The sequence below is a fragment of the Streptomyces sp. JW3 genome (assembly GCF_052216785.1).
Classification (GTDB): Bacteria; Actinomycetota; Actinomycetes; order Streptomycetales; family Streptomycetaceae; genus Streptomyces.
On the sequence record NZ_JBQOUX010000003.1, the window covers coordinates 56,818 to 111,945 of the forward strand.

At 72.7% G+C, this 55,128-nt stretch carries 57 protein-coding genes (2 of these 57 cut by a window edge); 19 read left to right on the forward strand and 38 right to left on the reverse strand.

The annotated features are described in order from the left end of the window. Together ACTT8P_RS02465 and ACTT8P_RS02470 are read left to right on the forward strand one after the other, a co-directional pair. A protein-coding gene (locus ACTT8P_RS02465; RefSeq protein ID WP_442829821.1) for a VOC family protein crosses the window boundary here: on the forward strand, positions 1–29 show its end. Its footprint begins 385 nt before the window's first position; the window shows 29 of its 414 coding nt (coding positions 386–414); its start codon lies beyond the left edge, outside the window; it ends in the stop codon at positions 27–29. Next, the gene (locus ACTT8P_RS02470) at positions 26–1,111 is read left to right on the forward strand and encodes an adenosine deaminase (RefSeq protein ID WP_442829822.1); all 1,086 of its coding nucleotides are present in this window, start codon (positions 26–28) and stop codon (positions 1,109–1,111) included. Before ACTT8P_RS02465 ends, ACTT8P_RS02470 begins: the two co-directional genes overlap by 4 nt. On the opposite strand, the gene ACTT8P_RS02475 is transcribed toward ACTT8P_RS02470, so the two are convergent. Together ACTT8P_RS02475 and ACTT8P_RS02480 are read right to left on the reverse strand one after the other, a co-directional pair. Then, positions 1,081–1,590 (reverse strand): mycothiol transferase, encoded by a 510-nt coding sequence (locus tag ACTT8P_RS02475; protein ID WP_442829823.1) that lies wholly within the window; start codon positions 1,588–1,590, stop codon positions 1,081–1,083. The two genes, ACTT8P_RS02470 and ACTT8P_RS02475, sit on opposite strands and share 31 nt — an antisense overlap. A 25-nt stretch (positions 1,591–1,615) precedes the next feature. Next, on the reverse strand, positions 1,616–2,500 hold the full coding sequence (locus ACTT8P_RS02480; RefSeq protein WP_442829824.1) for a LysR substrate-binding domain-containing protein: 885 nt from the start codon (positions 2,498–2,500) through the stop codon (positions 1,616–1,618). Positions 2,501–2,619: 119 nt separating this feature from the next. Between ACTT8P_RS02480 and mgrA the strand changes: the two genes are divergently transcribed. Further along, on the forward strand, positions 2,620–3,612 hold the full coding sequence (mgrA, locus tag ACTT8P_RS02485) for an L-glyceraldehyde 3-phosphate reductase (protein WP_442829825.1): 993 nt from the start codon (positions 2,620–2,622) through the stop codon (positions 3,610–3,612). Between the two features lie 164 nt (positions 3,613–3,776). Next, positions 3,777–4,187, forward strand: a complete 411-nt coding sequence (locus tag ACTT8P_RS02490; protein ID WP_361166551.1) for a hypothetical protein — start codon at positions 3,777–3,779, stop codon at positions 4,185–4,187. Positions 4,188–4,193: 6 nt separating this feature from the next. Here ACTT8P_RS02490 and ACTT8P_RS02495 read toward each other — a convergent pair whose 3' ends face one another. Beyond that, positions 4,194–5,087: an RNA polymerase sigma-70 factor gene (locus ACTT8P_RS02495; protein WP_442829826.1), complete on the reverse strand. Its 894-nt coding sequence runs from the start codon at positions 5,085–5,087 to the stop codon at positions 4,194–4,196. Between the two features lie 137 nt (positions 5,088–5,224). On the opposite strand from ACTT8P_RS02495, the gene ACTT8P_RS02500 reads away from it, so the two are divergent. Further along, the gene (locus ACTT8P_RS02500) at positions 5,225–5,710 is read left to right on the forward strand and encodes a carboxymuconolactone decarboxylase family protein (protein ID WP_442829827.1); all 486 of its coding nucleotides are present in this window, start codon (positions 5,225–5,227) and stop codon (positions 5,708–5,710) included. 6 nt (positions 5,711–5,716) lie between these two features. Here ACTT8P_RS02500 and ACTT8P_RS02505 read toward each other — a convergent pair whose 3' ends face one another. The 4 genes from ACTT8P_RS02505 to ACTT8P_RS02520 all read right to left on the reverse strand — a co-directional run bounded on the left by ACTT8P_RS02505 (position 5,717) and on the right by ACTT8P_RS02520 (position 8,216). Beyond that, the gene (locus ACTT8P_RS02505) at positions 5,717–6,952 is read right to left on the reverse strand and encodes a streptophobe family protein (RefSeq protein ID WP_442829828.1); all 1,236 of its coding nucleotides are present in this window, start codon (positions 6,950–6,952) and stop codon (positions 5,717–5,719) included. Positions 6,953–7,072: 120 nt separating this feature from the next. Next, positions 7,073–7,489 carry a PRC-barrel domain-containing protein gene (locus ACTT8P_RS02510; RefSeq protein ID WP_442829829.1) on the reverse strand — a complete coding sequence of 139 codons (417 nt, stop codon included), beginning with the start codon at positions 7,487–7,489 and terminating at the stop codon, positions 7,073–7,075. Next, positions 7,486–8,073: a PRC-barrel domain-containing protein gene (locus ACTT8P_RS02515; RefSeq protein ID WP_442829830.1), complete on the reverse strand. Its 588-nt coding sequence runs from the start codon at positions 8,071–8,073 to the stop codon at positions 7,486–7,488. Before ACTT8P_RS02515 ends, ACTT8P_RS02510 begins: the two co-directional genes overlap by 4 nt. Further along, positions 8,070–8,216 (reverse strand): hypothetical protein, encoded by a 147-nt coding sequence (locus tag ACTT8P_RS02520; protein ID WP_442829831.1) that lies wholly within the window; start codon positions 8,214–8,216, stop codon positions 8,070–8,072. The genes ACTT8P_RS02515 and ACTT8P_RS02520 overlap by 4 nt, the downstream gene beginning before the upstream one ends. Positions 8,217–8,396: 180 nt before the next feature. On the opposite strand from ACTT8P_RS02520, the gene ACTT8P_RS02525 reads away from it, so the two are divergent. Continuing rightward, a complete protein-coding gene (locus ACTT8P_RS02525) occupies positions 8,397–8,849 on the forward strand; it encodes an ATP-binding protein (protein WP_442829832.1) in 453 nt (150 codons plus the stop codon). A 72-nt stretch (positions 8,850–8,921) separates the two neighbouring features. Here the strand turns inward: ACTT8P_RS02525 and ACTT8P_RS02530 are convergent, their stop codons facing one another. Then, positions 8,922–9,752 (reverse strand): SigB/SigF/SigG family RNA polymerase sigma factor, encoded by an 831-nt coding sequence (locus tag ACTT8P_RS02530; RefSeq protein WP_442829898.1) that lies wholly within the window; start codon positions 9,750–9,752, stop codon positions 8,922–8,924. A gap of 231 nt (positions 9,753–9,983) precedes the next feature. On the opposite strand from ACTT8P_RS02530, the gene ACTT8P_RS02535 reads away from it, so the two are divergent. Next, on the forward strand, positions 9,984–10,373 hold the full coding sequence (locus tag ACTT8P_RS02535) for a helix-turn-helix domain-containing protein (RefSeq protein WP_442829833.1): 390 nt from the start codon (positions 9,984–9,986) through the stop codon (positions 10,371–10,373). Positions 10,374–10,435: 62 nt separating this feature from the next. Here ACTT8P_RS02535 and ACTT8P_RS02540 read toward each other — a convergent pair whose 3' ends face one another. The 3 genes from ACTT8P_RS02540 to ACTT8P_RS02550 form a co-directional block, all read right to left on the reverse strand. Then, on the reverse strand, positions 10,436–11,038 hold the full coding sequence (locus ACTT8P_RS02540) for a ClpP family protease (protein WP_442829899.1): 603 nt from the start codon (positions 11,036–11,038) through the stop codon (positions 10,436–10,438). 2 nt (positions 11,039–11,040) lie between these two features. Continuing rightward, positions 11,041–11,685, reverse strand: coding sequence for an ATP-dependent Clp protease proteolytic subunit (locus ACTT8P_RS02545; RefSeq protein ID WP_442829834.1), 645 nt, complete (start codon positions 11,683–11,685; stop codon positions 11,041–11,043). A gap of 110 nt (positions 11,686–11,795) precedes the next feature. Continuing rightward, positions 11,796–13,019, reverse strand: a complete 1,224-nt coding sequence (locus tag ACTT8P_RS02550) for an epoxide hydrolase family protein (protein ID WP_442829835.1) — start codon at positions 13,017–13,019, stop codon at positions 11,796–11,798. 119 nt (positions 13,020–13,138) lie between these two features. On the opposite strand from ACTT8P_RS02550, the gene ACTT8P_RS02555 reads away from it, so the two are divergent. Beyond that, positions 13,139–13,627, forward strand: coding sequence for a VOC family protein (locus tag ACTT8P_RS02555; RefSeq protein WP_442829836.1), 489 nt, complete (start codon positions 13,139–13,141; stop codon positions 13,625–13,627). Between the two features lie 91 nt (positions 13,628–13,718). Then, the gene (locus tag ACTT8P_RS02560) at positions 13,719–14,414 is read left to right on the forward strand and encodes a ribonuclease H family protein (RefSeq protein WP_442829837.1); all 696 of its coding nucleotides are present in this window, start codon (positions 13,719–13,721) and stop codon (positions 14,412–14,414) included. Between the two features lie 12 nt (positions 14,415–14,426). On the opposite strand, the gene ACTT8P_RS02565 is transcribed toward ACTT8P_RS02560, so the two are convergent. Next, positions 14,427–14,876, reverse strand: a complete 450-nt coding sequence (locus ACTT8P_RS02565; RefSeq protein ID WP_361166593.1) for an SRPBCC family protein — start codon at positions 14,874–14,876, stop codon at positions 14,427–14,429. A 139-nt stretch (positions 14,877–15,015) separates the two neighbouring features. On the opposite strand from ACTT8P_RS02565, the gene ACTT8P_RS02570 reads away from it, so the two are divergent. Both ACTT8P_RS02570 and ACTT8P_RS02575 read left to right on the forward strand, forming a co-directional pair. Further along, positions 15,016–16,236, forward strand: coding sequence for an FAD-dependent monooxygenase (locus tag ACTT8P_RS02570; RefSeq protein ID WP_442829838.1), 1,221 nt, complete (start codon positions 15,016–15,018; stop codon positions 16,234–16,236). A gap of 12 nt (positions 16,237–16,248) precedes the next feature. After that, positions 16,249–17,232, forward strand: a complete 984-nt coding sequence (locus tag ACTT8P_RS02575) for an aldo/keto reductase (protein WP_442829839.1) — start codon at positions 16,249–16,251, stop codon at positions 17,230–17,232. A gap of 24 nt (positions 17,233–17,256) precedes the next feature. Here ACTT8P_RS02575 and ACTT8P_RS02580 read toward each other — a convergent pair whose 3' ends face one another. Then, on the reverse strand, positions 17,257–17,601 hold the full coding sequence (locus ACTT8P_RS02580; RefSeq protein WP_442829840.1) for a hypothetical protein: 345 nt from the start codon (positions 17,599–17,601) through the stop codon (positions 17,257–17,259). Between the two features lie 181 nt (positions 17,602–17,782). Between ACTT8P_RS02580 and ACTT8P_RS02585 the strand changes: the two genes are divergently transcribed. Beyond that, on the forward strand, positions 17,783–18,259 hold the full coding sequence (locus ACTT8P_RS02585; RefSeq protein ID WP_442829900.1) for a DUF6328 family protein: 477 nt from the start codon (positions 17,783–17,785) through the stop codon (positions 18,257–18,259). Positions 18,260–18,267: 8 nt separating this feature from the next. Here the strand turns inward: ACTT8P_RS02585 and ACTT8P_RS02590 are convergent, their stop codons facing one another. From ACTT8P_RS02590 to ACTT8P_RS02630, 9 genes are all read right to left on the reverse strand, one after another. Further along, a complete protein-coding gene (locus ACTT8P_RS02590; RefSeq protein ID WP_442829901.1) occupies positions 18,268–18,693 on the reverse strand; it encodes an SsgA family sporulation/cell division regulator in 426 nt (141 codons plus the stop codon). Positions 18,694–18,776: 83 nt separating this feature from the next. After that, positions 18,777–19,754 carry an LLM class F420-dependent oxidoreductase gene (locus tag ACTT8P_RS02595; protein WP_442829841.1) on the reverse strand — a complete coding sequence of 326 codons (978 nt, stop codon included), beginning with the start codon at positions 19,752–19,754 and terminating at the stop codon, positions 18,777–18,779. 65 nt (positions 19,755–19,819) lie between these two features. Next, on the reverse strand, positions 19,820–20,779 hold the full coding sequence (locus tag ACTT8P_RS02600) for a threonine/serine dehydratase (protein ID WP_442829902.1): 960 nt from the start codon (positions 20,777–20,779) through the stop codon (positions 19,820–19,822). 17 nt (positions 20,780–20,796) lie between these two features. Then, on the reverse strand, positions 20,797–21,474 hold the full coding sequence (locus tag ACTT8P_RS02605; RefSeq protein ID WP_442829842.1) for an AIM24 family protein: 678 nt from the start codon (positions 21,472–21,474) through the stop codon (positions 20,797–20,799). 76 nt (positions 21,475–21,550) lie between these two features. After that, on the reverse strand, positions 21,551–22,837 hold the full coding sequence (locus ACTT8P_RS02610; RefSeq protein ID WP_442829843.1) for a CAP domain-containing protein: 1,287 nt from the start codon (positions 22,835–22,837) through the stop codon (positions 21,551–21,553). A gap of 86 nt (positions 22,838–22,923) precedes the next feature. Then, positions 22,924–23,286, reverse strand: coding sequence for a UBP-type zinc finger domain-containing protein (locus ACTT8P_RS02615; RefSeq protein ID WP_442829844.1), 363 nt, complete (start codon positions 23,284–23,286; stop codon positions 22,924–22,926). Further along, on the reverse strand, positions 23,283–24,743 hold the full coding sequence (locus ACTT8P_RS02620; RefSeq protein WP_442829845.1) for an ATP-binding protein: 1,461 nt from the start codon (positions 24,741–24,743) through the stop codon (positions 23,283–23,285). Before ACTT8P_RS02620 ends, ACTT8P_RS02615 begins: the two co-directional genes overlap by 4 nt. Continuing rightward, entirely contained in the window at positions 24,740–26,413 is a 1,674-nt protein-coding gene (locus ACTT8P_RS02625) for an FAD-dependent oxidoreductase (protein ID WP_442829846.1), read from the reverse strand. The genes ACTT8P_RS02620 and ACTT8P_RS02625 overlap by 4 nt, the downstream gene beginning before the upstream one ends. A gap of 571 nt (positions 26,414–26,984) precedes the next feature. After that, complete coding sequence (locus ACTT8P_RS02630; protein ID WP_442829847.1) at positions 26,985–28,229, reverse strand: MFS transporter; 1,245 nt, start codon at positions 28,227–28,229, stop codon at positions 26,985–26,987. Between the two features lie 339 nt (positions 28,230–28,568). On the opposite strand from ACTT8P_RS02630, the gene ACTT8P_RS02635 reads away from it, so the two are divergent. After that, on the forward strand, positions 28,569–30,500 hold the full coding sequence (locus tag ACTT8P_RS02635) for a glycosyltransferase (protein WP_442829848.1): 1,932 nt from the start codon (positions 28,569–28,571) through the stop codon (positions 30,498–30,500). An 11-nt stretch (positions 30,501–30,511) separates the two neighbouring features. Here ACTT8P_RS02635 and ACTT8P_RS02640 read toward each other — a convergent pair whose 3' ends face one another. The 8 genes from ACTT8P_RS02640 to ACTT8P_RS02675 form a co-directional block, all read right to left on the reverse strand. Beyond that, positions 30,512–31,483 (reverse strand): isopenicillin N synthase family dioxygenase, encoded by a 972-nt coding sequence (locus tag ACTT8P_RS02640; protein WP_442829849.1) that lies wholly within the window; start codon positions 31,481–31,483, stop codon positions 30,512–30,514. After that, entirely contained in the window at positions 31,473–32,729 is a 1,257-nt protein-coding gene (locus tag ACTT8P_RS02645; protein ID WP_442829850.1) for a glycosyltransferase, read from the reverse strand. Before ACTT8P_RS02645 ends, ACTT8P_RS02640 begins: the two co-directional genes overlap by 11 nt. 77 nt (positions 32,730–32,806) lie before the next feature. Then, complete coding sequence (locus ACTT8P_RS02650) at positions 32,807–33,943, reverse strand: VOC family protein (RefSeq protein WP_442829851.1); 1,137 nt, start codon at positions 33,941–33,943, stop codon at positions 32,807–32,809. Further along, on the reverse strand, positions 33,940–34,962 hold the full coding sequence (locus ACTT8P_RS02655) for an SDR family oxidoreductase (protein WP_442829852.1): 1,023 nt from the start codon (positions 34,960–34,962) through the stop codon (positions 33,940–33,942). Before ACTT8P_RS02655 ends, ACTT8P_RS02650 begins: the two co-directional genes overlap by 4 nt. After that, positions 34,959–36,032 carry an ROK family protein gene (locus ACTT8P_RS02660; RefSeq protein WP_442829853.1) on the reverse strand — a complete coding sequence of 358 codons (1,074 nt, stop codon included), beginning with the start codon at positions 36,030–36,032 and terminating at the stop codon, positions 34,959–34,961. The genes ACTT8P_RS02655 and ACTT8P_RS02660 overlap by 4 nt, the downstream gene beginning before the upstream one ends. After that, on the reverse strand, positions 36,029–37,147 hold the full coding sequence (locus tag ACTT8P_RS02665; RefSeq protein WP_442829854.1) for a sugar phosphate nucleotidyltransferase: 1,119 nt from the start codon (positions 37,145–37,147) through the stop codon (positions 36,029–36,031). Before ACTT8P_RS02665 ends, ACTT8P_RS02660 begins: the two co-directional genes overlap by 4 nt. Before the next feature lies 1 nt (position 37,148). After that, positions 37,149–38,375, reverse strand: coding sequence for a sedoheptulose 7-phosphate cyclase (locus tag ACTT8P_RS02670; protein WP_442829855.1), 1,227 nt, complete (start codon positions 38,373–38,375; stop codon positions 37,149–37,151). 149 nt (positions 38,376–38,524) lie between these two features. Then, complete coding sequence (locus ACTT8P_RS02675; RefSeq protein ID WP_442829856.1) at positions 38,525–38,800, reverse strand: hypothetical protein; 276 nt, start codon at positions 38,798–38,800, stop codon at positions 38,525–38,527. Positions 38,801–39,508: 708 nt separating this feature from the next. Between ACTT8P_RS02675 and ACTT8P_RS02680 the strand changes: the two genes are divergently transcribed. Both ACTT8P_RS02680 and ACTT8P_RS02685 read left to right on the forward strand, forming a co-directional pair. Further along, entirely contained in the window at positions 39,509–40,555 is a 1,047-nt protein-coding gene (locus tag ACTT8P_RS02680) for an NAD(P)-dependent alcohol dehydrogenase (RefSeq protein ID WP_442829903.1), read from the forward strand. An 18-nt stretch (positions 40,556–40,573) separates the two neighbouring features. After that, entirely contained in the window at positions 40,574–41,968 is a 1,395-nt protein-coding gene (locus ACTT8P_RS02685) for a GH1 family beta-glucosidase (protein WP_442829857.1), read from the forward strand. Between the two features lie 17 nt (positions 41,969–41,985). On the opposite strand, the gene ACTT8P_RS02690 is transcribed toward ACTT8P_RS02685, so the two are convergent. Continuing rightward, entirely contained in the window at positions 41,986–43,173 is a 1,188-nt protein-coding gene (locus ACTT8P_RS02690; RefSeq protein ID WP_442829858.1) for a phytanoyl-CoA dioxygenase family protein, read from the reverse strand. Between the two features lie 378 nt (positions 43,174–43,551). Here ACTT8P_RS02690 and ACTT8P_RS02695 point away from each other — a divergent pair, with 378 nt between their 5' ends. Next, on the forward strand, positions 43,552–45,432 hold the full coding sequence (locus ACTT8P_RS02695) for a BTAD domain-containing putative transcriptional regulator (RefSeq protein ID WP_442829859.1): 1,881 nt from the start codon (positions 43,552–43,554) through the stop codon (positions 45,430–45,432). Then, the gene (locus ACTT8P_RS02700; protein ID WP_442829860.1) at positions 45,429–46,724 is read left to right on the forward strand and encodes an MFS transporter; all 1,296 of its coding nucleotides are present in this window, start codon (positions 45,429–45,431) and stop codon (positions 46,722–46,724) included. Before ACTT8P_RS02695 ends, ACTT8P_RS02700 begins: the two co-directional genes overlap by 4 nt. 103 nt (positions 46,725–46,827) lie before the next feature. On the opposite strand, the gene ACTT8P_RS02705 is transcribed toward ACTT8P_RS02700, so the two are convergent. From ACTT8P_RS02705 to ACTT8P_RS02735, 7 genes are read right to left on the reverse strand one after another with little or no spacing between them, the layout of a single operon-like run. Continuing rightward, on the reverse strand, positions 46,828–48,423 hold the full coding sequence (locus ACTT8P_RS02705; RefSeq protein WP_442829861.1) for an AMP-binding protein: 1,596 nt from the start codon (positions 48,421–48,423) through the stop codon (positions 46,828–46,830). Continuing rightward, positions 48,420–49,040 carry a flavin reductase family protein gene (locus tag ACTT8P_RS02710; protein WP_442829862.1) on the reverse strand — a complete coding sequence of 207 codons (621 nt, stop codon included), beginning with the start codon at positions 49,038–49,040 and terminating at the stop codon, positions 48,420–48,422. The genes ACTT8P_RS02705 and ACTT8P_RS02710 overlap by 4 nt, the downstream gene beginning before the upstream one ends. Beyond that, positions 49,037–50,035 carry a hypothetical protein gene (locus ACTT8P_RS02715; protein WP_442829863.1) on the reverse strand — a complete coding sequence of 333 codons (999 nt, stop codon included), beginning with the start codon at positions 50,033–50,035 and terminating at the stop codon, positions 49,037–49,039. The genes ACTT8P_RS02710 and ACTT8P_RS02715 overlap by 4 nt, the downstream gene beginning before the upstream one ends. Positions 50,036–50,081: 46 nt before the next feature. Continuing rightward, positions 50,082–50,798 carry a 4'-phosphopantetheinyl transferase family protein gene (locus ACTT8P_RS02720; RefSeq protein WP_442829864.1) on the reverse strand — a complete coding sequence of 239 codons (717 nt, stop codon included), beginning with the start codon at positions 50,796–50,798 and terminating at the stop codon, positions 50,082–50,084. Beyond that, positions 50,795–51,916 (reverse strand): acyl-CoA dehydrogenase family protein, encoded by a 1,122-nt coding sequence (locus ACTT8P_RS02725; RefSeq protein WP_442829865.1) that lies wholly within the window; start codon positions 51,914–51,916, stop codon positions 50,795–50,797. Before ACTT8P_RS02725 ends, ACTT8P_RS02720 begins: the two co-directional genes overlap by 4 nt. Further along, positions 51,913–52,170 carry a phosphopantetheine-binding protein gene (locus tag ACTT8P_RS02730; protein ID WP_442829866.1) on the reverse strand — a complete coding sequence of 86 codons (258 nt, stop codon included), beginning with the start codon at positions 52,168–52,170 and terminating at the stop codon, positions 51,913–51,915. The genes ACTT8P_RS02725 and ACTT8P_RS02730 overlap by 4 nt, the downstream gene beginning before the upstream one ends. An 11-nt stretch (positions 52,171–52,181) precedes the next feature. Continuing rightward, entirely contained in the window at positions 52,182–53,096 is a 915-nt protein-coding gene (locus ACTT8P_RS02735; protein ID WP_442829867.1) for a hypothetical protein, read from the reverse strand. A gap of 403 nt (positions 53,097–53,499) precedes the next feature. Here ACTT8P_RS02735 and ACTT8P_RS02740 point away from each other — a divergent pair, with 403 nt between their 5' ends. After that, entirely contained in the window at positions 53,500–54,867 is a 1,368-nt protein-coding gene (locus ACTT8P_RS02740) for a KamA family radical SAM protein (protein WP_442829868.1), read from the forward strand. Then, positions 54,864–55,128, forward strand: the beginning of a protein-coding gene (locus ACTT8P_RS02745) for a pyridoxal phosphate-dependent aminotransferase (RefSeq protein WP_442829869.1). Its footprint extends 995 nt past the window's final position; the window shows 265 of its 1,260 coding nt (coding positions 1–265); it begins with the start codon at positions 54,864–54,866; its stop codon lies off the right edge, out of view. Before ACTT8P_RS02740 ends, ACTT8P_RS02745 begins: the two co-directional genes overlap by 4 nt.

Sequence of the window (55,128 nt, forward strand, 5' to 3'; positions counted from 1 at the left end):
CCACCCCCACCAAGGACACCGACGCATGACCACGCTCGACACCGACACGCTTCGCCGGCTGCCCAAGGCCGTGCTGCACGACCACCTCGACGGCGGGCTGCGGCCCGCCACCGTCGTGGAGCTGGCCCGGGAGGCCGGGCACCCGCTGCCCGACACCGATCCCGACGGGCTGGCCGCCTGGTTCTACGCGGCCGCCAACTCCGGTGACCTGGTGCGCTACATAGCCACCTTCGAACACACCCTGGCCGTGCTCCAGACCCGCGAGGGCCTGCTGCGCGCCGCCGAGGAGTACGTCCTCGACCTGGCCGCGGACGGTGTGGTCTACGGCGAGGTGCGCTACGCGCCCGAGCTGATGCTGAACGGCGGGCTGGCCCTGCCCGAGGTGGTCGAGACCGTGCAGGAGGGGCTGGCCGCGGGCATGGCGAAGGCCGCGGCGGCCGGTACGCCCGTCCGGGTGGGCACCCTGCTGTGCGGCATGCGGATGTTCGACCGGGTCCGGGAGGCCGCCGACCTCGCGGTCGCCTTCCGGGACGCCGGGGTGGTCGGCTTCGACATCGCCGGCGCCGAGGACGGCTTCCCGCCCGCCGACCACCTCGCCGCCTTCGCCCACCTGCGGCGCGAGAACGTGCCGTTCACCATCCACGCCGGGGAGGCGTACGGGCTGCCCAGCATCCACCAGGCGGTCCAGGTGTGCGGCGCCCAGCGCATCGGGCACGGGGTGCGCCTCACCGACGACATCCCCGACCTCGCGGGCGGCAAGCTCGGCCGGCTGGCCGGCTGGGTGCGGGACCGCCGGATCGCCCTGGAGATGTGCCCCACCTCCAACCTCCAGACCGGCGCGGCGGCCTCCATCGCCGAGCACCCCATCACCGCCCTGAAGAATCTCGGCTTCCGGGTCACCCTCAACACCGACAACCGGCTGGTGTCGGGCACGACGATGACCCGCGAGATGTCCCTGCTGGTGGAGCAGGCCGGGTGGGGCCTTAAGGACCTGCGCACGGTCACGGTGAACGCCGTCAAGAGCGCGTTCATCCCGTTCGACGAGCGCAGAGCCCTCATCGAGGACGTCGTCCTGCCGGGCTACGCGCTCAGCAGCAGCCCGCGCGCGTAGCCGGCCTGCCCGACGTGCTGGAGGTCGTCGGACAGCACGCTGACCAGCCGCACGGCCAGGGTGACCGGCGGGTCCCAGTTCTCGTCGACCACCCGCTCCAGGTCCTGGGCGGTCAGTGAGCGCAGGGCGCCGAGCGTCTGCTCGTGCACGGCGTCGTAGTAGCCGGTCAGCAGGTCCGCCGACGCGACCCGCACCTTCGCGACCTGCGCGGGACGGTGGCCGTACCCGGTGTCCCGGGCGGGCAGGCCGAGTCCGAAGCGCTTCTCCCAGTCCTGGGCCAGCCACACCTGGTCCAGGCCGAACGCGTCGGCGAGGTGGTCGTCCTGGACCCGGGCCAGATGCCAGAGCAGCCAGCCGATGGAGTTGGTGTCGGGGGAGGGGCGGGCGGCCAGGTCGTCGGGGCCGAGGCCGTCGACGGCGGCGTGCACCTCTTCCCGGATACGGCCGTAGCCCTCGATGAGGATGTCCTTCGCATGCATACGTCCACCATGGCGCACCGGCCGGTCAGGCGCTCGCCGTTTCCAGCAGCGCCATCAGCGCCCGGGCCGCCGGACTGGTGGCCTGCGGGGGCGGCAGCAGCGCCACGGTCTCGTACAGCACCTCGTCGGTCTCCTTGAGCGGCAGCGAGGTCAGCGAGGCCCGCTTGTGCCGGAAGTGACGCGGGACGACGGCCACGCCGAGGTTCTCGTCGATCAGGTCGAGCAGGCCGTGCACGTCGTTGACCTCCAGCGCCACCGTGCGCCGGACGCCCGCCGCGGCGAACGCGGTGTCGGTGACCCGGCGCGGCCCCCAGTCCGGGTGGAAGTCGACGAAGACCTCGTCGGCCAGGTCCCGGGGGGCCAGGACCGCGCCGCGCTCGGCGAGGCGGTGGCCCGGGTGGCACAGCACGGTCATCGGCTCGCTGCTCAGCGACACCGAGCGCAGCCGGTCGGTGTCCGACTGGATCCGGTAGGCGAAGGCCAGGTCGAGCCGGCCCGCCGCGACCTCCTCGGCCAATTCGCCGGAGCCCGCCTGCCGCAGCCGGATCTCCACGTCCGGATGGCGGCGCCGGAAGCCGGCCAGCAGCCCGGCCACCGGCACCCCGGCGATGCACTGCTCGGTGCCCACCGACAGCGTGCCGCGCAGCACGCCCTGCACCGCCGCGACCGCCTCGTGCGCCGCCCGCACCTGGGCCAGGATGCGCTGTGCCTCACCGAGCAGCGCCCGCCCGGCCTCGGTCAGCGTCACCCGGCGGGTGGTCCGCACGAACAGCGGCGCGCGCAGCTCGCGTTCCAGCGCCCGGATGGACGCCGACAGGCCGGACTGCGAGACGACCAGGCGTTCCGCCGCCCGGGTGAAGTGCTGGTCCTCGGCGACCGCGACGAAGTGCTGGAGATGGCGAAGTTCCACGACTGAGAAGCGTAGCCGCTGAATCCGATCGGATTCTCCTGTTGGACCACTGGCCGCACCCCGCGCGAGAGTGGGGGCCGACCCCTCGCAGCACACCCCCGGCTTTCTCTGGAGACGCGTTGTACACCGCACCCCCCGACCGCTACGCGACCCTGCCCTACCGGCGCACCGGCCGCAGCGGCCTCAAGCTCCCCGCGCTCTCGCTCGGCCTGTGGCACAACTTCGGCCCGGACCGCCCGGTCGAGACCCAGCGCGCCATCCTGCGCCGCGCCTTCGACCTCGGTGTCACCCACTTCGACCTGGCCAACAACTACGGCCCGCCGCCCGGCGCCGCCGAGTCCGCCCTCGGCGAGGCACTGACGGCCGACTTCGCGCCGTACCGCGACGAACTGGTGATCTCCACCAAGGCCGGTTACCTGATGTGGCCCGGCCCGTACGGCGAGTGGGGCTCGCGCAAGTACCTGCTGTCCTCCCTGGACCAGAGCCTGAAGCGGATGGGCCTGGAGTACGTCGACATCTTCTACTCGCACCGCCCCGACCCGGACACTCCGCTGGAGGAGACGATGGGCGCCCTGCACTCGGCGGTGCAGCAGGGCAAGGCGCTCTACGTCGGTGTCTCCAACTACTCGGCGGAGCAGACCCGCGAGGCCGCGCGGATCCTGGCCGACCTGGGCACGCCGCTGCTGATCCACCAGCCGCGCTACTCGATGCTCGACCGGCGCCCGGAGAGCGAGGGCCTGCTGGACGCCCTCGACGAGCTGAACGTCGGCTCCATCGCCTACTCCCCGCTGGAGCAGGGCCTGCTGACCGGCCGGTACCTCAACGGCATCCCGGAGGACTCCCGGGCGGCGAGCGACAGCCCGTTCCTGAACTCGGACGCGGTCACCGAGGACCTGGTCGGCAAGCTGCGCGAACTCGACGCGCTCGCCACGTCCCGCGGCCAGTCCCTGGCGCAGATGGCGCTGGCCTGGGTGCTGCGCGGCGGCCGGGTGACCTCCGCGCTGGTCGGCGCGAGCAGCCCGGAGCAGCTGGCGGACAGCGTCGCCGCCGTCGGCAACCTGGACTTCGACGCCGACGAACTGGCCCGGATCGACGAACTCGTCAAGGCGTAGGAAAACTTCCGGCCAGTCGAACCGGTGAATATGCCAAGAGACTGGCCGGAAAGGCATGGTGACAGTGGTTCAGCGGTGAACATACTCAACTCCTAGGGCGCATCACGCCACGCGACAGCGCCCTCACCCACAGCGCACGACCCATGCGACGGGGGAGGGGAGACGTGCACGACGAGTTCCTGTGCCATGTCACCGCGTACGGAGTCTGTGACGGGCGGCGGATCGGCGTCCCGCTGGGAACCTACCGGGCCCCCACCCTCGCCCTCGCCCTGTGGTGGCTGCGCGACCGGGCCTCCTGGATCGCCGAGCGGCTCGATCCGCAGCCCGACCGGCCGCACCTGCCGCGCGGCGCCCTGACCCCGGTGGCCGACGACGCCCCGGACGTCCCGCTGGCGCTGCGCGCCTGGTGCGCCGACGTGGTGCAACAGGAACTGGTCGGCGAGGAACTGGCCGCCGGACGGCTGGTGCGGGTGGCCACCAGCGACGAGACCACCGAGTACGAACTGCTCGCCGAGTCGGTGGACGCCCTGCGCATGCAGCGCACCGGCCCGGCGCTGGTGGTGCCCGTCGCCTGAACGGCGTCACCGGCGCAGGGCGGTTTCCCGCTCCATGTGCGACAGCTTCTCGGGGTTGCGCACCGCGTACAGACCGGTGATCAGACCGTCGTCGACACGCACCGCCACCACGGTGTCCAGCTCGCCGTCGAGCCGGACGACCAGTGCCGGGTGCCCGTTGACCTGCGCCGGGCGCAGCGCGGCCGCGGTGGCCACCCGGCCCAGGCCGGCGATCAGCAGCCGGGCCACCTTGCCGGCGCCCGTGATCGGCCGCAGGACGGCCTGCCGCACCCCGCCGCCGTCGCCCAGCAGCACCACGTCCGGCGCGAGGATGTCGAGCAGCCCCTGAAGATCGCCGGTCTCGACCGCCCGCCGGAACGCGGCGAGCGCGTCCCGGGTGTCGGCGGCGGAGACGGTCCCGCGCGGCCGGCGGGCCGCGACATGGGCGCGGGCCCGGTGTCCGATCTGCCGGACCGCCGCCGGGCTCTTGCCGACGGCGTCGGCGATCTCGTCGTACCCGAGGGCGAACACCTCGCGCAGCACGAACACGGCCCGCTCCACGGGCGCCAGGGTCTCCAGCACCAGCAGCACGGCCATCGAGACGCTGTCCGCCAGTTCGACGTCCTCGGCCACGTCCGGTGTGGTCAGCAGCGGCTCGGGCAGCCAGGAACCGACGTAGGACTCCTTGCGCCGGCCCAGCGCGCGCAGCCGGCTCAGCGCCTGCCGGGTGGTGATCCGGACCAGGTACGCCCGCGGTTCGCGCACCTCGGCGAGGTCGACGCCGGACCAGCGCAGCCAGGTCTCCTGGAGCACGTCCTCCGCGTCGGCGGCCGAGCCGAGCATCTCGTAGGCCACGGTGAACAGCAGGTTGCGGTGGGCGACGAACGCCTCGGTGGCGCGGTCGCCGTGTTCTGTCGTCACGTACCCGGGACGCCGGGCGCGCCGGTTCTGTGACAGCCGCGGTCCGTGGCGCTCGTCACATTCGCGCCATGTCACACGGCCCGCGGCGGCGGCGTCCTGTGGGCATCCGACGTACGAACACGAGTGAGGACGACACCATGGAAGCCCGGTTCAACCTGTTCGAGAACGAGATCGCGGCCAAGTTCGCCAAGCGGTTCGCCGGCACCGCGCTGGTGCTCCAGCAGTCGCCGCTGCCCAAGTCCACGCAGGAACTGATGGCGCTGCGCGCCAGCCAGATCAACGGCTGCGGCCACTGCGTCGACATGCACGTCAAGGAGGCCGCGGCGGCCGGGGAGAGCGCGGTACGGCTCAGCCTGGTCGCCACCTGGCGCGAGTCCACCGTCTTCACCGAGGCCGAACGGGCCGCGCTGGCCCTCACCGAGGAGGGCACCCGGCTCGCCGACGCCCACCAGGGGGTGTCCGACGAGACCTGGGAGCAGGTGCGCGAGTACTACGACGACGACCGGACGGCGGCGCTGGTCTGCGTGGTCGCGCTGATCAACGCGGCCAACCGGCTGGCCGTGATCACGCACCAGAAGGGCGGTTCCTACCAGCCCGGGGCGTTCGCCGCGGCCTTCGGCTGACCGTCGCTACCGCCGGGTTCCCAGGCGCGCGAGCAGGGTGCCGAGGAACCCGGCGGCCAGCCCCCACCCCACCGCCGGGCCGAGCAGGGTCCACCACCGCGGCCGCAGGAACAGTTCCCCCGCCGGCCCGCCGCCCAGGCCGCCGACGCCCGGCACCGACAGGCCGTACTGGGCGCGGACCCGGGCGACCAGGCCGATCATCAGCACCGTCAGCACCAGCGCGACGGCCAGCCGGACGGCGTTGTGCCAGGCCGGGGTGGCGGCCGGGGACCGCGCCGCCAGCAGGCGGCCGGCGGCCGGCAGCAGCAGCGCGGCGGCCACCAGCAGCCACCAGGCCCGGCCGTCCTGCTCGGTGAGCGTCCCCAGGTTCACGGTCGAGACGTCCGGGGTGCGCAGCACCTGGTCCAGGACGCGCGGCAGCGGCAGCCCGAACGGTCCGTCCACCCGCCCGTGCCAGGTGCCGCCCATCCCGACCGTCAGCGCCGGCCACACCAGGTTGGGCAGGGCGAGCAGCAGCACGGCGAAGGTCCGCGCCGGATGCCCCCGGGTGGCCGCGACGACCAGCGCGACGACGGCACCGGCCGCGACACAGGCGAGCAGCAGCACGACCATGGCGTACGCCGCCGGCCGCGCGGCCGACCCGAGCCGCGCGAGCCGGCCCGGCAGCGGGGCCACGGGCGCCACCAGCAGCGCCACCAGCAGGACACCCGCCAGCCACAGCAGGCCGAACAGCACCGACAGCGGCACGTCCGTGGTGAAGCCGACGGTGGGGGAGACGCCGAACAGGTCACCGAGGTCGTCCAGCAGTCCCTCGCCGAGGGACACCTCGAAGGTGTGCCGGGCGGCGAAGGCCAGGGCGAGCAGGGCGAGCAGCCACAGCACGGCGATCCGCCCGGCCCAGCGGGCCAGCGCGGGCCCGTCGGCCACCGTGCGGTGCCGCAGCGGCCGCTGGAAGCCCCGGCCCAGCACCAGCGCCCCGGCCAGGGTGACCGACAGCGGCATCACGGTGAGCCCGGCCGTGCCGCCGGCCAGTTCCCCGGCGTCCCCGGTCAGCTCCGGCGCGCCGCCCAGCGCGGCGACGACGACCGCCGCGAGGACCGGCCCGAACGCGCCGTCGGGCAGGTCCGCCGCGCCGGCCGCCCACAGGCCGAGCGCGGCGACCAGGAACAGGGCGGCCAGCGCGGCCAGCACGGTGCCGAGGGCGGCCGCCCAGCCGGCCCCGGAGGGGGTTCGCGGACTCATTCCGGCACGCTATGCGGCGCCCCGGTGCCGGGGGTCCGGGCCCACCGGGTGACGCGCGGGGTGTCACTCGCCCGCCGGGCGGGCCGCACCGAGTCACCGGCCGCCGGCCGGCGCGGAGCGTCAGGCGGCGGCCCGGACCACCAGGGCGTAGTCGCCGAGGCCCAGCAGCCGGTCGGCCGGTATGTCCCCGTAGGCCGTGACCACCCGCAGTACCCGGCCGGTGTCCGGATCGAAGACCAGGTCCCGGACCGTGCCCGCCTCGTCACCGGCGTCCGTCAGCACCCGGCTGTCCACCGGGTCGTGCGGCGGCACCGGGCCGGCCGGGCCGGCCGACCGGACCAGGACGGCGTCCGGCCCCACGGCGTGCAGCGCCGCCCACGGCAGTACCGTCTCCCGGCGCGGGCGCCGGCCGCGGACCCTCAGGTGGGTGACCGTGCCCGCGGCGGCGTCCACGGCCAGCGAGGTCACGGTGCCCAGCTCCGCCGCGTCGGCCAGGGTGAGCACCGGCAGGCCGTGTATCTCGGAGAACAGCGTCATGACGGGTGTCCCTTCCGGGGTTCCGGGGGACCGCCGGCCGCCAGCGCGGCCAGCTCGTCGAGACCGCTGACGACATGCCGGACGGCGTCCGCGGGCAGGACGAGCGCCCGGCCGGACACGGCGAGCGTCTCGCCGCGCGGCACATAGACCTGGCGCCGCCGGCGTCTGGACCCCGGCGCGAGGGCCTTGCTCGCGGCCACCCGGAAGCCGACCACCCGGCCGCTGCCACCGCCCTCCACCACCACGTCGAGCACCGTGCCGACGTCGGTGCCCGTGTCGGTCAGTACCCGCGCCCCCAGCACCCGGCCCTGCGTCGCCTCCCGGCGGGCCACCACGGCGGCGGTCGCCGCCAGCTCCCGCCGGTCGCGGATCAGCACCGCGTCATGGCCCAGCGCGTGCACCGCGGGCCAGGGCAGGCTCTGCCGCAGCGGACCCGACAGCAGGCCCCGGCCACTGAGCGTGAACCCCGTGATCCGGCCGGCCTCCGCGTCGAAGACGGTGTCCTTGACCTGCGCCACCGCGTCCCCGCCCAGGGTCACCACCGGCCGGGTGGTCAGACTCCGCGCGGCCATCAGCTCGTTCATCGCACGCCCTTCCCGCCGGGCCGGTGCCCGGGCCGCACCGCGACGACCGTGCCGGACCGCCGCCGGGCCTGTACCGCCAGGGTCAGCAGCCCCACGGCGACCAGCACCGCGACCACCACGACGAGCCACGTCCACCAGGCCACGGTCCACCTCCCGGACTCCGCCCCGGGCACCGCCCGCGATCGGCCGGGGTCACTGTCCGGGTGCCCCGCGCGGCTGTGACAATGCCCGCAGTGAGAATGAGGTGACATGCACGGCCGACAGCGGGGTACCAGGACTGGTGCAGCAGCGTCCGGCCAGTCCGGCTTCCGAGAGAGAAACGCATGATCGACCACCTGGACGGGGCAGTGATACCGACTGGTTTCGACGTGCCCGTGGAACCGCTACGGCGGGCGGCACACTACACCGGCGAGCCGGGATGCATCGCCGAGGCGCGCTCCTTCGCGTCGCTCTTCCTCCAGCAGCTGAGGACCGAGTGGTGCGCCACGATCGGCCGCCCCGCCGACGGTGCCGTGCTCCTGGTGGTCAGTGAGCTGGTCACCAACGCCGACCGGCACAGCCAGGGCCCGTACATCCTGGAGCTGGAAGGCACCGACAAGTCGGTGACGGTGTCCGTCTACGACAGCAGCGCAGCGGTGCCCAAACGCTTTCCCCGCGACCCGGAGCGGATCGGGCGGCACGGACTGGAGATCGTGCACGCGCTGGCCGACGAACTCGTCGTGGAACGGGTGCCGGTCGGCAAGCGGGTCCGCGCGGTCGTACCGCTCACCGACTGACCGCACCGCGAGGCGCACGGTGGTCTCCCGCCGTGCGCCCCGTCATGTCACGCGGTGCGCGTGTCCCGTGGCTCAGGCGTGGTCGAGTTCGCCCAGCATGCCCGCGCGCAGCCGGGCGATGATCCGCTTGATCAGCCGGGAGACGTGCATCTGCGTGCAGCCGAGCCGTTCGCCGATCTCCGCCTGGGTGGCCTCCTCCACGAACCGCAGGTGCAGGATCTGCCGGTCGCGTTCGCTGAGTTCGGCCATCAGCGGCGCCAGGGTGTGGAAGTCCTCGACGAGCCGCAGCCCCTCCTCCTCCACGCCGATGAAGTCGGCCAGCACCGACTCGCCGCCCTCGGGGCCGTCGCCGGTGAGCGCGGCGTCCAGCGACGAGGAGTGGTACCCGTTGGCGGCGATCTGGCCCTCGATCACCTGGTCCTCGCCGATGTTCATCAGCGTGGCCAGCTCGGCGACGGTCGGCTCGCGGTCCAGCCGGCTGGACAGCTCCTCCCGGGCCTTGGCCAGCTCGACACGGAGTTCCTGGAGCCGCCTGGGCACGTGCACCGCCCAGGTGGTGTCACGGAAGAACCGTTTGATCTCGCCGACGATGTACGGCAGCGCGAAGGAGGTGAACTCCACCTCGCGCGACAGCTCGAACCGGTCGATGGCCTTGATCAGACCGATCATCCCGGTCTGGACGACGTCCTCCATGTCGTCGCCGCGGCCCCGGAACCGGCCGGCGGCGAACCGCACCAGCGACATGTTCATCTCGATCAGGGTGCCCCGCGCGTACTGGTACTCGCGAGTGCCCTCCTCGAGTACGGACAGCCGCTGGAAGAACTGACGGGACAGCTCCCGCGCGTCGCGCGGCGCCACCGAACGACCGTCCACGGTCTTCGGCCGGATCACGGCGGTGTCCATCGCCTCTGCCACGAAAGTCACGTCTCGACGCCTCCCAGAATCCTTCCGGCGGTGCGGATCCCCAGGTCAGGCGAGCACATGCCGCCCAAGTGACCCGGTACCGCCCGCTCAGGATATCCGCGCCGCCGCCCGCCCACACGTCAGCGGCGCGGACGCCGGGCGGACCCCGATTTCCCTCAGGGCGGAACGCCGGGCCCTTCCGCCGCCGCGGGCCGCTCCTAGGCTGGGGAGGTGAGCAGCCAAACACCTGACGAAGCCCGGGTCGTCCCCCTGCGTCCGCATCTCGGGCGCCCGCACGCCGCGCGCCCGGCCCCCGCGCCCCGGGAGCCGCTCTGGCGCGACCTGGTCGGCGACGTACTGCGACGGGAACGCCTCGCCCAGCAACGGACGCTGAAGGAGGTGGCGGAGGCGGCCCGGATCTCCATGCCGTACCTCTCCGAGGTGGAACGCGGCCGGAAGGAAGCCTCCTCGGAGGTGCTCGCGGCCGCCGCCCGGGCGCTCGGCCTCGGCCTCGGCGACCTGCTGACCCGGGCCCACGGCGAACTCACCCGAGTCACCGCCCACCGCCCGGCCGCCGGCCGCGCCGGTTCCCGTCATGACGGGCTCTGCCTGGCGGCGTGACAGGACGGGGCGGGGCGCCCCCTGCGCGGCGCCCCGCCTCCCCGCACCGGACCGCCGCCGGCTCAGGTCCGCACCAGCCGCCGGCTGAGCACCTCGTCGGCCAGCCCGTACGCCACCGCCTCCTGGGCCGTGAACACCTTGTCGCGGTCCATGTCCGCGCGCAGCGCGGCGGCCTCGCGGCCGGTGTGCCGGGCCAGCACCTCCTCCACCTGGGCGCGGATCCGGACCATCTCCTTGGCCTGGAGCGCCAGGTCGGAGACCGTGCCCTGGCGGCCCCCGCTGGCCGGCTGGCCGAGCAGCACCCGCGCGTGCTCCAGCACGAACCGCCGCCCGGGGTCGCCGCCGGCCAGCAGCACCGCCGCCGTGGAGGCCGCCTGACCGACGCAGAACGTCGAGATCGGCGCCTGTACGAACGTCATGGTGTCGTAGATCGCCATCAGCGAGGTGAACGAGCCGCCGGGGGAGTTGAGGTAGATCGAGATCTCGCTCTCCGGTGCCGACGACTCCAGGTGCAGGAGTTGCGCGATGACGACGTTGGCCACGCCGTCGTCGATCTCGGTGCCGAGGAAGATGATCCGCTCCGCCAGCAGCCGGCTGAACACGTCGTAGGACCGCTCGCCCTGCGGGGTCCGCTCCACGACGTTCGGAATGGTGTACGTCCCCATGGTCACAGCCCCATCCGTCGCCGCGTCGCGGCCGGGCGGACGTCCGTGAGGGACTCCACCACCCGGTCCACCATCCCGTACTCCTTGGCCTCCTCGGCCGTGAACCAGCGGTCCCGGTCGCCGTCCCGCGAGATCGTCTCCGGTGCCTGGCCGGTGTGCTCGGCGGTGATGCGTTCGATGGTCCGCTTGGTGAACTCCAGGTTGTCCGCCTGGATCTCGATGTCCGCGGTGGTGCCGCCGATGCCCGCCGACGGCTGGTGCATCATGATCCGCGCGTTGGGCAGCGCGTACCGCTTGCCCGCGGCGCCCACGCTGAGCAGGAACTGCCCCATGCTGGCGGCGAACCCCATGGCGAGCGTGGCGACGTCGTTGGGGATCAGCCGCATCGTGTCGTAGATGGCGAGCCCGGCGTGGACCGAGCCGCCGGGGCTGTTGATGTACAGGCTGATGTCGGTGCGCGGGTCCTCCGCGGACAGGATCAGCAACTGGGCGCAGATCCGGTTCGCGGAGACCTCGTCGACCTGGGTGCCCAGCACGACGATGCGCTGGGCGAGCAACTGCGCGGCGAGGTGGTCGTCGAACCGGCTCGGCGGGGTGTCGCCCTCCTCCGCTCGCGGCAGCAGAGGGGCGGTGGTCAGTGGGGACATCGGCGCTCCTTCGGTTTCGTCCGGACGGTGCCGTCGCCCCCACTGTCGGCCCGGGACCGCCCGCACCGGGGCTTTCTCTGCCCGCGGCAGATTCGCCCAGGGCAGAGCGGTCAGCCGGTCCGGCCCTCCCGCAACTGCCGGAAGAACGCCCGTACGTCGCCGACCAGCAGCTCCGGCTGCTCCAGCGCCGCGAAGTGCCCGCCCCGGTCGAACTCCGTCCACCGCACCAGGTTCTCGGTGCGCCGGGCCCGGTGCCGCAGCGGGATCTGCGGGTCGGCGGCGAAGGAGGCGACCGCGGTCGGCGCGGTGGACGGCTCCCCGGGGGCGGCGGTGCGGCCGGTGGCGTGCGCCCGCTCGTAGTAGACGCGGGCCGACGAACCGGCGGTGCCGGTCAGCCAGTACAGCATCACGTTGGTCAGCAGCCGGTCGCGGTCCACCGCCTCCTCCGGCAGCCGGCGGGAGTCCGTCCACTCGGCGAACTTCTCCACGATCCAGGCGAGCTGTCCGACGGGGGAGTCGTTGAGCGCGTACGCCAGGGTCTGCGGCCGGGTGGCCTGCTGGACGGCGTACCCGGTGCTCTCCCGGGTCCACGCCTCCCAGCGGCGCCACGACCGCAGGGTGCGCTCCCGTTCCGCGGCGCCGAGCCCGGCCAGCTCGGCGGCGGTCGGCTCGGTGGCCTGCTGGCCGCCCGGCAGCAGGTTGAGGTGGACGCCGATCACCTCTTCCGGGTGCACGCGCCCCAGCTCGCGGGAGATCGCCGCGCCCCAGTCGCCGCCCTGGAGGCCGTACCGGTGGTAGCCGACGCGCCGCATCAGCTCGGCCCAGGCGTCGGCGATCCGCCCGGCCTCCCAGCCGGTGTCCGGCGCCGGTCCCGACAGGCCGAACCCGGGCACGCTCGGCACCACCAGGTGGAAGGCGTCGGCCGGGTCGCCGCCGTGCGCCACCGGATCGGTCAGCGGCCCGGCCACGTCGAGGAACTCGGCGATCGACCCCGGCCAGCCGTGGGTGATCAGCAGCGGGGTCGCGTCCGGCTCGGCGGAGCGGATGTGGGCGAAGTGCACGTTCGCGCCGTCGATGGTGGTGGTGAACTGCGGCCAGGCGTTCAGCTCCGCCTCGGCGGCCCGCCAGTCGTAGTCGTGGCGCCAATACCACACCAGCTCCCGCAGGTACTCCCGCTCCACCCCGTACGCCCAGCCGGCGCCGGCGGGCTGGTCCGGCCAGCGGGTCCGGTCCAGCCGGGCGTGCAGATCGTCGAGATCGCGCTGCGGGACGTCGAGGCGGAAGGGGCTCAGCAGGCTGGGGGCGCCGTCGTCGACGGGTGTGGAGGAGAGCACGGCCGGATGGTAGGCGCGGGGCCGGGCCCCGGTCGAAGGGTTTGCCGCGCGGCCGATGAGTTTCCGGCCCCGCGCCGGTCGACACAGATGACCGCGTTCCACGCGCCCAGGAGGTACCGATGGCCAGCGACGGATTCACCACGTGCCTGTGGTTCGACGACCAGGCCGAGGAGGCCGCCCACTACTACGTCTCGGTGTTCAAGGACTCCGACTCCCGCGTCGGCGAGATCACCCACTACCCCGAGGGCGGCCACCGCCCCGTCGGCACGGTGCTCACCGTCGACTTCACCGCCAACGGACAGAAGTTCGTCGGGCTCAACGGCGGACCGCAGTTCAAGTTCACCGAGGCGATCTCCTTCCAGATCACCTGCGAGAACCAGGAGGAGGTCGACCACTACTCGGAGCGGCTGACCGAGGACGGCGGCGAGCTGGGACCCTGCGGCTGGGTCAAGGACCGGTTCGGGGTGTCCTGGCAGGTGGTGCCGAGCCGGCTGCTGGAGATGTTCTCCGGCCCCGACCGGGCCGCGGCCGCCCGCGCCAACAAGGCGATGGAGTCGATGCGCAAACTGGACATCGCCGCCCTGGAGCGGGCCTTCGCCGGGGAGTGAGCCGGGCAGCGAGGTACGGACCCGCCCAGGGGAGCCGCCGAGGGTCTGGACGTTCCCTGCACCCCGCCGGGGACCGGCTCGCGGCCATGGCATGATCGAGCCCATGCGTGAACGTGTTGTGGCCGCGTGCGACGGGGCCTCGAAGGGCAATCCCGGCCCGGCGGCCTGGGCCTGGGTCGTCGCCGACGAGAGCGAGACCCCGGACCGCTGGGAGGCGGGCCCGCTGGGCCGGGCCACCAACAACGTCGCCGAACTCACCGCCCTGGAGCGGCTGCTGGCGGCGACCGACCCGGCGGTGCCGCTGGAGATCCGGATGGACTCCCAGTACGCGATGAAGGCCGTCACCACCTGGCTGCCCGGCTGGAAGCGCAACGGCTGGAAGACCTCGGCCGGCAAGCCGGTCGCCAACCAGGAACTGGTCGTGCGCATCGACGAACTGCTCGGCGGCCGCTCGGTGGAGTTCCGCTACGTACCGGCCCACCAGGTCGACGGCGACCGGCTCAACGACTGGGCGGACCGCGCCGCCAGCCACGCCGCCGTCGTCCAGGAGGCGGCGGGCAGCGCGCTGGGCTCGCCCGAGCCGCCGCCCGCCCCGGACGCCCCGGTCAAGGCCGCGCGCCGCAAAGCCCCCGCCGCCCGGAAGGGCGGCGGAGGCTCCGCGCGGACGATCAAGGCGAAGTTCGCCGGGCGCTGTCTGTGCGGACGCTCCTACGCGGCCGGTGAGGCCATCGCCAAGAACGACCAGGGCTGGGGCCACCCGGAGTGCCGCACGGCGGCGGCCGGGTAGCGGCGGCGCGCGTCACACCGCGCCGCGCCAGCCCCCGGTCTCCTGGCCGCGCCGCTCGATGAAGTGCTTGAAGCGCTCCAGGTCACCCTTGGTCTGCCGCTGCACGACGCCCAGCTTGTCACCCACCTTCTCGGCGACGCCGTCCGGGCGGAACTCCATCTGGAGCATCACCTTGGTGTGCCCGTCGTCGAGGCGGTGGAAGGTGACGACCCCCGCCTGCTCGGCCTCACCGGCGACCGTGGTCCACGCGACCCGCTCGTCCGGGATCTGCTCGGTGATCCGCGCGTCGAACTCGCGCCGGACGCCGTCGACCTTCGTCACCCAGTGCGTCAAGGTGCTGTCGCGCTGCTCGATGCGCTCGACCCCGCTCATGAACTCGGGGAACGACTCGAACTGGGTCCACTGGTTGTAGGCGGTGTGGACCGGCACGCCGACCTCGATGGATTCCTCGACCTGCGACATCAGGTACTGCCTCCTTCGGCCTTCGTCGGGTGGACGGCCCGGGTACCCGACGCCCGCGCGGCGAATCTTCTGATCGTCCGTCACCTCGCTGTTACCCTGCGGGTCATATGACCGTTTTGCGGTATTTAAGGGAGCGTGTATGAAAGTCGCCTGCGTCGGTGGCGGACCCGCCGGACTGTATCTGTCGATCCTGCTGAAACGGGACGATCCCGACCACGACGTCACCGTGTACGAACGCGACCCGGCGGGCTCCACCTACGGCTGGGGCGTCACCTACTGGCGCCCGCTGCTCGACCGGCTGCACCGCCACGACCCCGAGTCGGCCCGCGCCGTCGAGGCGCACTCGGTGACCTGGCGGGACGGTGTCGCCCACATCGGTGACCTGACGGTACGTCACCGGGGCGACACCGGCCACGGCATCGGCCGGCACCGGCTGCTGGAGATCCTCGCCGCCCGGGCCCGCGCGCTCGGTGTCCGGCTGGAGTACGGGCACGAGGTCACCGCCCCGGGCCAACTGCCCGCCGCCGACCTGGTGGTCGCGGCCGACGGCGCGGGCAGCGCCCTGCGCACCCGGCACGCCGGGCACTTCGGCACCGAGGTGCGCCCCGGGCGCAACCGTTACCTCTGGCTCGGCACCACCAAGGTCTTCGACGCCTTCACCTTCGCCTTCGTCGAGACCGCCCACGGCTGGATCTGGGCCTACGGCTACGGCTACGGCCCCGGCCACAGCACCTGCGTCGTCGAGTGCGCGCCCCAGACCTGGCGCGGCCTCGGCCTGGACGGGGCGGACGAGGGGGAGGGGCTGGTGCTGCTGGAGAAGCTCTTCGCCGGCCTCCTCGACGGCCATCCGCTCATCGCCCGCCCCGCGACCGGCGCCGGCGTCCTGCCGTGGCAGCCCTTCCGCACCCTCACCAACCGCGTCTGGTCGCACGGCGACCTGGTGCTGCTCGGCGACGCGGCCCACACCACCCACTACTCCGTCGGCGCCGGCACCACCCTGGCCCTGGAGGACGCCATGGCGCTGGCCGCCGCGCTGCGCGGGCGCCCCGCCGTGCCGGACGCCCTCGCCCGCTACGCGGCCGAACGCCGCGCCGCCCTGCTTCCGCTGCAGAGCGCCGCCCGGTACAGCGCCCGGTTCTACGAGCACCTGCCGCGCTACCTCGCCCTGCCGCCCGAGCAGATGTTCGCCCTGCTCGGCCAGCGCCACTCACCCCTGCTGCCGTACCTCCCGCCCCGCCTGTACTACCGGCTCGACCGGGCCGCCGGCCGGCTCGCGCCGCTGCGCCGGGCCAAACGCCGGCTCGGCCCGAAGCTGGCCCGCGCCGCCCAGACCAGGGCCCTCACCAGGGGCGGCGGATGACAGACTGACGTCATGGAAGAACGCGCATTCGACAGGTCGGGTCAGCACGCCTCCGTGATCGGACTCGGCACCTGGCAGCTGGGCGCCGACTGGGGCGACGTCGACGACAAGGAAGCCCTGGCGGTACTGGAGGCGGCGGCCGAGGCCGGCGTGACCTTCTTCGACACCGCCGACGTCTACGGCGACGGCCGCAGCGAGCAGACCATCGCCACGTTCATCAAGAGCCGCCCCGACCTCGGCATCACGGTCGCCACCAAGATGGGCCGCCGCGTCGAGCAGCTCCCGCACAACTACGTGCTGGACAACTTCCGCGCCTGGAACGACCGCTCCCGGCGCAACCTCGGCGTCGACACCCTCGACCTGGTCCAGCTGCACTGCCCGCCCACCCCGGTCTACTCGACCGACGAGGTGTTCGACGCCCTCGACACCCTGGTGGCCGAGGAGCGGATCAAGGCGTACGGCGTCAGCGTGGAGACCTGCGCCGAGGCGCTCACCGCGATCGCCCGGCCGGGCGTCGCCGGCGTGCAGATCATCCTGAACCCGTTCCGGATGAAGCCGCTGCGCGAGGTGCTCCCGGCGGCCCGCGAGGCCGGCGTCGGGATCATCGCCCGAGTGCCGCTCGCCTCCGGTCTGCTGTCCGGCAAGTACACCCGCGACACCGTCTTCGCCGCCGACGACCACCGCACCTTCAACCGGCACGGCGAGGCCTTCGACCAGGGCGAGACCTTTTCCGGCGTCGACTTCGCCACCGGCGTCGAGGCCGCCGCCGAGTTCGCCGCGCTGGCCCCCGAGGGGTACACCCCGGCCCAGCTGGCGCTGCGCTGGATCGTCCGGCAGCCCGGTGTGACCACGGTGATCCCCGGTGCCCGCTCGCCCGAGCAGGCCCGCGCCAACGCGGCGGCCGCCGCGCTGCCGGAGCTGTCCGACGCCACCCTCGCGGCGGTCACGGAGCTGTACGAGCGGCGGATCAAGGACCAGGTGGAGGGCCGCTGGTAGCCGGCCCCGGCCGGAGTACGGCACTCACGGCACCAGGTGCAGCTCCCGCTCCTGTTCCTGGTCGCCGGAGGCGGCGCCCTCGTCGTGGGTGGTGAACGCGCGGGCCAGTGTCTCGCTGGCCGCCGTCACCGCCTGCGGCGTGCCCTGCACGGTGACGGTCACCGGCTCGGTCAGCCGCGCGCCGGCCGGCGCTGCCGGGGCGGCGTCCGGGGCCGACGGGGAGCTGAAGGTGGCGGTGCGGACCGTCGCCCGGTCGTCCGCCGGAAGCTCGTCCGGGGCCCCGAACACGCCCTCCAGCGCGTGTACGACCGCCCGCGCGTCGTCGATCCCGCCGCCGCTGAGCGTCACGGTGAGCTGCGTGTCGGACATCCCTCACGACCTCCTTGAACGGTGCTTCGGTCGCCGTCCGTGTAACCGGGCCCGGACCTCCCAAACAGCACGTCACCGTGTCAGAAGCGGGTCTGAGTCGCAAGAACCCGGGAAGCTGTCAGTCACATCCTGACAACCGGGAGGACCAGTGGCGGACGCGGACGCGGGCGCGACGACAGACATGACCAGGCGCCGGGGGCGGGACGAGACCGAGGAGGAGCGCGCCGACCGGATGTGGACGGAGCTCATCCAGGAGGTCCGCGTCGCGCAGATGGGCGTGCAGATCCTGTTCGGCTTCCTGCTCACGGTCGTCTTCCAGCCCAAGTACGAGGAACTGTCGGAGGCGGACCAGACCATCTACCTGGTCACCGTGGTACTCGGCGCCGTCACCACCGGCGCGCTGATCGGACCGGTCTCCCTGCACCGGCTCGTCTCCGGGCGGCGGGTCAAGCCCCAGGCCGTGCGCTGGGCCTCCCGGCTCACGCTGCTCGGCCTGGTGCTGCTGCTCGCGACGACGACCGCGTCCCTGCTGCTGATCCTGCGCGTCGCCACGCACGACGGCTTCGTGCCCTGGCTGGTCGCGGGCGTCGTCGCCTGGTACCTGCTGTGCTGGTTCGTGCTGCCGCTGTGGACGCGGTACCGCCACACCTCGGACTGACCCCCGGCTCAGCCCGCGTCGATGACCTCCGCCAGGAAGTCGTCGACGCGGAACTCCTCGCGGCCCGGCGCCACGACGGCGTGCGTCTCCCGCAGGAAGGCCGAGACGGCCGGCGCCCAGGCGAACACCACGGCGTGATGGCGGTCCCCGTCGGCGCGGGGATCGCCCAGGAACTCCAGGCGCAGCTCGTCCAGCCCCTCCGTCGACACCGGCCGCAGCCGTACGTCGCCGATCCCGACCGGGCGCAGCAGGCCCTCGGCGACCATCTCCCGGTCCAGCGCCCAGCGGGCCAGCACGTGGCCGTCATGGCTGAAGGTCAGGGTCAGCGCGAACGGGTCCGCGGCGTCGTACCCCAGGTGGGCGAAGACGGGACAGCGCTCCGCCTCGCCCGCCTGGAGCTGTACGACGAGCGTGTGGTGCACGAGGGAGTTCACGAAGGGGCCTCCGGAAAGGAACATGCTGGAACTGTCCGTGTACCCCCGCCCCGGGCAGCATGCTCCGTCGTCCGGGTGATTGCTCAGGAGCCGCCCAGCGCCGCGCGCAGGGCCGGCAGCAGGGTCTTCTCGGACCAGTCCAGGAAGGCCGGCTGGGACTCGCCGCCGATCTGCACCAGCGCGATCTCGGTGAACCCGGCCTCGGCGTAGGGGCGCACCGCCTCGACGAAGGCGTCCGGGTCGTCGCCGCACGGGATGGACCCGGCGACGTCGTCCGGTGTGACGAACTGGGTGGCCGCCGCGAAGGAATCCGGGTGCGGCAGCTCGGAGTTGACCTTCCAGCCCAGGCCGAACCAGCGGAACTGGTCGTGCGCGCGCCGGATCGCGGTCTCCCGGTCCGGGTCGTAGCACACCGGCAGCTGGCCCACCCGCGGCTTGCCCGCGCCGCCGTGCCGGTCGAAGGCGGCCAGCAGGTCCGGCTTCGGCTCGGTGGCGATCACCAGGTCGGCGAACCGGCCCGCCAGCGCGCAGGACCGCTCGCCGGAGACGGCCATGCCGATGGGCGGCGGGCTGTCGGGCAGGTCCCACAGCTTGGCGGACTCCACGTCGAAGTGCTTGCCGCGGTAGTTGACGTGGCCGCCGTCGAACAGCGCCCGGATGATCTCCACGGCCTCCTGGAACATCTCGTGCCGTACGTCGGCGGTCGGCCAGCGCCGGCCCACCACGTGCTCGTTGAGGTTCTCGCCCGAGCCCAGCCCCAGCCGGAACCGTCCCTCGGACAGCTCCTGCATGGTCGCCGCCTTCTGCGCGACCACCGCCGGGTGGTACCGCATCGTCGGACACGTCACGTACGTCATCAGCGGGATGCGCCGGGTCGCCTGAGCCGCCGCGCCCAGCAGGCTCCACGCGTAGGGGGAGTGTCCCTGGGAGCGCAGCCACGGGAAGTAGTGGTCCGAGGTGACCGAGAAGTCGAACCCCGCCTCCTCGGCCCGCACCAGATGGCCGACCAGTTCCCGCGGGCCGGCGTGTTCGGTCATCATCGTGTATCCGATTTGCACCATAACCGCCGGGTCCCCTGCCGGGCCGGGTGAAAACGGCCCGGCAGCGGACCCGGCGGGCGCGGCCCTCAGACCAGTGCGAACCGGGCCGACCAGGCCGCCATGTCGGTGGCCGTCGCGTTGCCCCCGCACACCACGAGCCCCAGCCGGGCCCCGTCGCCCACCCGCTCCACAACCCGCCGGGCGGCGGGCAGCAGACAGCCGGCGGCCGGCTCGGTCCACAGCTTCGCGTGCTCGGCCAGCTCCAGCGACCCCCGCACGGCGTCCCGGTCGGACACCACCAGCACCTCGTGGACCAGCGCGGACACATGGTCGTAGGTCAGCCGCGAGACGGCCGGGGCGCTGAGTGTGGAGACGATCGACGACACCTCGACGGGCAGCGGACCGCCCGCCGCCAGCGCCCGCGACATCGCCTCGGCGCCCTCCGTCTCCACACCCCACACCCGTACGTCCGGCCGCGCGGCCCGCAGCGCCGCCGCCACCCCGGCGATCAGCCCGCCGCCCCCGATGCTCACCAGGACGTCGGTGAGGTCACCGGCGTCGGCGGCGAACTCCAGGCCGACGGTGCCCTGCCCGGCGACCACCACGGGGTCGTCGAACGGGTGCACCGTGGTCAGGCCCTCCTCGCCCAGCCGGGCCGCCAGCGCGAACGCCTCGGCCATGCCGTCCGTCAGCCGCACCGAGGCGCCCGCGTCCTCGGCGATCCGCACCGAACGCGCGGGCGCCGAACGCGGCATCACCACGGTGGCCTTCACCTCGAGGTCGGCGGCCATCACCGCCAGCGCGATGCCGTGGTTGCCGCCGCTGACCGCGACCACCCCGGCGGCCCGCTCCGCCTCGCTCAGCGACAGCAGCTTGGCCACCGCGCCGCGCGCCTTGAACGAGCCGGTGCGCTGGAGCAGCTCCAGCTTGGCGGTGACCGGGACGCCGAGCAGTGCGGACAGCCCGGGACTCGGCACCGTCGGCGTGCGCAGGACATGCCCGGCGATCCGCGCCGCGGCGGCTTCGATCTCTTCGGTACCGATCAAGCTCAAGGAAGTGCCTTTCAGTGCTGCTGCGCCTTCTGCGGGGTCGTCTCGCTGGGCCGGACCACAACGTACCCCTGCCCCTGGAGCATCAGCTGTACGGCCTCCCCGGAGCCGCCGCGCAGCATGGAGCCGATCGACTGCGAGCGGTGCAGGGAGGTCTGGAGGCCGGCCGTCCAGCCGACCACCGCGTCCGTGTCGACGTACACCGGGTACTGCGCGGCGACCGGGATGACCAGCGGGGTGCCCTCGCACACCAGGCCCAGCCGGCCCTGGCCGGTGAAGACGCTGTTGAACAGGCCGCCGCCGCTGATGCCGGCGCCCTTCACGGTGGCGATGCGGTATGCCAACGAGGCGTCGAAGCACAGCACGTTGCGGCCGTTGACGGTGAACTCGTCGCCCTGGTCCACCTCCACGACGAAGCAGTTCTGCGCCTCGTGGGCGAACCACGCCTCGCCCTGGCCGCGCACCGCCATCAGCGGCAGGCCCTCGCCGGTGACCGCGCGCTTGAGCATGCCGCCCACGCCCTGGCCCTTGCGCTCGAACTGGAGGCTGCCGCGGTAGGCGACCATCGCGCCCTGCCGGGCGAGCATCTCGCCGTTCACCGTGTACCGGATGCATTTGGAGTTCTCGACGGTCATGCCCGGTGCCTGCGCGGGCTGGACCATGTGCTCACTGGAAAAGAGGTCACCCTTCATGCGGGCATCCTGTCCCGGACCGGACCCCTCCGCCAAGATCGGGGCGAGATCGGAGCCGGATCGGGATCAATCTGGGTCAGCCACCGAACAACTGGGTCCAGTAGGTGCCCGCCCGGCCGCCGCCGGCCAGCCCGACGCCGATGTGGGTGAACTCGGGTTTCAGGATGTTGGCGCGGTGCCCCGGGCTGTTCATCCAGCCCTCCACCACCGCGCCCGGCGAACGCTGGCCGCAGGCGATGTTCTCGCCGATCGTGCCCCGCGCGGCGCCGGCGGCGCCGGCCCGGTCGCGGGGGCCGCCGCCGTCGGGGGAGGTGTGGGAGTAGAAGTCCCGGGCCACCATGTCGGCGCTGTGCGCCTGCGCCGCGGCGGTGAGCACGGAATCGGCGGCCAGCGGGCGCAGTCCGGCCGCGGCGCGCTCCCGGTTGGTGCGGTCGACGACCTCGGCGGCGGTCCGGGCCAGCCCGGCGGCGGTCAGCGGCGAGGCCCACAGCGCGGTCCAGTAGGTGTCGCCGGAGGGCCCGCCGGCCACCTGGGCCAGGCCGGCGTGGGTGTGCGCCGGGTCGCACAGGATGCTGCGGGTGCTCTCGCTCTCCAGGCAGTACCCGACGAACTCGCCCGTGGTGCGCGGTCCGGACACCAGATGCTCGCCCACGGACAGATACGCGTATCCAGCGGTCAGGGCGCGCTGGTAGACGGAGATCCCGTCCCGGGTCTGCACGCTCAGGGTGCCCGCCGCGGCCATCGCGGCGGCGTGCGCGCGGGCCGCACTGGTCAGCCGGGCGTCGAGGGCGACGGGCGGGGAACCGGCGGCGGCGCGGGCGGCGTTGACCGCCCGCAGCAGGTCGCCGTCACCGCTCGGGCCGGCACCGGGGTCCGCGGGGCTGTCGTCGACGACGTCCACGCCGAAGTCCCGGGCCAGCCCGGCCAGTCCGTCCGCGTAGCCCTGCCCCAGGGCCCGCAGCTTCCAGCCGGCGCCGCGCCGGTAGAACTCGGCGAGCAGCAGCACCGTCTCGCGCCCCGGGCGCGGCGGGGTGAACCGGGCCAGGGCGCGGCCGTCCGGGCCCGTGACGCGCAGCGTGGGGGAGGGCAGCGCGCTCAGCGCGGTGTCCGGGGCGGCGGCGCTGACGGCGACCGTCACCCGGGCCGCGCCCGGCCGCAGCCCGCCCGGGTCGACGGTGAGCGTGCCGTCGCGCAGCCGGGCGCCGGGGGCGTCCGGCTGGTTGTAGAAGACGAAGTCGCCGTCGCCGGCGACCTTGCCGCCGTCGCCGGTGACGAGCGCGGACACGTCGAAATCCTCCGGTACCCGCACCTGGACGGGACCGGCCGGCAGGGCGACGTTCCCGCCCGGGACCAACTCCTGCATGGCACCGCCCTGTCGTCAGGCTCGCGCTCCGATGGGGGCGCAGGGAGAACGGGCGGGACGGCACGGGGGTTCCCGACCGGGCGGCATCACCCCCGCAACGAGCGGGCCCAGTCCGCCGGCACCCGGCCCGCCGGGCCGGGGGACGGCTGGTCCGCCGGATGGCCGGCCGGCGGGGCGAGGGCCGGTCCGTCCTCGCGCAGGCGATCTGCGGCGTAGTCCCAGAACCAGTCCTCGCCGGGTTCGTAGCTCTGCACCACCGGGTGCCCGGAAGCCCGGAAGTGCGCGGTGGCGTGCTGCCCGGGTGAGCTGTCGCAGCAGCCCACGTGGCCGCAGGCGGCGCAGCGCCGCAGGTGGAACCACCAGCCGCCGGCCGCGTCGCACTCGACGCACCCCGCGCCGCTCGGCGGCACGGAGGGATCGAACGCCTGGTCGTCGTGGACGTCACTCATGCCGGCTCCTCGGTCGTCGGTTCCGGCTCTGCCGCGCTGAGCGGCAGGAGCACCTGGAAGCGGGTGTCGCCCGGCCGGGAGTCCACCTGGAGGCTGCCGTGGTGCTTGTTGACCACGATCCGCCAGGAGATGTCCAGGCCGAGCCCGGTGCCCTCACCCACCGGCTTGGTGGTGAAGAACGGGTCGAAGATGCGGTCCCGGATCTCCGCCGGCACCCCCGGCCCGGTGTCGCGGAACTCCACCAGCAGCCGGTCGTGGTCACGGGCCGTGCGCACGGTCAGCGTCCCGTCGCCGCCCCCGTCGTTGATCGCGGACACCGCGTTGTCGATCAGGTTGGTCCACACCTGGTTCAGCTCCGCCGGGTAGGCGGGCACGCCCGGGAGCGTGCGGTCGTACTCCTTGACCACCTTGATCCGCGGGCCGGTCTTGCCGGACAGCATCAGCAGGGTGGAGTCGAGGAGTTCGTGCACGTCGGCGACCCGGTAGGGGGCGCGGTCCAGCTGGGAGTACTGCTTGGCGGCGTTCACCAGGTGCGAGATCCGGGCCGTGGAGTCCCCGATCTCGTTCATCAGCAACTCGGTCTCGACCGTGTAGTTGAGCCAGCCCACCGCGTTCGGCAGGATCTCCGCGCCGACGGCCGCCGCGACCTGGTCCAGCCACTCGGTGTCCAGGCCGGCCTGGACGAAGGTCGGCGCCAGCTGCCAGCCGTTGTGGATGCCGTTCTCGTCCAGCCAGTCGGTGACCGCGTCCTCCCGGTCGGCGGCCTCCATCGGGCTCAGCGCGGGCGCCTTGGCGACCCGCTCGGCCGTGCGTTCCTGGATGTCGATCAGTGCGGCCAGCGACTCCTGGGAGAACGGTCCCCCGGCGATCACCGCGAGCTTGTGCCGCATCTTCGCCACCCGCTCGCGCAGCGCGGCGGTGGCTCGCACCGCCGCCGCGGCCGGGTTGTTCAGCTCGTGGGTGAGCCCGGCGGACAACGAGCCGAGCGCCAGCAGCCGTTCCCGCTGCCCGACCGCCCGCTGGCTGTTCTTCGACCCGAAGAACAGCCCCTCCAGCAGATGCACCGCCATCGGGAACCACTCCTGCATGATGCTCGCGAAGGTGTCCGCGGGCAGCACGAAGAACCGGGTCGGCTCGGTCACGCGCAGCGAGTTGTTGTAGGTCTGCGGCACCCGGTCCCCGAGATACGCCTGCATCGCCCCGGCGTACACCCCGGGGCGGGCGGCCCGGTTGGTCTCCACCTCGTCCCCGCCGACCCGGCGGGACAGCACCACGGTGCCCTCCAGCAGCACGTAGAAGCAGGTGGCGGGGGAGCCCTCGGCGTACACCGGGCCGGGTTCGAACAGCTCCACCCGGCCCTCCGCGCACAGCCGGCCGAGCTGCTCGGGGGTCAGCTTCTCGAACAGGAACAGCGCCCCGATCTCACCGGGGCTGCACGGCATCGGACGGCCGCTCACGACTGCTCCAGATACCGGTGGACGAGCATCACGGCCATGGCTCCCTCTCCTACGGCGGACGCGACCCGCTTGGCGGACTCGGCGCGGGCGTCGCCCGCCACGAACACGCCTGGGACGCTGGTCTCCAGGTGGTACGGCGGCCGGTCCAGCTCCCAGCCGGCCGGCGGCCGGCCGTCGGCGCCGAGGTCCGGCCCGGCCAGGATGAACCCGCGGTCGTCGCGCGCCACCGTGCCGTCCAGCCAGTCGGTCAGCGGAGCCGCGCCGATGAACACGAACAGCCACTGCGCGTCGACCAGTTCACGCTGCCCGGACTCCGCGTCGCGCAGCGTGAGCCGCTCCAGCCGGCCGTCGCCGTGCGCGGACTCGACGACCGTGCCGCAGCGCACCACGATGTTGGGGGTCTGCTCGATCTGCTGGATCAGGTAGTGCGACATCGACGCGGCCAGCGACGGGCCGCGCACCAGCAGCGTCACCGACTTGGCGCCCCGGGCCAGGTACATCGCGGCCTGTCCGGCCGAGTTGGCGCCGCCGACGATGTACACGTCGTGGCCCTGGCAGCCGGCCGCCTCGGTCAGCGCCGAGCCGTAGAAGACGCCGCAGCCGGCCAGGTCCGCGGTGCCGGGGGCGGCCAGCTCCCGGTAGGAGACGCCGGTCGCCAGGATCACGCTGTGCGCGGCCAGCGCCGAGCCGTCGGAGAACCGTACGGTCCGCGCCGACCCGTTGACCTCCAGGCCGGTCACCTCGCGCGCGGTGAGGATCTCGGCGCCGAACTTGGTGGCCTGCCGCCGGGCCCGGTCGGTGAGCTGGGCGCCGGAGACGCCGTCCGGGAAGCCGAGGTAGTTCTCGATCCGGCTGGACTGCCCGGCCTGGCCGCCGGTCGCCGACCGCTCCACCAGGACCGTGCGCAGCCCCTCGGAGGCGCCGTACACGGCCGCGCCGAGGCCGGCCGGGCCGCCGCCGATCACCACCAGGTCGTAGAAGTCGGCGGCCGGCGTCGTCGCCAGGCCGACCCGGGCGGCGAGGTCGGTGGCCTCGGGCTCGACCAGCGCGGTCCCGTCCGGGGTGATCACCACCGGCAGCCGCTGCCCGTCCTGCCCCGCGGCCGACAGCAGTCGCCGTCCCTCCGGTTCGTCGGCGGAGTACCACCGGTAGGGCACCTGGTTGCGGGCCAGGAACTCGCGGACCTCGGAGCAGCGGGCCGAGAAGCGGTGGCCGACGACCTTGGTGCTGGGCACCGGCTTGTGGTCGTCGGCCCGCCAGGCGGCGAGCAGGTCGTCCAGGACCGGATAGAGCTTCTCCTCCGGCGGGTCCCACGGCTTGAGCAGGTAGTGGTCCAGGTCGACCACGTTGATCGCGTCGATGGCCGCGTTGGTGTCGGCGTACGCGGTCAGCAGCACCCGCCGGGCCGCCGGATAGACGTCCATCGCCTGTTCGAGAAACTCGATGCCGTTCATCCGGGGCATCCGGTAGTCGGCGAGAATCACGGCGACCAGGTCGCCGCGGAGTTTCAGTTCGCGCAGCGCCTGGAGCGCGGACTCCCCGGACTCCGCGCGCACGATGCGGTGCGCGGCGCCGTAGCGCCGCCGCAGGTCGCGGGCGACGGCCCGGGACACCCCCGGGTCGTCGTCCACGGTCATGATTACACCTGCGGTGGGTTTGGAAGGGGCCATACGACGACCCTAACGGCGCAGGGAGGGGCAGGCCACGGCAATAGTGGTCCATACACGGACCGCGCGGGAGCGCCTGCGGGGCACAGCAAGGGCAAGGGCAAGGCGGCGCGATCGATCACCGACCAGCACCGCGACAGCCTCACGGCCGCGGAGCAGCACGGGCCGTGGCCGTGGGGCGGGGCGTACAAGGACACGGGCAGCGCCTCCGAGTTCGCGAGGAAGCCGTCGTGGTGTTCGCGGAGTACCGGCCGGTGCCGGAATCTCCGTGGCCCGCCCCGTCGAGAACCCCTGTACGGGCCTGTGGTGGACGGCTGACCCCGCCACGGAATTCGGCGGTGACCCCGGGTGGATCGTCGTCGCGGGCCCCAGCGCGGGCGACCGCGAAGGGCAGGGCGGGGAAGTCCTCTCTCGCCGACGGGTTGGTGCGCCGGATACGTACCGACCAGCAGGACAAACTGAAGGTGGCCGTGGTTGCGGTCGATCCGTCCCGGCGCACCGCCGACCGGCGTGGGCCGACGCCTCGCCGAACCGGCCGGTCCATGGGCAGCATGCGCGGAGGGGCCGGACAGGGTCAGTCGGCGGTGGTGCGGCGGGTCGTGGAGGAGGCGTCGGAACGGTCAGGGGGCTTTGGCGCACGGGACCCGGATCCGCCCTCGGCCCGGTCGCCGCCTCGCGGGCTCAGGGCACGGGCGCCGACGGCCACGCACAGCACCAGCAGCGCGGGCACCGCGAGGGCCGTGGGCAACCCGGTCACCGTGCTCACCGAGCCGACCACGATGGGCCCGACCAGGAAGCCCGCGTAACCAAGGCTGACCACCAGGGAGAGCGCTGCTCCGGCCCGCGCCGGGTCGCGCTGACCGGCCGCCGAGTACACCTGCGGGGCGATGCACGACATGCCGGCGCCCATACAGGCGAAGCCGATGGCCCCGGCCACCGGGTGCCCGATCAGCAGGGCCGCGAGCATGCCCACGGACGCCAGGACGGCGCTCGCCCGTACCAGTGGCACCGGCTGGAAGCGGGCCGCCAGCCGATCGCCGAGGAGCCGGCCCGCCGTCATCGCGATGGAGAACGCGGCGAACGCGGTGGCCGCGGTGGCCGCTGAACTGCCGAGGCTCTCGTGCATGTACACCGCGCTCCAGTCGGCCGCGGTGCCCTCCCCGACCAGCGCGCACATGGCGAGGGCGCCCAGGAAGAGCAGGTCGAGGGAGACGACGGAGCCCTTGGCGTGCGGTCCGGTGCGCCGGGTGCCGGCCGGGTCGGGCGGCACCGGCCGGTCCTCGGGCAGCGCCCACAGCGCGGACCATCCGGCGAGCACCAGCACGCCGACGCCCACCGTGATGAAGGTGACGTCGGGGCCGACGTCCTGACGGGCCAGCAGACCGCCGACGGCCGCACCGAGGAAGCCGCCGATGCTGTACACGGCGTGAAAGGACGACATGATGGGACGCCCGTACGCCACCTGCACCTGGACGGCGTTGGCGTTCATCGCGATGTTCAGGGTGCCGTGCGTCAGACCGAACAGGAACAGCGTGACGTTCAGCCCGGCCAGGGAGTCGACATAGGCGGGCGGCACCAGCAGTACACCTTCCAGTACCGCGGTGGGGACCATCACTCGGGTGCTGCCGAAACGGTCCGCCAGTCGGCCCAGGACCAGCATGCCGGCTATCGCACCCACCGCGAACGCCATCAGCGCCAGGCTGAACTGGCCGTCGCCGAGGTCGAGATGGCTTTTCACCGCGGGGATACGGCTGGTCCAGGTGCCCAGTGCGGTACCGAACAACAGGAAGAGCAACGACGTCGCGACTCGGCCTCTCACGAGGGTGCGACGGTCGCGTACTTCGGCCTTCACGGCATACCTCCCTGTTGGGCAGACCGCCAACGGTCCGGGACAGCGTCAAGGTACATTCCGGTATGCCTTTTCGAACGGTCTGACCTGCTTAAGTGACCTAGTCCGGCCATCATTTCGGTGCTCCTTCGCAAGTTTCGTTCGCAATACTCTGGGAACGCTTCCGCAGTCCGATCACCAAGCGTTGCGCAGCCTGAATATCGACCACGCTCAGTGGTCTGCTTTTATGGCGCGATCCGTCCAGTGCTCCAGTCGTCACCCGGGAGGCCCCGCTACGCTCCATTCCCGCGTCACCTGGAGGGCGGACGATTGCGCATCATCGAGTGTCACTTCGAGTTCACCGGGTTCGACGACCAGCTGGTGAAGGCCGGAACCTCGGTCTATCTGTGGAACCTCGTCCGGCAATTCAAGGCCGCCGGGCACGACACCGGGGCGGTGACCGCCGCACACGGTCTCCTGGACGTCATCGGCGAAGAACACACCGTCACCGAACTCGACTGGCAGTTCGCCGGCCGGATACCCGTACGCCTTGATCCCGCCCGGTGGCCCGGATTCCCCGAGACGGTCACCCTGGACGTCACCGCACGCGCCCACCGCATCACCGTGGACGGTATCGACATCGTGCTGCTGAGCGGGGACCTGCTCGACAACCACTCCGACACCCTCTATCCGCCGCGCGAACTCGAAGGCCGAAGCCTGGACTTCCTCAAGCCGCTGGTGTTCCAGGTGGTGGCGGCCCGCTATGTGCGCGAGCAGGTCCCCGAGGGCACGGTCGTCCATCTGCACGAGCCCTTCTACCACTATCTCCTGCCCGGCCTGCTCGCCGGCCACGGCTTCCACGTCGTCTCCACCGTGCAGACCAACATGGCGGTCAACACCAAGGTGTACGGCCCCGAAGTACGCGGTGTGCTCAAGAGCCAGGGTGCGGACGCGTCGGTCGCCGACGGGCTGGCCGACCCGCCGCTCGACGCGCCCCTGGAACGCGCGATGCGGGCCTGTCTGCCTCGAACGCTTCTCTACCACGACTATCCGGAGCGGCCGGGGCACGACTACATCACCATGCTGGGACTGGTCGTGCGGTCGGTGGCCGCGATGGACTTCCTCTCCGAGGGACAGCTCGACCACATGCTGACCCAGGCGGAGACACCGTTCGAGCTGCTTTTCCGACAGCTGGCCGTGCGCCGGGAGCTGCGGGCGCGCGAACATCTGCTGGTGGTCGGCGGCTGCGCGATCGGTGACGAGTGGCTGGCCGTACGGCGGGACGACGAGGTCCGCGAGCGGACGCTTGCCGGGCTGGGACTGGATGCGGGACTGCCGACGATCTACCACAACGCGCGCTACTCCGTGCAGCACAAGGGCCAGCAGGAGCTGTTCAAGGGGGTCCGGGGGCTGCTCGACGAGGGCGGGCGCTGCAATGTGCTCTTCCACTGCCTGGCACCGCGCCCGCCGCGCGACCCCGACCTCGCGGGACTGGTCGAGGCGCACCCGAAGCTGGTGCGGATCGAGACCGGGCCGATGAGCAACGCCCAGATCAAGGACTGGGCCGTGGCGAGCGACTTCTGCGTCTTCCCGTCCAAGTTCGAGATGGACACCTTCCTGATGGCGATGGGAGAGGCGATGGCGAGCGGGTGCGTACCCGTCGCCACGGCCCAACGCGGCATGCGCCACTTCCGGCACTCCTTCGACCTCGACGACCCCGGGGCGACCGGGCTGGCACTGCCGCGCTCGTTCCGAGTGGACGACCCGCTGCTGACGGAGGCGGTCCACACCGGGCTGGCCCGGATGCTGGACCTGTGGCACCACGACCCCCAGCGCGTCGAGGCGCTGCGGGCACGAGCGACGCAGACCGCCCGGAGCTTCACCTGGAAGGCCGCCGCCGAGCGGTTCCTCGCGGTGTTCGCCGCATGCGCGGCCGGCACCCCGCCGGTGGACGCCGTGCCCGGGGGACGCGACCTGGTCCGCGCGGGCGCGGCCGGCGCCACGCCGTTCGACGCCGGACACGGCAGCGCGCGGCGCACCCGGGACCACGGGGTGGACGTGCGATGGCACGCGCCGCACGCGAGCCGGGTCGAACTGGTGCCGGCCGACCCGGACGACGAGGTCACCGTGCTGACCCGGGGCAGCGAGGAATTCACCGGGAAGGTGAAGGGACCCTTCGTCGGCCACACCCTCGCCGTCCTCGTGACCGGACCCGACGGACGCTCGGCCTGGTCGGAGGTCACCCTGCCGGCTTCCGACTGAGCGGCCCCAAGTCACCCCAGGGTGAGACTCGCCCCGACCTTCTCCAGGATCTGCTCCCCGGCGATCACCGGGCTCATCCCGGCCCCGCCGCCCGCCGGGGCAGCCAGCGGTACCACCTCGGTGTCGGGGTCGGTCTCGAAGAAGTAGACCAGGGAGACGAGTTCCTCGTCGGGGGCCAAGTCGCTGGGCGCGAGCACCCGGTGCCGCAGGGAGCGCCACCGGCCGTCCGTCCAGAGATTCATCAGGTCACCGAGGTTGACGACCAGGGTGCCCGCCTCGAAGGGCGGCTGGAACCAGCCGTCCGCCTCGTTCCAGACCTCCAGCCCGCCGACCCCCTGCTGACGGTCGAGGAGGCTGAGCGTGCCGAAGTCGGTGTGCGGACCGACTCGCATCTGTCCCTGCGCCACACCGCCGACCGTCCGCAGCGAGGGGTACCAGTTGACGTTCTGGGTCCAGGTCGCCCGCTGCGAGCGCGAGGTGAAGAACTCCTCCGGCAGGCCGAGGACCGCGGCGAGGACGGTGAGCACCTCGTGGGCGACCCGCGTCATGTGTCCGGTGTACTCCAGCACCGTGTCCCGCAGCGCCGGCTGCTGCCGCGGCCACTTGTTGCGGGGGTAGTACCGGGCGTCGAACGACGAGTCGCCCGTGGTGTGGGAGGGCCCCACGTGGTAAGCCTCGTGCAGGTCGGGGGTGCCGGCCTGGCCGTCGACGGCGCCGACGTCGAGCGCGCCCAGGCCCCGCCAGCCGTTGTCGTAGGGGCGGCTGACGGCGTACTGCCGTTTGGTCTCGGCGGGCAGGGCGAAGAACTCCCTTCCCCGGGCGCGCGTCCGGTCGGTGAGGTCCTGCGGGATTCCGTGGCCGCGCAGGAGGAAGAGGCCGGTTTCGCGCAGCGCGGTGTCCAGCGCCGCCGCGGTCCCGGCGCGGTCGTCCGCGTCCGCGGCCTGCCACTCGGTCAGGTCCAGAATGGGGATGTCACGAGACATGGCTGTCTGCCCTTCGTTCGTGCGGTGTGTGCCGGGAGCCCGCTTCGGCCGGCGGTGTGAACCGCCGGACGTCACCGATGGGCTCCGCGGAGGGCCCCCAGCTCAGCGCGGGGATATGGGCGTTGACGAGTTCACCGTCCTCGCGCAGGACCGCGGACGACGGGTGGTACATGTGCAGCAGCGGGTCGTGGTAGTGGTCGAAGGCGGAGTTGATGTCCATGCGGTAGGCGAAGTCGTTGTCCTCGCCGCCCCAGCCCTCGAAGCGCTCGTCCATCCCGCCGATCCGGTGGAAGGCGCTCGTACGGACCCAGACGCAGCAGCCGGGCGGCCGGCGCAGCACGAAGGCCCGCAGATGCTCGGCGTCCACCTGCGGGGCGCGCCGCCGCAACCGCTCCACGACCGCCCAGCGGGTGGCGGACTCGTCGAGGCACCACATGTCACGGTAGCTGAGGTGGCCCATGGTGCCGGGGCGGTGGAAGCGGGCCACGTTCCGCGCGACGAAGTCGCGGTCGACCAGGGCGTCCGCGTCCAGGACACAGAGGATCTCGGCCTGTCCCGGAACGTTGACCGCGCCCACGTTCACCGCCCAGGACTTGTTGAAGTCGCCGGGCTTGCGCGCGAAGAGGTAGTGGTCGGCGCGGGGCTCGACGCTGTCGCGCCAGCGCGGCTCGTCGTCCGTCTCCACCACCACGACCTGGTAGAAGGAGCGCGGCACGGACTGATCGCGCAGGGCGAGCAGACAGGCCAGCAGATTGCGCAGGCGCAGCCCCGTTCCCCGGTCGCGAAACGGCACCACGACCCGCACCCGGGGCGCGTCGCCGGGCGCGAGCCGCTCGCCCGTCGGCAGGGAGCACAGCCACTCGGGACCGATGGCGGCCCGGCCGGTGCCGTCGTAGTGACGGCCGAGCTGGTAGCCCAGACGGGAGTTGGACTCCGCCGCCCAGCCCCGCGCGAAGAGCGTGTCGAGGGCCGGTCTGCCTCCCTCGGCGGCGAGTTCGACGAGCCGCGTGTGCAGGGCGACGTGCAGGGCCGGGACGGCGGGCCGTGTCCTGAGTTCGCCGACCAGGCCGACGACCGCCTCGTCGCCGGTCCGCTCGGCCGCTTCCAGCACCTCCTGGCGGTACGGCAGCCCGCGTTCCCAGTAGAAGATGCTGGCCTCGCGGGCCTGCGGGTCGAAGTGCACGGCCAGCGTGGTGACGACGGCCGCGGCCAGGAGGTCCGGATCGGTGGGGGTCAGCGTGGGCACGGTCGTCCTTCCGTTGGTCGAACCGGACAGGGGCGGGACGGCGGACACGGTGGCCGGCGCTCCCGCCGCGGCGGGGTTCACCGGTCCCACCACCGCACGCCGTCCGCCGTACAGCGCCGCGCGGCCGTACCCCGCTCGTACGGCAGACGTCCGTCGGGCATGCGGACCACCTCGACGTACAGTCCGATGGCGGTACGGACGTACACCCAGCGGTCGCCGGCCAGGGGCCCGTCCCGGATGGTCTCGGGGGCGCCGAGCACCGTGCAGCCCGGCTGCGCGGCCAGATACGCGGCCGCCGCGTCGACGTCGTCCACGTACAGCGCGAGGTGGTTGCCGCCCACGTCGCTGTTGCGGGGCCAGTCCCGCCGGCCGCCGGGGAAGCCGTTCAGCTCCACCGAGTCGGTGGGACCCAGGCGCAGCGCGACCTGGTGCAGGGTGCCCTGCGCGGGCACGCCCAAGGACCGCGCCAGGCCGGGGTCGGTGAGATCGGCCGTGGTGCGGTAGAGACGTTCGGCGCCCAGGACACCGGTGAAGAAGTCCTCCGCCGCGTCGAGGTCCGCGACCGTGCACGCCAGGTGGTCGACATTGCGGACGCCGGGCAGCGCGGCGGCCGGGGCGGAGCCGTCGGCACGGTTGTGCCACCGGTCGCACGGACCGAAGCGGCGCGCCGGGGTGTGCCGTTCATACGGCAGGTCCGCGGGTACCGCGCGCAGCTCCAGGGGCATGCCCCAGGGCGTGGTCACCCGCACCCAGCGCGTTCCCGCCGCGGGATGTTCCGGGGGCATCGTCCGTACCGGGCCGTAGGGATGCCACGGTCCGCGCTCGCGCACGGCCGCCACGGCGGCGTCGACGTCGGTGACGTACAGGCCCAGGTGGGTGCTGCCCACGTCGTGCGGGCGCGGGGGTGCGGCGCGGTGATCGGGCGAACCGTAGGCGAACAGCTCGAAGTTGGTGGTCGGTCCGAGGCGGACCAGGGCTATCTCCGTGACGGCCCGGGGATGGACGTCGAGGTGCTCGCGCATCCAGTCGTCGGCGTGGCGCAGCGGGGGCAGCCGGTAGACGAGCTCACCGCCCAGCACCCGCACCGTGAAGTCGACCGCCTCGTCGAGGTCCGGCACGGTCAGGGCCATGTGGTCGACCCGGCGCGCGGTGGGCACCCCCTGGGTCGCGGGGGCCGGGGCGGCGGCGTCGGAGGTGTCGCGCTTCGTCGTCACGCGCTGCTCCTCGGGGTCGTGGGACCGGTGGGGGCCGTGGGGGTGTGCGGATCGGGGCTCCCGGCTGTCGTCGCCGTGCGGGGCCGGCCACCGCTCTCCGGCGTCCGGATGTGCCGGTCGATCAGCAGGCGGCTGCCCTCGCGGACCGGCGTGAGGGTCAGTCCCGCCGTCGCCGGGTGCCTCGCGAGCAGTCCGCCGGCCAGGCAGGTGGAGGCGGGGCGGCCCGCGTAGCGTCCGTGCGCGCGCGGCTCTCCCACGACCAGCCGCGCGGGGGCACCGAGTTCCCGCGCGATGACGGCCGCCCAGTCGGCCCGCGAGATCCGGTCCGGGCCACCCAGGTGGAGCAGCGGCGGGGGTGTCCGTGCGGCCGTGACGAGTGCGGCGGTCACGTCGACCACGTCGTCGAGGAGCACGGGGGTGGTCCACTGGTCGACAGGTGCTCTGACCTGTTCTCCGGCCAGCAGACGGTGCGCACAGGAGGCGAAGAAGTTGAGCCACTTCGGGGTGTCGGCGGGCTCCCAGCCGTAGATGAGGCTGACCCGCAGCACCGTGACGCTCGGCAGGCCGGCCAGGATCTGTTCGGCGGCGAGCTTCGCCCGGCCGTAGGCGCCTGCGGGACCGGTCGGTGCCGATTCGTCGGGCGGGGTCACGGCGGTGCCGTCGAAGACGTTGTCGGTGGAGATGAACACGACGCGCCGTCCTCCCGCCGAGCGCGCCACCTGCCGGGCGGCCTCCGCATGACCGTGCAGCGCCGCGTCGGGATGCTCCTCGCACCAGGTCGCGTCCGAAGGGCCGTGGACGAGGACGACGGAGTCCGCCCCGGTGTCCTTGAGCGCGCCCGCGAAGGCCCCGTCCTCGGTGATGTCGAGCGGTATCCAGTCCGCTGCGGTGCCGTCGCGTGGGGAGTCGTGGGGGAGGGGCGGCCTCCGTGAGCCGAGGACCGCCCTGCCACCGGATTCGGTGAGGTGCCGGGCGAGTGCCCGGCCCACGAAGCCGCTGCCGACGACGAGGGTGTTCACGCGCCTCCTCCGCTCCCGGCCGCGGCGGGCAGTGTCCCGGCCAGCATGCGTGCCATCCCCAGCAGACAGTGGTCGTCGTCGGCGGCGCCCAGCGCGAGCATCGCCCGGATCTGCTGCTCGTCGAGCCCGAAGCAGCCCAGCTTGGTCAGCTCGTCGCCGAGCAGCGTGACGAAGCGGGGACCGAGGGCCACCGCGAAGCCGCCGATGAACAGATAGCGCCGGACGCCGATCGCGGTGAAGACGCAGTTGACCGCCATGGCCAGCGGGAGCAGACAGCCGCGCAGCACCCGGGTCGCGAACGCGTCGCCGGCCCGCACGGCACGGGCCAGGTCCTGGTTGGTGATGCCGTCCGGGCTGCCGTGCGCCGGCCCGGTGAGCGCGGAGCGGGCGAAGCCCTCGGGGTCGGCCGCGGCGGCCCGGTGAGCCGCCGTCAGCACCCCGCGGCCGGAGGCGATGCCGCCGAGGTGGCCCCGGCCGCCGCACTCACAGGGCACGGCGTCCTCCCGGGGATCGACGCGCCAGTGGCCGATCTCACCCCCGTGCCCGGAGTCCGAGACGAGCACCTCGCCGTTGCGGAAGACCTTGTGCCCGATTCCCGAGCTGATGGTGATCAGACAGAACGGTTCGGGTTCGGCGCTCGCGTAGCGCCACGCCGCGGCGGTGATGTCGTTGGCCACGACGACCGGTACGGCCAGCCGCCGCCCCAGGACGGCGGTGATGGGCAGCGGGGCCGCCGGACCGCCCCACAGCGTGGGTCCGGCCAGCACGGTGCCGTCCTTCGTCATGGGTCCCGCGAAGGACACCCCGACCGCGCTCGCACCGGACCCTTCGGGCGTGGCCAGGTAGGCATCCAGTTCGCGGGTGAGCTGCTCGACCACCCGGTCCTGCAAGTCCTGCGCGGACGCCCCCCGGTGGCGGTCCAGGCCCTCGGTCGCCATCCGGCGGACCGCCTCGACCCGGTCCGACCCTTCGGTGACCCGTCCGATGCGCAGGGTGGTACCGCCGAGATCGGCGACGACGTACCGGCGTGCGGCGCCCGTCGCGAGGGCGGGTACGGACAGCGTGGTCATGAGACGGCACCTCCGAGAGCCCCGACCGGGTCGCACTGCTGCACGGTGCCGTCCTCCAGGAGGATGGCGCTGTCCAGGCGGGCCCCCTCCGGGACCACCGACCCGGGCAGCAGCACGCAGTCCCGCACGCTCGCCCCGGCCGAGACGGTGACCCCGGGATACACCACGCTGCGCTCCACCCGCCCGGCGTTGACCAGGTCGGCGGGGACGATGCTGGTGCGCACGGCGTCGTCGCGGGCGAGGTAGCGGCGCGGCACCGCGGGGCGCACCGTGAGCGGCAGCTCGGCCAGGTCCATGGTGGGGGCCTCGCCCAGCAGAGCGAGGTGGGCCCGGTGATAGCGGTCGACGGTGCCGATGTCCTCCCAGTAGCCGTCGACCTCGTACCCGCGGATCCGCTCGCCCGCGGCCAGCATGGCCGGGATGACGTCACGGCTGATGTCGTGCTGCCAGTCCGTACCCTCCAACTGCTCCAGGCAGCGGTGCAGGGCGCCCGCGTCGAAGACGCAGAAGGCGGCGAACACCAGGTCGCTGGTGGGCTCCGCGGGCTTCTCGACGAACTCGGTGAGGTTGCCGGCCGGGTCGAAGCCCACCATGCCGAACAGGTGCACGTAGCGGTGCTCGATGCGCTGGTAGGACACGGTCAGCGCGGCCCGCTCGGCGCGGTGCCGGCGGATCATGGCGCCGTAGTCGAACCGGTAGACGTGATCGGCATGCAGCACCAGCACCTCGGAGGTGTCCGTGCCGAAGACGTACTCGGCCTTCCTGATCAGCGCGTCGGCGGTGCCGCGCTCGCCGGGCCAGGTGCGTTCGGGCAGCCGGTCGGGGACGCCCGCCGGGCACTGGCGGTACACCTCGTCGTACGGTCCGAAGTGCACCCGGAAATCGCCGGGGCCGCCGTTCCACACCGTGTGCAGGTCGTCCATCAGCCGGCGCTCCTCGTACTGCGAGAGCAGCAGCGTCTCCCGGAAACCGGAGCGGCGGGCGTTGGCGAGGCTGAAGTCGATCAGCCGGCTGGTGCCCCCGAACGGGACCAGCGGTTTGAGCCGGCCGCGGCCCAGCGCACCCATCCGGCGGCCCTCGCCGCCGGCCAGCAGAACTGCCCGTACGCCGTCCATCTCACGCTCCCCGGTTTCCGCAGGACACGGCCAGCGTGCCGACACCGCCGCCCAGGTCCAGCAGGGCGGCCAGGGCGGCGTCGAGTTCCGCACGGCTGACGTCGTTGACGAAGCAGGCCCGGCCGATACCCACGGGCAACGGCAGCAGCTGCCTGCCGTCCCGGTGCTTGACGGTGTCGGCGAGACCGCGTGCCATGAGGTCCGCGGTGCAGACCGGATGCCAGGTCGGCAGGGCGAGACCGCGCATGACGCGCAGGACGCGCTCCAGGTCCGCCCGGCCGAGCAGCCCTCGCCGGTGGGCGAGGACGGAGCTGAACGCCATGTCGATGCAGACGGCCTCGCCGTGCAGCAGCTCGGGCAGGGCCGTCATCTCGAGCACGGGGGAGAAGGAGTGCCCGAAGTCGACCAGGCGCTGCAGTTGGTGTTCCCAGAGGTTGGAGTGGAGCTCTTCGAGCATGCTGTGGATGGCGCGGGCCATGACGTCCTCGGCCGCCGCGCCGCCGTCGGCGGAACCGGTGGCCTGCATCCGCTCCTCGATCAGGCGGGGGCCGTGCGCCTCCAGCTGATCGAAGAGCACCGGGTCCTTGACCATGGCCATCTTCAGGACCTCGGCGAGCCCGTTGCACAGGTGCCGGGGGCAGAGCGTGGCCAGGAATTCCCGGTCGTCGAGGGTGACGGCGGAGGGGTGGTAGGTGCCCAGACGGTTCTTGTGCTGGCGGAAGTTGACCCCGGTCTTGGCACCGATCCCCGCATCCACCATGCCGATGAGGGTGGTGGGCACGCGCAGGTAGGGCGTCGAGCGCCGGTACAGGCTCGTGGCCAGGCCGACCAGGTCGGTCAGGACACCGCCGCCGATGGCGATGACGGGCTCGCGGCGGCGGGAGATCCCGAAGGCGTCCATCGCGGCGACGATCTCGAAGACCGTCTCCATGCTCTTCACGGACTCATGCGCGTCGACGACGAACACCTCGTGCGCGACGGCCTGTCGGGTGAGGTAGTCGCCGATCCGCGCGCCGTGGAGCGCGTGCACGGCGGCGTCGACCACGACGAGGCGCCGTCCGGGGCGCGTCCCCTGCGGGACGCCCGCAGTGGCCAGGGTGGGGTTCGCCGGATCGAGCAGACCCGTGCTCAGTACCACCTGGTAGCTGACCACCTCGCTGGTGGTGACCTGCCAGGTGTGGTGCGGCGTTCTGGCCGCGGGCCTGCGGGACCGTGACGCCTGCAACATCGATTTCGGTAACGGCTCGGGCTGGACTGTCATGTCGTCATGCCTTTCCTCGCATCAGGGCATGGCGATGCCAGACCTGATGCCGGTGGGGGGACTCGGCCCGCGCCGCTCCTCGGGGAACGGCTGACGGCTGACGGCGTTGCACGGCGCTATCCGGCTCGTGCAGACCACCAGGACAGGACGACGCTGTCGGCATCGAGGCACGCGGGCTGCGCCATCGACTGCTGCGCCTCCCGGAAGGCCGCCATGGTGGCGGTGAGGTCGTCCGTCGCGACGGTGAACACGGCGAGGTGGCTCAAGTCGCCGAGCCGCGGCGAGCCCTCGCTCTGCACGAGGGAATAGCGCTCGGCGGTGACGAAGCCCGGGACCTGGAGCACCTCGTCGAGATGGAATTCGTCGTACCAGCGGTGATACTCGGCTTCCATACCTGGTGTGGGCCGTGTATGGACAGCGAGGAAATGACTGGCCAATCTGCCTACCTGGGAATTAGCGGACTTGGTGTGCGTCCTAGATGCCGTCGATTCAAGGCGAAACAACAGTGAACAGTCAAGTGCCGGGGTGCCGCATTCTGGTCAGACGCTCGCGCCTCATCTGTAACACAGGTCACATGCTTCACAGGCGCCGTGGCTGCGGAAGGTGGCTGACATGGTTCCTTCCGGGACGCCGTGCCGGAACCGGGCCGACGGCGGTTCATGGTGGACGATGCGACGCGAAGATGCTGGTCAAGGGCGTGGTGGGCTCCAGTGACCACGGCCCGAGCGTCCCGTGGGTGCGACGGGCCGGCGTCGCCGGGCGTCTTGGCCGCGGGCCGGCTGCCCGAGCCGGGTTCCGGCGCGAGTGGAACTCCGTGGGAAACCGGCCTGATGGTGCGGTGGCTGATGAAAAGTCACCCGTGCAGTATTCGTTTTCGCTATGCGTGCCGCAGGCCAACTAATCGAGCGTGGTTGACAGTTGCTCGAATCCGCACGCATGCTTGTGATTGGCTTGTAAATGCACCCGCGTGACACCGAACCGTGTCCGACTGCCGGTCGCTGATCTTCGAGGGACAACACGCCTATGAGCAAACACGAGGGAGACCGGGCCGAATTTTTCGGGGCGGTCATCGAATGCAGACACGGAATGCCGAGGTGCCGGTGATGACCACCCCCGCGCTGTCCGTCACCGCCGTGGGCGGTCCCTTCGTCCCCACCACCGTCAGCCGCCGCGAGCTACGCGCCGACGACGTGCGGATCGAGATCGCCTTCACCGGGATCTGCCACAGCGATCTGCACCGGGTCGACGGCGAATGGGGCGGCGGCATCTTCCCGATGGTCCCCGGGCACGAGATCACCGGTGTCGTCACCGCCGTCGGCGAGGACGTCTCGGGGCTCCGGGTCGACGACCGCGTCGGTGTGGGTGTGATCGTCAACTCCTGCGGGGAATGTGGACCGTGCCGCGAGGGCCGGCAGCAGTTCTGCGCCGCGGGGGTCGTGGAGACCTACAACTCCCGTGACTACGACGGCTCCGTCACCTACGGCGGCTACAGCCGGGGCATCGTCGTCCGGGAGGCGTTCGCGCACCGGCTGCCGGAGGGCATGGAACTCGCGAACGCCGCACCGCTGCTGTGTGCCGGGATCACGGTGTACTCACCCCTGCGCCGCTGGGGCCCGCTCAAGGACAGGAGTGTCGCCGTCGTCGGAGTGGGCGGACTCGGACACCTCGGGGTGCGGATGGCGGCGGCCATGGGGGCCGAGGTGACCGCCGTCAGCAGGAGCACCCGCAAACACGCGGACGCCCGGCGCCTGGGGGCCGCGCACGTCCTGGCGGCCGACGGCCCGGACGCCCTCGCCGGCGCCCGTGACCGCTTCGACCTGATCCTCAACACCGTCTCGGCCCCGCTCGCCATGGACGACCACCTCGCGACGCTCCGACCCGGAGGCGTCCTGGTCAACGTCGGCGCACCACAGGCCCCGATCAGCTGTCAGCCGTCCTCCCTCATCGACGGCAACAAGGCGATCGCCGGTTCGATGATCGGCGGACTCGCCGAGACCGGGGAGATGCTCCGGTTCTGCGCGGAGCACGGCATCGGGGCCCAGGTGGAAGTCGTCGACGCGCGGAGTATCGACACCGCCTACCGCCGGCTGCGTGAGGGAGACGTGCGCTTCCGGTTCGTCATGGACGCCTCCACCATCGGCAAGTGAGAGAAGGGCTGGACCCGAGTGCCGTCACAACAGGGGTTCCGGAAGTTCCCGAACGGTTTCACGTGGGGCGTGTCGACGGCGTCGTACCAGATAGAAGGCGCGGTGCACGAGGACGGGCGCGGACCGTCGATCTGGGACGTCTTCTCGCACACCCCGGGCGCCACCGCCCGCGGCGACCACGGTGACATCGCGTGCGATCACTACCACCGGTTCCGTGCGGACGTGGCACTGGTGCGCGACCTCGGGGCGGGCGGCTACCGGTTCTCGGTGGCGTGGCCCAGGATCCAGCCGGAGGGCCGCGGACCGGCGAACCAGAAGGGGCTGGACTTCTACCGCAGGCTGACCGACGAACTCCTCGACGCGGGCGTGGAACCGTGGCTGACGCTCTACCACTGGGATCTCCCGCAGTACCTGGAGGACCGCGGCGGCTGGCGCACCCGCGACACCGCCGAGCGGTTCGCCGACTACGCCGCGCTGGTGCACGACGCGCTGAGCGACCGGGTGACGTGGTGGTCGACCCTCAACGAGCCCTATTGCGTGGCGTTCCTCGGCATGGCGACGGGCGAGCACGCCCCCGGCGCCCGGGAGGGGCACGGCGCGCTGGCCGGCGCCCACCATCTGATGGTCGGCCACGGTCTCGCCGTGCAGGCCATGCGGGCGCAGCGGCGCGGCGAGGAGAAGTTCGGCCTCACCCTCAACCTGACCGAGGCCCGGCCCGCTTCCGCGGATCCGGCCGACCGGGCCGCCGCCGAACGCTTTGACCTGATGCACAACCGGGTGTTCACCGACCCGATCCTGGGCGGCACTTGGCCGGCGCTGGAACACCGGGTGTGGTCCGACATCACCGACTTCGGCTTCCGCGAGCCGGACGACCTCACCCTCGTCCAGCAGCCGCTGGACTTCCTGGGGATGAACGTCTACTGCCCCACCTACCTCAAGTCCGCACCCACCGCGGACCCGGACCCGCGCTCGCGCACCGCGGCCGACATCGACGTCGTGTCCGCGGCGCCCGGTGACCTCCCGCGCACCGCGATGGGCTGGCCGGTCGACCCGTCCGTGCTCACGCAACTGCTCCGCCGACTGCGCAAGGACTACCCGGGCCTGCCCCCGGTCTACGTCACCGAGAACGGCGCCGCCTACCGCGACGTGCCCGACGCGACGGGCCGGGTGTCCGACCCCGAGCGCATCGCGTACATCGACAGCCATCTCGGAGCACTCCAGGACGCCCTGGCCGAAGGCGTCGACGTCCGGGGCTACTTCTGCTGGTCCCTGCTGGACAATTTCGAATGGGCCTACGGCTACGCGAAGCGCTTCGGCCTCGTCTACATCGACTACGACAACGACCTGCACCGCATCCCGAAGTCCAGCTACCACTGGTACCGCCAGCTCATCCAGGCACAGGACGGGAGCTGACCGCACCGGCCTCGTGCTCACCGAGCGCCGGCACCGCGATTCAGGGCGCCCGCGCGCAGCTGGGCCGCCAGCTCCTGCGGGGACCGCCCCTCCTCCAGCGCCCGCCACACCGTCTCGGCCTGGGTGGGCGGCGCCAGGCCGCCGACCGGGGCGTCCACATCGAGATCGGTGGGAAAGGGGTAACCCTCGGCGCAGCAGTCCACGACGTTGCGCAGCCACTGCCCGTCGGCCCCCTCCGCCTTGCGCTGCCGCAGCACGGGGAAGACCGCGTTCACCATCGGCTCGCGCTCCACGCTCTCCATCGCCCGGCCGAACGGGGAGGAGACCTGGAGCAGATTGCCCACACGCCGGACCGTGGCCGTGCTGTTGTGCCCGGCCGCGTGGAAGAGCGCCGGATTGAAGAAGACCGCGTCCCCCTTGTCCAAGGGCAACTGGACGCGGTGCTCCTCGAAGTAGGCGGCGAATTCCGGCAGGCGCCAGGCCAGATGGCCCGGCTCGTACTTGTGGGAGTGCGGCAGATACAGCGTCGGCCCGCTCTCCACCGGCATGTCGCAGTGGGCGACCGCGCCTTGCAGGGTCAGCGCCGGCGCCATCAGATGCGTGAGGCGGGGAAAGGCTGAGGCACGCGCGTTGGACAGGAATCCGAAGTGGTAGTCACGGTGGACGCGCTGCGCCGCCGCACCGGGATTGACCACATTGACCTGCGAGGTGACCTGGTATCCGGGACCGAGCCAGGCGGCCGACACCAGTGCGACGATATCGTTGGCGTAATAATCGGCAAAAACTTCGGGTGCTGTGCGGGCGAGTTTTTCCAACGCGTTCCACACCCGGTCGTTGGTACCGGGCTTGGCGTAGTGGTCCCCGCGTGCGGTGCCCGAGGCGCGTTCCTCCTCGATCATTTCCAGGAAGACGCCGGTGGCGCGGTCGACGATCGACAGATCGGTGAAGGCGCACTTGAACACGGCCACCCCCGGTCCCTGCGACAGCACGCGGTTGATCTCTGCCTGGAGTTCGCGGCGGCCCTCTGCGGTGGCGGCGAGCGAGGTCAGACGCCGGGAGTCGTACAGCGGGACCTCGTGTTCGATGCCGTCGGCGGTGGGGCAGAGGCCGGGGTCGGTGGTCCGCTCGACGCAGGCGCGGAAGTCATCGAGGCGGCAGTCGGCCTCACTGAGCCAGACCTGCGACCTCGTGTTCACGACAGTCATGGTGATCCTCATTCACGAATGGGCGTTCCCGCAAGCGCCGCCGCCGACGAGTACTTCCTGACGGTGCTCCGAGGCGGTACATGTCGAATACATTGCGAATACATGGCGCGTGTGTGGTGGCCCCCGTCGTGGATATGAGCTGCTATTACCTCGGTGAGCTGGGGAGACGACGTACTTCCGCCGCGCCGTCGCAGCCGCCTCGTGAGGTAGTGCGGTTTTGATCCGGAGAACAAGGGCACACGACCCGTCGCCTTGTGCTTGCCCGGTGCACATGCGTCCCATCGTGTCCCGTGAGCCCAGTCACGAGGTGCTCTGCTGTGTACGTGCTGCCGTTTGAGTACCAACGGTCCTGTTCCACTGCTCACAGGAGAACCGCGTATGAAATTCGGGCTTTTAGGACCGCTCGAAGCAGAATTCGCCAACACGCACTTACCCATACGAGGCGGGCGCAGAGGCGCCCTGCTCGCCACGTTGCTCGTCAACCCGAACCGCACGGTTTCGATCGGCGGACTGCTGAGCGCGATCTGGCCCGCCGAACCGCCGACTTCCGCCCTGGCCAACATCCGCACCTACGTCTACGAATTACGGCGCCAACTGCGGCGGGCCGACGGCAGCAAGGACAGGCTGAGCAGCCGGCCCGAGGGCTACCGGCTGACCGTGGACACCGACGAACTGGACCTGCTGCGCTTCCGGTCCCTCGCCGAGGCCGGCCGTCGCACGGCGGAGCACGGGGACCACCGCGCGGCCGAGGAATGCTGCGAACGCGCGCTGCGCATGTGGCGGGGGCGCCCGGCGGAAGGACTGGAGCTCGGGCACTCGCTCACCGCCAAGCTGACCGCGCTGGAGGAGGAGCGCTGGTCCGTGGCCTCGGGCCGGATGGACGCCCTGCTGGCCCTGGGCCGACACGCGCAAGCCGTCTCCGGACTGCGCGGCATGACCGCCGAGCGGCCGCTGTGCGAGCGGACCTGGGCGCAGCTCATGATCGCTCTGGACGGCGACGGCCGCAGCGCCGAGGCCCTGGCCGCCTACCGCCAGGCCCGGGCGGTCCTGGTGGAGGAGATCGCCGTCGAACCCGGCGCCGAACTCCAGCGGCTGCACGCGGCCATCCTGCGCGGCGAGGCACTCAACACCGCCCCGCAACGCCCCCCGGACGGCCCGCCGTACCGGCCGGCAGAGGTACGGCTGCTCGACAGTGCGAGCTGCAATCTGCCGCCTCGCCCGCCCCACCTCGTCGGACGCGGTGACGAGCTGCGCCGACTCGACGCCGTAGCAGCCTCGTTCGACGACGACCACAGCCGGCCCGACGCCGCCGTCGTCTCCCTCTCCGGTCCGCCGGGAGTCGGCAAGACGGCCACGGCCCTCGCCGCCGCCTACCGCCTGCGCCACCACTTCCCCCAGGCCCAGCTCTTCGCCTCCTTCGACGGGACGGGGGACGCACCCAGGTCCTCCACCGACGTCATCCCCGAACTGCTCGGCGCCCTCGGCCTGCCACCGTCGGCCATCCCCGCCAGCCCGTACGAGCAGCAGGCGCTCTTCCGGTCGATGATCGCCGACCGGCGCACACTCATCGTGCTCGACGACGTCGCCCACACGGCTCAGATCCGACCGCTGCTGCCGGGGATCGGCCGCTGTCTGGTGTTGGTCACCAGCCGTCCTTCGCTGGTCGACCTCGACGCCGACGTCCATCTGTCCCTGCCCCTTCTCACCCGGTCCGGGTCGGCCCAACTGCTGACCGCCCTGGTGGGCCAGGAGCGGGTGGACGCCGAACCGCGGGAGGCCGCCCGGGTCGCCGACGCGTGCGACGGACTGCCCCTCGCGCTGCGCATCGCGGGAGCGAGGCTCGCGGCCCGGCCGGCACTGTCCCTGTCGACGATGGCCCGGTCCCTCTCCGACGAGCGGACCCGGCTGAACGAGCTGGTGGAGGGCGATCTGTCGGTACGGGAACGGCTCGCGGAGAGCTTCCGCGTGCTCGACTCGGCGACCCGGGACGTCTTCTGCCGGCTGAGCGGAGCCGACGCGGCGACCGTCACCGTGGACTCGCTCCAGGACGAGCTGGGCCTGCCGGAGGCGGTGGCCGAGAACGTGCTGCACGAACTGGCGCGGTACCACTTCCTGCTCCCGGTCGGCGAGGGGCCGCCGCGGCACCGCGTACCCGATCTCTGCCGCGCGTTCGCCAGGACTTCCCCGGGCGGCGGGAACGCGCCCGCCGCCGAGGGCCACGCCTGTCTCCCCAACCGATCGAGGAGTTGGCAGCGATGAGTTCTTCCGTCCCCGCGCCGGTGGACGACGCGCTGGTCGGGTCCGCTCCGCGAGGCGCCTTACGGGCCCGGCTGTCCGTCAGCCTGGTGTTCGCGATCATGGGAACGACCTTGGGAAGCTGGTCGGCCCGCACCCCCGAGGTGCGGCACTCGGTGGGGCTGAGCGACACCGCCTGGGGGGTGGCCAACACCGCCTCCACCGCGGGAGACCTGGTGTCCCTCGGGATCGTGACGGTGCTGATCGGGCGGGTGAGCGTGCGCCGCCTGACCCTGGCGGGCGCGGTCCTGATGCTGGTCAACGCCCCGCTGATGGCCTCGGCCACCACCACGGTCGCCCTCGTGGCGGGGCTGGCCACCTGGGGATTCGCCGCGAACCTCCTGTCCACCCCGATGAACGCCCAGGCCGTCGAAGTCGAGCGCCGCTACGGACGGCCGCTGATGTCGACCTTCCACGCCTGCTTCAGCTTCGGTGTGCTGGGCGGCGGACTGCTGGGCACGGGCGCCGCGTCGCTGGACGTGGCGCCCAGCGCCCAACTCGCCGTCAGCAGTGTGCTGCTCGGCACGCTGCTGCTGGTGAGCGGTGGCTGGCTGCCGGACGGTGCGAAGGCGCCCCCGCGCGAGGGCCGGTTCGGCGACCGGGTGCGCCATCGTTTCACGCCCCAACTGCTCCTCATGGGCGGCGTCGGCTTCCTCACCTCCTTCGTCGAGGGGACCACCAACCAGTGGAGTGCCCTCTACACCGCGGATTACCTGGGCGCGGGAGGCGCCGTGGCGGCCGCGACGTACACGGCCTTCGCCGTGGCCGCCGCCACCGCCCGGACGGCGGGGGACCGGGTGATCGACCGGTTCGGGCACCGCAGGTTCCTCCGGATGTCGTCCCTGACCGCCATGCTGGGCGCGGTGATCATCGTCGCGTGGCCGCACCCGGCGGCGGCTCTGGCAGGCTTCGCGGTGCTCGGTCTCGGTGTGGCGTGCGTACTGCCCAGCCTGTACGGCATCGCCGGCAGGCAGCCGGGACTGACGGCGGGGGAGGGCGTCTCCGTCGTCAACATGGGGCAGTGGCCGGGCTTCCTGCTGGCGGCTCCGGTGATCGGTGTGTTCGCCGACCTGACGAACCTGCGGATCGCCCTGGGCATCCTCGTGCTGTCGACCCTGTGCGTGGTCCTGCTGGCCGGCCGGATCACGGTCGCCGCGGACTCGCCGGGAACGGAGAAGGGAACGGAGAAGGCAACGGAGAAGGCGACGGAGAAGGCGACGGAGAAGGGCGACGGAAACCACCTGCCGGATCACTGACGTCGACCGGCAGGGCCCCGTGCAGGTGGGGCGACCCGCCGTCCCGAGGCGGTGTCCGGCAGCTCGGGCGGGCCGTGGCGGTCACGGCCCGCCCGCGCCGCGGTCAGCCCGCCAGGGCGGCCAGCGCCGCACGGTCGGTCTTGCCGTTGACGGTGACGGGCAGTTCCCCGATGGCGAGCACCCGGCGCGGAACCATGTAGGCGGGCAGCGCCTCGGCGCAGAATGCCTGGAGCCGCGCTTCATCGTGGGCCCGCGTGCCCGGCGTCAGAACCACGAAGGCGGTGAGAGCGGCCTCCTCCCCTTCGGCGGACGGCCGACTCAGCACGGCGGCGGCGTTCGCGACCTCGGGCAGGTCCAGCAACCGTCGCTCGACCTCGCCCAGCTCCACCCGGTTGCCGCGGATCTGCACCTGGGCGTCGGCCCGGCCGACGAAGTACAGTTCACCCCCTTCACCCCGGTAGGCGAGGTCGCCGGTGCGCAGCACCCGCTGCCCGGACCGGGGTTCGACCGGATCGGCCACCAACGCCGCGGCGGTGGCCTGCGGATCGTCCCAGTAGCCGCTGAAGAGCGCGGGGCTGCGCAGATGGATCTCGCCCACGGCGCCGGTGTCGTCGACCGGGCGGCCGGCGTCGTCCACGAGGGTCATCTCGGCCCCGGGGTGGGCGAACCCGATGGACAGCCGCTCCAGGTCCTCGGGCATCGGATCGGGCACGTCGGTGAACGAGCAGGCCATCGACTCGGTGGCGCCGTAGCAGTTGATCAGCCGCGCCTTGGGCAGGGCCTGCCGCAGGAGGGCCAGCTCGTGCAGCGGGAAGTCCTCACCGCAGAAGAGCACACCCCGGATCGAGTCCACCTCCGCCAGTCGCGGCAGGAGGTGGCGCAGCACCTGGCGCCAGATCGACGGCACGCCGTTGACCTGTGTCGCCCCGGTGTCCCTGAGAACCCGCAGAAACCGTGTCGGCCAGCGCAGCAGATTCCTGGGGACCGGCACCACCGCGGCTCCGCTGCCCAGCGCCAGGCCGATGTCCAGGAGCGTGAAGTCGAACTGGAAGGGCGAGGTGGTGGCGACCCGGCCCTCCGGCCCGACGATGCGCTGGCTCAGCATGCCCCGGTAGAACGACACGACGCTCCGGTGGCTCATCACCACGCCCTTGGGCCGGCCGGTGGTTCCGGAGGTGAAGATGATGTACGCCGTGTCGGTGCCGGTGAGTTCACGGCGTCGGCGGACCCGCGGCGCGGGCCGGCGCTCGATCCGCAGCCCGTCGGCGTCGAACCGCCCGGTGCCGGTCGCCTCCGGCCATACCGTGCCACGCGTGCCGTCGGCGCTCTGCAGGCAGAGTGCGGGCTGCGTCGTGGCCACGATCAGGGCGAGCCGTTCGTCCGGTACCTCGGGGCTGGTCGGGATCACCGCCAGACCCTGCGAGGAGCAGGCCAGGAACAGCGCGATGGCCGCGGCCGAGGTGTCCGCTTCCAGGACGACCCGGTCGCCGATGTCCAGCCCCAGCTCGGCCAGGACGGCGGCGTACTTGTCGGTGAGCGCCCGCAGCCGGCCGTAGTCGGTGGTACGCACGTCACCGTCACCGGCGAACTCGATGACCGCCGGCCGCTGCGGCGTCCGGTCGGCGGCCGCGAGCATGAACTGGTGCAGGGTCTCGTCGGGGGTGTGCGCCGGTCCGGTGACCGCGGCGGGGATGCTCATCCGTCCTCCTCGGGGCGGCGGCCCCCCGACGGCGGCACGCCGTCCGCGAGGGCCAGGGTGTGCAGACGGTGGTCCAGCAGGACCAGGGGACGGCACGGGCCGGTGGACAGGCTTTGAACGGTGCCGATCAGCAGCGTGTGGTCCAGGACCGGTACGGTCTCGCGCACCGCGCAGACCACGCTCGCCGAAGCCTCCGCCAGCACCGGCACACCGTGCCGGCGGACGTACGGCACCCCGGCGAAGCGCTCGTACGGATCGCCGGTGGCGAAGCGGCCGACCAGGTCGGGCTGCTCCTCGCTGAGGACGTTGACCGCGAACGCGCCGGCCGACAGCAGCTTGGCGCACGTGCGTCCGGCGGTGCTCAAGGAGACGAGCAGGGCCGGCGGGTCGGCGGACAGCGACAGCACCGCCGTGGTGGTGCAGCCGACGGGACCCTGCGGTGTCGCCGCGGTCGTCACCGTCACGCAGGTGGCGAACCGGGACATGGTGCGGCGGAAGGACGACCCGTCGGACGGGTCGGCCCATTCGCCCCCTGGGCGCGCCTCGCCGGGTTCCGTCAGTCCGTCCGGCACCGCCCGTGTCCTTTGCCGGGACTGCCGCGCGGTCAGTTCACTCATGCCGTCCGCTCCTCGGTGGGCTGAAGTGTGCTGGGTGTCTTCGGTCCAAGGGCCGCCATGGCGTGGGCGACGTCGGTGAGGGCCTGGCGCATCACACCGGGGCGGGGCCGTCCCCGCTCGGCCGACTCGACCGCGATCCGCAGCGCGCGGGGCAGCTTCTCCCAGCTCGCCGCCGCTGCCGCCGCGGCGGCCGGCGACGCGGCTGTGGCGCCCCGCGCCGCGAGCCGGTACCGCTGGTGGCGCGCGGCTGCCCAGAGGTCGTCCGCGTGGTCGGCGAATATCCCTGCGTCGTCCGTGAACCGGTCCGCCAGGAAAGACATGACGTGCTCCGGATCGGTCAGCCAGTGCCCCGTCGCAGCCGGCGCCGGCCCGCTCGTCCGCTGCCGGACCAGCCAGCGGTAGTGGCCGGCGGGCGGCACCGCGACCACCGAACCGAGCGCGTACGCGTCGCGCAGCGCCATCGCCCGCGGCAGTGCTCCCGGCGGGGTGAGTGCCGCCCGCAGCCCGTCGTCGTCCAGGCGGCCGTCGTACGGGTGCTGTTCGCCCAGGGGCAGCAGCGCGGCGAACCGGTCCAGCACCCGCCAGGACCCGTCGTGGTGATCCGTCAGCAGCAGCCAGTGCGGTACCGACCGGCGGCCGAACTGCGGAGCCCAGGGCAGGTGACGCGTGTTGCCCACCGCCAGCACCGCCCCGGTGTCCGCCAGTTCGGCGAGCAGCGCGGCGCGCGCCACATCCCACTCGGCTGTGCCGCGGTAGGCCAGTTCCCGCCCGCCGGCCCGGTCGATCCGATCGTGCTGGGAGAAGGCGAGGCGGCCGTCGGGCAGATCGGTCCGCACGGCCAGCCGGACGGCCTCGGCCAGCCTGTTCCCCGGCTCCGGCACGCATCGGGTCAGCTCCAGATGGGCCAGCAGGCTGGAGGTGTAGCAGCTCAGTTCGGGCGGGGGACGGCCGGTGCCGGACGCGGTCCGGTCCAGCCGGGACGCCGGGAGAGACATCGCGGTCCTGCCTTTCGAGGGTGTCGCTCGGGTGGTGGGCGGGGGGTTACGCAGGCGGCTCGGCGACGCGCGGGCGGAGCCTTCGCCACGCGTAGCTCAGCGGAACCGCGGACACCTCCCGCAGACTGCGCCAGTGGACGTCGTGCCAGGTGCCGCGCAGGCCGCCCGGCGGTACGTCGATCGTCCAGGGCCGGCCGGACAGTCCGCTGCCCACGGCTTTCACGCAGGCTTCCTGGGCGGTCCAGATCCAGGCCAGCTCGGTGCCGCGCCCGGCGGGCGCGAGCGTGGCGAAGTGATCGCGGTGACCGGCGGCGCACCGGCGGACCAAGACGTCGTCCGCCTGTTCCGGCGGGTGCTGGACGTCGATGCCCACCGCCCGGCCCGCTCCCACGCACACCGCGACCGACGGGCCGTCGTGCGAGACGCTGACGCCCAGGGACGGATGCCCCGCCAGGAAGGGTTTGCCGTTGCGGCCGGCCGACACGGCGGCCCCGGCGGCCGCAGGCCGTACGACGGCCAGCAGGGCGCGCAGCAGGGCCCGCCCGGCCAGGAACTCCCGGGCACGCCAGTCCGGCAGGCCGCACGCCACCGCGAGGTCCCCGGGATGGGGACGGCCGGCCGGCTTCCCGTCGACACGGCCGGTGGCCACCCATACCTGCGGCTCGGCCTCCAGTACCGCCGGGCCGGCCGCCCCGCCGGACAGCGGCGCGACGGCGGACAGCGGGGCCGCGTCACCGGGGGAAGCGGCCGGCCGGCGGGTCACGGAGCCAGTTCCGCGAGCAGGGTGTCGGCGGAGTCGGCCACCGCGGACAGGACCACCTCGGTGGCACCGCCGCCGACGCCCCACAGCGCACCCTGCGCCCGCAGCCACTGCGCGCCGGACCGCGCGAACCCCTCCGCCCCCCGGAAGTGGGCGCACTCCGACAGCACGTGGTCGACGGTGGCGGCGGCACTGGCCTTGAGCAGCGCCGCGGCGGCCACGTCGTGGCGTTCGGCCACCCGCGGGGCGAGTTCCCGGGTGAGGGCGCGCAGTTCACGGACACGCACCAGGCAGACCGCGAAGCGCTGCCGGATGACGGAGCGCTCCCACAGAGGCTCCTCCAGCACCGTCCGCCCGGACAGCCACTGCCTGGTTTCGGCCAGTACACGGGCGCACAGCGCGGTGCCCCACAGCGCGCCGGCCAGCCGTTCCACCGCGATGTGCGCGGCGAAGTCGGCGAGCCCGCGGCCGGGCCGGCCGGCCAGGTACTGGCGTGGCAGCAGCACCCGGTCGAAGGTCAGGTGGCCGGTGCCGGACCCGTTGAACAGCGCCGTGTCGGCCGGCTGCGCGGTGACGCCGGGGGCGTCGGCCGGTACCAGCACCCAGGTGAAGGCGGTGAAGTGCCGCCCCGGCCGGTGCCGGGTCAGGACCAGGAGGTGGCGGGCGGACGTGGCGCCGGTGATCCACCGCTTGGTGCCGTGCACCTCCACGGTGTCGTCCCCGATGCGCACTTCGGTGGTGAGCGCGGTCAGGTCGGAGCCGGAGCCCGCGTCCGTCGCGGCCAGCGCGACCGGCGGTGCGCCGGCCAGCGCCCCGGCCAGCACCTCGTGGGCCGGCCCCGCCGGGCCGGCCGTCGCCAGCAGCGGCAGCGCCGTGGCCAGCGCCACGCACAGCGACAGAGTGGTGCCCACGGCGAACCGCTCGTCGGCCGCGGCCAGCAACGTGGCCAGGCCGTCCGGGTCCACTCCGCCCGCCGGGTCGCCCTGGCGGTAGGCCGTGTGCAGCAGCCCGGCCTCGCCCAGCGCCGCCCACACCGCCGGGCCGTCCGCGTCCGGCGGCAGCGGCGCCAGCACCTCCGAGGCGGTGACGGCCGCGCGCGCGGCCGGCGGCGGCACGCTCATGCCGCGTCCGAGGCGCCGGTGTCCCGGCGGGCCGACTCCACGGCCCGCCACAGGCTTCCGGCGGTCGCGAAGGTGGTGTCGTTGAGGTCTTTGTCCGGCAGCGACAGGCCGAAGGTGTCCTCGATGGCGAAGAGCAGCTCGATGGACTTCATGGAGTCCAGACCCAGCTCGTGCAGTCGTGAGTCCTCGGTCAGCTCCCGGCCGCCCAGGTGCTTGAGGAAGGGTGCCAGCATTTCGGTGAAGCGCGGGTCCATGGTGACTACTCCTAGCGAGTGGTGTTCTGGCGGGTCGCCGTATCGGCGTCGGGGGAGGTGCCGGGGGCGGCGGGAGAGCCGAACACGTCGCGATCCGCCTCCAGCGTGGCCCGTATCCCGGGCAGCAGACCGGGCGGCTCCGGTCGGCCCCGCTGTACGCGGCGCAGCGTCACATACGCCTGGCCGGCCACCTGTTCCCACTGCCGCACATGGTCGGCGACCCGCGGGGAGGAGGCCGCCCCGCCGTGGGCGAGACACACCGCGTGCAGCCGGCGGGAGCGGGCCAGCAGCCAGGTCTCGACGGTGAGCCGGTCCAGGGCGGCCGGCCGGTCGGCGTGGGCGGCGTAGGCGTCGACGTACGGCTCGGGCGGCGCCAGGTCGGCGCGGGGGGCGGGCGCTTCCGGTCCGGACGCAGCCGGTTCCAGACACAGGGTCAGGGTGGCGGCGGGCAGCTCGTCCCAGTCCAGTTCCCACTGGCCGGGCCGGGCGGCGCCCCACTGCGTCTGATTGTCGTAGGCGTCGGTGACCAGGGCTCGCCCGCCCGCGGGTTCCACCAGGAAGCTGTGCTCCATGTGGCGCCGGCCGTAGTAGGGTAGCCATGGCATGCCGTGGCTGTCCCCCACCGCGTAGAGCCGGCCGTGCCGCGCGGCGAGCCGGGACAGTTCACCGGGCGGTGTCCCCGTCCAGCGGCCCGCCTCGGCGAGGCCCAGCCACCGGCATGCCTCGTCCACCTGCGCCAGGTAAGCGGGCTCCACGGTCGGCAGTCCCAGGGGGCCGGGCTCCGGCCTGAATCGCAGGACCGAGCCGAGCAGGAGGTGGGTGTCCGGGCCGTGGTACCGGTCGGCGAGCACCGCCAGGTTGACCTGCACACAGTCGAACAGGTCCGCGCGGACCCCCGAGAGCGCGGTGGTGGCCACGGCCGTCATGCTCACCTCGGCCCCCCGGCGGTCACCGTGTCCACGGGGCGGGCGGCCGGGGTCCGGCCGAATAGCGCGGTGGTCATGGAAAACCTCATTTCTTGGCGCCGTCGTCTCGGGGGACTCCCGACCGTATTTCCGGAAGTGCGTCCGCAAAACCGAGAACGTCGGTGTGCGATAAAGCACCGCTATGCCGATATAGCGAAAACAGTCGAGCGCGGCTGACGCGCATTCGCCTCGGCCGAGTCTTTGACTATGACCTCATCACCGTTTGCTATCCGACAGCGGAGTTTCGTAGGTGACCGTCGTGAAGTGCCGGGTAGTTGCATTGTCGTGCAACGCCGCTGAGAGATCGCGGCAAGACGCTCCGCCCGCGGCGGGTTCCAGGCTCGCGAATTCGAAAGAAGGCAGCATGTCTGCAATGGCCACCGGTGTGCTGGAGGCGAGTCGCTTCCGTGCTCAAGGACCACATCAGCTTGATGACATCGCGAATCGCTATGGCCTGTCGGCCGATATACGGGACACCGTGCGCGCGGTGTCGCGGGTGCTGCCTTTCCGGGTCAACGACTACGTCCTGTCCGAACTCATCGACTGGGACCGGGTGCCCGACGACCCGATGTTCCAGCTCGTCTTCCCCCAACCCGGCATGCTGCCTCGTGCGGACGAGCTGCTCCTCGCCGAGCTGGGCGGCGACCGCGCCAGGCGCCGGGAACTCGCCACCGTGGTGCGGGGCATCCAGGAGCGGCTCAACCCGCACCCCTCGGGCCAGCGGGAACTCAACGTACCGACGCTGGACGGCGACCAGGTGCCGGGCCTGCAGCACAAGTACCGGGAGACGGTGCTGTACTTCCCCAGCCAGGGCCAGAGCTGCCACTCCTACTGCACCTACTGCTTCCGGTGGGCACAGTTCGTCGGCGACGCCGACCTGCGCTTCGCCGCATCCGGCCCGGACCACCTCGTCGCCTACCTGCGCAGGCACCCCGAGGTGACCGACGTGCTGATCACCGGCGGCGACCCCATGGTGATGTCGGCCGAACGGCTGCGCACCCACATCGAACCCCTGCTGGGCGTGGAGACGCTGCGCACCATCCGGATCGGCACCAAGTCCATCGCGTACTGGCCCCACCGGTACGTCGACGACCAGGATGCCGACGACGTCCTGCGGCTCTTCGAGCGGGTGGTGGCCTCCGGACGCCAGCTCGCCTTCATGGCCCACTTCAGCCACCCCCGCGAACTGGCCACCGACATCGCGCGCCGCGCGATGCGGCACGTGCGCGCCACCGGGGCCGTCATCTACTGCCAGGCCCCGCTGATCGCGCACGTCAACGACCGCGCGAGCGTCTGGGCGCAGATGTGGCGGGCCGAACTGGCGCAGGGCGCCGTGCCCTACTACATGTTCGTCGAGCGCGACACCGGCCCCTACGACTACTTCAAGGTGCCCCTCGCCAAGGCGGCGAACATCTTCCAGGACGCCTACCGCACCCTGCCCGGCCTGGCGCGCACCGTGCGCGGCCCGGTCATGTCCGCCACACCGGGCAAGGTGATCGTGGACGGCGTGGCGGACACCCCGCAGGGCCGGTTCTTCCAGCTGCGGCTGCTGCAGGCCCGCGATCCGGCACTGGTCGGCCGCCCGTTCCGGGCCTTCCACGACCCCCGGGCCAGTTGGCTCAGTGACCTGGCCCTCGATCCGGCGGCCCCCGTGGACATCGCCGCCGCGGTCCAGGGCGGCGCCACCACGGCGTTCCCGGCCGGGCACCGCGACCTCCCGGAGACACCGTGACCACCGGCCAGGCGATCTCACCCAACCTCGCACTGGACGACTACGTGGCCCGCCGCCGCGCCGCCGGTGACGACCTGGTGCACCTCGGCTTCGGCGAGGCCCGCCTGCCGGTGCCCGAGCCGCTGCACCGGATCCTCACCCGCGGCGCCCGGCGCAACGCCTACGGCCCGGTGGCCGGCGCCCCGGCGGCCCGCGAGGCGGTCGCCGGCTACTTCGGCCGGCGCCGCCTGCCGACCGCCGCCGAGCAGGTGGTCCTGGCCC

Coding starts and splice junctions, on each gene's coding strand:
- ACTT8P_RS02545 (WP_442829834.1), bottom strand. CDS start 11,685: ATGTCCCCACTGACCACCGCCCCTCTGCTGCCGCGAGCGGAGGAGGGC.
- ACTT8P_RS02505 (WP_442829828.1), bottom strand. CDS start 6,952: ATGAGTCCGCGAACCCCCTCCGGGGCCGGCTGGGCGGCCGCCCTCGGC.
- ACTT8P_RS02615 (WP_442829844.1), bottom strand. CDS start 23,286: ATGAGTGACGTCCACGACGACCAGGCGTTCGATCCCTCCGTGCCGCCG.
- ACTT8P_RS02660 (WP_442829853.1), bottom strand. CDS start 36,032: ATGACCACGCTGTCCGTACCCGCCCTCGCGACGGGCGCCGCACGCCGG.
- ACTT8P_RS02730 (WP_442829866.1), bottom strand. CDS start 52,170: ATGGACCCGCGCTTCACCGAAATGCTGGCACCCTTCCTCAAGCACCTG.
- ACTT8P_RS02585 (WP_442829900.1), top strand. CDS start 17,783: ATGACCAGGCGCCGGGGGCGGGACGAGACCGAGGAGGAGCGCGCCGAC.
- ACTT8P_RS02715 (WP_442829863.1), bottom strand. CDS start 50,035: ATGTCTCTCCCGGCGTCCCGGCTGGACCGGACCGCGTCCGGCACCGGC.
- ACTT8P_RS02470 (WP_442829822.1), top strand. CDS start 26: ATGACCACGCTCGACACCGACACGCTTCGCCGGCTGCCCAAGGCCGTG.
- ACTT8P_RS02700 (WP_442829860.1), top strand. CDS start 45,429: ATGAGTTCTTCCGTCCCCGCGCCGGTGGACGACGCGCTGGTCGGGTCC.
- ACTT8P_RS02725 (WP_442829865.1), bottom strand. CDS start 51,916: ATGAGCGTGCCGCCGCCGGCCGCGCGCGCGGCCGTCACCGCCTCGGAG.
- ACTT8P_RS02625 (WP_442829846.1), bottom strand. CDS start 26,413: ATGGCCCCTTCCAAACCCACCGCAGGTGTAATCATGACCGTGGACGAC.
- ACTT8P_RS02510 (WP_442829829.1), bottom strand. CDS start 7,489: ATGACGCTGTTCTCCGAGATACACGGCCTGCCGGTGCTCACCCTGGCC.
- ACTT8P_RS02595 (WP_442829841.1), bottom strand. CDS start 19,754: ATGGTGCAAATCGGATACACGATGATGACCGAACACGCCGGCCCGCGG.
- ACTT8P_RS02530 (WP_442829898.1), bottom strand. CDS start 9,752: ATGGACACCGCCGTGATCCGGCCGAAGACCGTGGACGGTCGTTCGGTG.
- ACTT8P_RS02515 (WP_442829830.1), bottom strand. CDS start 8,073: ATGAACGAGCTGATGGCCGCGCGGAGTCTGACCACCCGGCCGGTGGTG.
- ACTT8P_RS02570 (WP_442829838.1), top strand. CDS start 15,016: ATGAAAGTCGCCTGCGTCGGTGGCGGACCCGCCGGACTGTATCTGTCG.
- ACTT8P_RS02525 (WP_442829832.1), top strand. CDS start 8,397: ATGATCGACCACCTGGACGGGGCAGTGATACCGACTGGTTTCGACGTG.
- ACTT8P_RS02540 (WP_442829899.1), bottom strand. CDS start 11,038: ATGGGGACGTACACCATTCCGAACGTCGTGGAGCGGACCCCGCAGGGC.
- ACTT8P_RS02605 (WP_442829842.1), bottom strand. CDS start 21,474: ATGAAGGGTGACCTCTTTTCCAGTGAGCACATGGTCCAGCCCGCGCAG.
- ACTT8P_RS02735 (WP_442829867.1), bottom strand. CDS start 53,096: ATGACGGCCGTGGCCACCACCGCGCTCTCGGGGGTCCGCGCGGACCTG.
- ACTT8P_RS02670 (WP_442829855.1), bottom strand. CDS start 38,375: ATGTTGCAGGCGTCACGGTCCCGCAGGCCCGCGGCCAGAACGCCGCAC.
- ACTT8P_RS02500 (WP_442829827.1), top strand. CDS start 5,225: ATGGAAGCCCGGTTCAACCTGTTCGAGAACGAGATCGCGGCCAAGTTC.
- ACTT8P_RS02690 (WP_442829858.1), bottom strand. CDS start 43,173: ATGACTGTCGTGAACACGAGGTCGCAGGTCTGGCTCAGTGAGGCCGAC.
- ACTT8P_RS02610 (WP_442829843.1), bottom strand. CDS start 22,837: ATGCAGGAGTTGGTCCCGGGCGGGAACGTCGCCCTGCCGGCCGGTCCC.
- ACTT8P_RS02580 (WP_442829840.1), bottom strand. CDS start 17,601: ATGTCCGACACGCAGCTCACCGTGACGCTCAGCGGCGGCGGGATCGAC.
- ACTT8P_RS02555 (WP_442829836.1), top strand. CDS start 13,139: ATGGCCAGCGACGGATTCACCACGTGCCTGTGGTTCGACGACCAGGCC.
- ACTT8P_RS02710 (WP_442829862.1), bottom strand. CDS start 49,040: ATGAGTGAACTGACCGCGCGGCAGTCCCGGCAAAGGACACGGGCGGTG.
- ACTT8P_RS02705 (WP_442829861.1), bottom strand. CDS start 48,423: ATGAGCATCCCCGCCGCGGTCACCGGACCGGCGCACACCCCCGACGAG.
- ACTT8P_RS02565 (WP_361166593.1), bottom strand. CDS start 14,876: ATGTCGCAGGTCGAGGAATCCATCGAGGTCGGCGTGCCGGTCCACACC.
- ACTT8P_RS02560 (WP_442829837.1), top strand. CDS start 13,719: ATGATCGAGCCCATGCGTGAACGTGTTGTGGCCGCGTGCGACGGGGCC.
- ACTT8P_RS02665 (WP_442829854.1), bottom strand. CDS start 37,147: ATGGACGGCGTACGGGCAGTTCTGCTGGCCGGCGGCGAGGGCCGCCGG.
- ACTT8P_RS02575 (WP_442829839.1), top strand. CDS start 16,249: ATGGAAGAACGCGCATTCGACAGGTCGGGTCAGCACGCCTCCGTGATC.
- ACTT8P_RS02695 (WP_442829859.1), top strand. CDS start 43,552: ATGAAATTCGGGCTTTTAGGACCGCTCGAAGCAGAATTCGCCAACACG.
- ACTT8P_RS02475 (WP_442829823.1), bottom strand. CDS start 1,590: ATGCATGCGAAGGACATCCTCATCGAGGGCTACGGCCGTATCCGGGAA.
- ACTT8P_RS02675 (WP_442829856.1), bottom strand. CDS start 38,800: ATGGAAGCCGAGTATCACCGCTGGTACGACGAATTCCATCTCGACGAG.
- ACTT8P_RS02640 (WP_442829849.1), bottom strand. CDS start 31,483: ATGTCTCGTGACATCCCCATTCTGGACCTGACCGAGTGGCAGGCCGCG.
- ACTT8P_RS02740 (WP_442829868.1), top strand. CDS start 53,500: ATGTCTGCAATGGCCACCGGTGTGCTGGAGGCGAGTCGCTTCCGTGCT.